We start from the raw sequence: 57,671 nt of genomic DNA on the forward strand, positions 1-57,671 counted from the left end.
TACTCGCTAGTAAGGAAAGTCTTCTAGGTAATAAGCGTGCAAAGTAATATCTCGCTGTTAGTAATTTACTCTGGTAAAAATCACTCTGGGTTTCTTCACTCGCAAATGAAACTTGAGCCATTTTTGCCCAAGTAAATGCCATTGCGGTATACCCAAATACATGTAAATAGTCATTAGCCGCAGCACCTATTTCTTCAACATCAAGCGTCGACTTTTCAAGTAACTCTTGCGTTATGGTGGTGAGATCATTTAATGATTCTGATAGTGGTGAAATGAATTCAGACATTAGCGCGTTATCTTTATTCTGCTCAATAAAGCTCATCACCTCTTCTTTGAAAACATGATACATGGCACCTTTTGAGCCAATAACTTTACGCATCAATAGATCCATTGCTTGAATACCATTAGTTCCTTCGTAGATTTGTGTAATACGTGCATCACGAACTAATTGCTCTTGACCCCACTCACGAATATAACCATGTCCACCAAAAACTTGTTGGCCAGCAACCGTATTTTCAAAACCCAGATCAGTAAAGAATGCTTTAGCGATAGGTGTCAACAATGCTGACAAAGTATCGCCTTGTTTTTGAATATCTCCTTCACCGTAAGTCGCGTAGTCTAATTGCATAGCAATATAGCTTGATAAAGCGCGAGATCCTTCATTAAGTGCCTTCATATTAAGCAGCATACGACGCACATCGCCATGCACCATAATAGAGTCTGTTTGCTGATCAGGATTTTTAGCGCCTGATAATGCACGGCCTTGACCACGATCTTTTGCATACTCTAAAGCATTTTGATAAGAACGAACAGCAGCACCTAAACCTTGAATACCAACACCTATGCGTTCAAAATTCATCATAGTGAACATACAAGCTAGGCCTTTATTCAATTCACCAATTAAATATCCTTTAGCGCCATCAAAATTCATTACACAGGTTGCTGAGGCGTGAATGCCCATTTTGTGTTCAATAGAGCCACACGAGACATTATTGCTCTCACCTAAGCTTTCATCTTCATTGACTTGAATTTTTGGTACTAAAAATAAAGAGATCCCTCTAGGACCTTTAGGTGCATCAGGTAACTTAGCTAACACTAAATGAATAATATTGTCTGTTAAATCATGTTCGCCACCAGTAATAAAAATCTTATTACCGGTAATTTCATAACTGCCATCGTCTTGAGGAATAGCTTTAGTGCGAATTATACCCAGGTCAGAGCCCGCATGAGCTTCTGTTAAACACATTGAAGCAGCCCATTCGCCTGAGTACATTTTGGTTAAGTAACGCTCTTTTAATGCTTCATTACCATGTTTAGCTAAAGATAATGCAGCACCAGCGGTTAATGACGGATATAGGGCGAATGAAATGTCTGCACTACAGAGCATTTCTTCATGCAATGCGGTTAGCATTTTTGGCATACCCATGCCACCATACTCAACATCCCCACCAAGAGCTGCCCACCCACCTTCTGCGTAAGTAGCAAACGCTTCTTTATATCCTGGTGCAGTTTTAACTTTACCATTGTCATAACTAACGCCGGTTTCATCACCTTCTCTCGCTATAGGGTCAATCTCTTGCTCTGCAATTTTGGCACATTCTTGCAAAATGGCTTGAGCTGTATCTTTATCAACTTGCTCCGCTAGTTTAGGCAGTTTCTGCCACATTTCATCAGCCTTGAATACCTCAAACAATAAGAAATTCATATCTTCTAGTGGAACTTTATACTCAGCCATTTTAGACCCCTTAACAAAACCAAACGAACATTTAAAACAGTTGTTTGAATATACCTTATCAATAGTAAATGTAAAGCTAAAAAATGTTGACTCAACATTATGAAAGCACTTTGAACGCGCAAAGCGGAATTTTTTTTAGTGTGTGTTATAGTGAATAATCAAAGGTATAGGTAAATTTTTCTTCAAAGTCCAATAACGGTATTAAGTTAGAGATTACTAGGAAATAGTACTGAATGAATATACGAAACACTTTACCAACGCAATTAATAGGTAGCTTGATAAGCGCAAGTATAGTCTTTTGTGCTTTGGTACCAGCAAGAGCTGAACAAATAACCTTTTCTAAAGTACAACAAGAGCAACAGGTTACCTTTAATTATCGTTGGAAAGATCATAATAATACCGAACAATCTATGGCGTTTAGTTTACAGAATGAAAATATTTTTGAACGCTTCAGACACCTCAAAATATACCAACCCAAGTTCGCTCAAAAGTCAATTTTGAGAAATATTAAAAAACAGTTACGTAAAGAGAAATTGCCCGGTGTAAATATTAATTATCAACAAAGTCAGGGAGAAACAAGCATTGAGGTGCGCGGACAAGATGAGAAGCAGGTTGCATTAGCTTACGCCAAAATAAACAAAATAGAACAACAGCAAAGAGAGCTTTACTACAAAAAAAATTACTATCAAGCCTTTACTAATTACGATCAATCAACAGGTATTAAAGTCGATCATCGCAGTATAGCCGATGACTCTGTTTTAGATCTAAAGCCATTAAAACCACTCATTTTAGATCAAGTGTCGATTAAAAATATTCGTAAGGTCACAAATTATGTACTGGGTTTTATACAAAGCATTCCCTACGCAACGTTAGAAGATAGAATGACGTCTTCGGGTGCTGGCTTTAATCCTCCTTTAAAGCTGCTCTGGGAAAACCAAGGTGATTGCGATAGCAAGATGACCCTAGCCGTAGCGCTATTAAGATCGTTAATGCCACGTATTGAAATGGTATTAATATATATTGAACAACATGCTTTTATTGGCATTGCTATACCTGCAAAAGCAGGCGAGTTAACAATTAATCATGAAGGAATAGAGTATCTGCTGGCAGATCCCACTGGGCCCGCACTACTTCCTTTAGGAAAGTTAGCCCCTGAATCTGAATTGGCGATAACGCAGGGGCAATATGTCGCAGAGAGTTACTATGCGAGGCAAATATCACAAGAATAATACAAACAACTATTCAGTATATAGACTAGCGATGAAATCAAGACTCGGTGCAAAAAAAGCCGCACCCGATTCTGCTTGAGTATATTTTAATAAATGATCTACATGCCCTTCACTATCGCCATGAATCATACTGTTTAGCATCATTTCAAATGGTTCAGGCGAATGACAATAAGAAACAAAGAACAATCCTTTTCTTTTCATATCACCATAAGGCATGCTTTGCCTTAAAATCTCAAGACTATTACCCGTTTCATCTTTTAAACTTGTTCGCTTAGTATGTGCCGTTAATGGCTTATCTTCACTGTTATATTCAATATTATCGACTTTAGTTCTACCGTAAACATCTTCTTGTTCACGTTCAGTGATTGAGTTCCATAACGCTAAATTATGCTGATATCGTTGCACGTGCAAATAGCTCCCTGAAGCAAATTCAGTATCATCAGCTTCTTTTACTAACGCGACTTCTCTGCGGTGAATACCTTGCGGATTTTCAGTGCCATCAACAAAGCCTGTTAAATCTCGTCCATCTAAGAAACGAAATGCTTGTATTTGCTCAATCAGCTCTACGCTATCACCTAATAACTGGCAAACTTTAGAGCTGACAATATGATTTACATCAGCGCGATCACTTCGAATTTCTACATATATATCGTAACTGCTCGCTGGTGCAACTCTGTCATCACTATCCATTGCGATGAAAGGCTTTAATAATTTTGGTCTTGCATCAGGGTAGAATTCATCCCAATAATTTGCTCCAATAGCCACCACACCAATTAAATTCGATTCAGAAAATTCTTCTGCGTATACGTCAAATAAGGCAGGCAGACGGGAAATTGCGGCACGAATAAACGCGTTTTTATCATCCAATGCATTAAAAAGCAGATAGCTGCCATGTAAATTAGGCTCTGCGCAAATACCAAATTGTTCTCTAGCCATTTGAATTCTCATTACAAAAATATTTTATATCTAAGTCGATTGTACACAAATAATTTTCTTTTATCATGAGCTTGATTACATTACTTGCCATAAACCTTCTTTATTAGGACACATAAGCTGTTCTAACGTTTCTTTCTGTTTATTAAATGAGTTGATAAACTCAACCTGAACACATGGTTTTTCTTGATGTTTCTTAAAAGATATTTCAGTAATAAACCCAGAATTTCTACTGTCGATATTACTCAAAAGAATATGCTTTTCATCTTTATTATCTAACAAACTAATAAGGTGCTCTTGAAGAGTTTCTTCAGCACGAGTTAAATAGTTAAGTTATGACTAAAATCACCAGAGATATTGAAAAGTTTTTCATCGTTTGTTTACTTAAAATGTGACGCTATTTATTGAGTATAAGACTTAATTCATCAAGTAAACAGTCAGCCAAATCTTCAATAACATCATCTCTGTTACTTTGCGATAAAGGTGTTTTTTTCAAAAACTGTTCTAGCTCTTGCGCGCTTTGTCCTAACTCAATATAACCAAACATTTGAGCTGCACCAGCTAAACGGTGAACAAAACGCTCAAGGTCAGCATACTCTTTATTTGTCATCATAGTGCTTAGCTCATGCTTATCTTGTGCTAGATTAACAACAAATGAGGCTTTAAGATCAGAAAAATCTATATTATCTATAGCATTAGTTAAAGATAAGGCGTTAGGTGAGTCAGCCGCAGTATGTTGATAATATTTATCGATAGTGAGTAAAAACTGTTTTCTCTCTATCGGTTTTTTTAAATGCCCATCAAACCCCAATGCAATAAAGTAACTTATTTCATGTGACATTGCGTTAGCGGTTAACGCGAATAATGGTTTTTTATAACCTGTATTTCTTAGCTTTCTAAAAGCCTCTACACCATCCATTATGGGCATTTGAATATCTAATAAAGCTAAGTTAGGTTCATGCTCCATACAAAGCTCTACCGCTTGCTTTCCATTATTAGCACACAACACTTCTAAACCTATTCCTTCAAGCATTCTTGCAATCAAACGACGATTATCATCATGATCATCTGCAAGTACAATTTTCCCTTTATATTGGTTATTTTTAAGTTCTTGCTCTTGAATATCCTTTTGATCGAGGTTAGCAGCAACATTTTGCTGATAAGGCATACTAAAACAAAAAGTACTACCTTTACCGACGACACTTTCAACTTCAATTTTACCTGACATCAATAATGCTAACTGACTTGATAAATAAAGGCCTAAGCCTGAGCCACCAAATCGACGACTTATGCTGTTATCTGCTTGAGTAAATAATTCAAAAATTGTCGATAAATGTTTTTCAGACATTCCTATACCAGTGTCAGATACTGAAAACGATAATGCCTGACCATCGCAAGTAATGGTTAATGTTACGCCACCTCTTTCTGTAAACTTAATAGCATTAGAGCATAAATTAATTAAAATTTGTTTTAATCGAAAACTATCAATGGTGACAAAAAATGGTGATGGTATTTCATGTTTAACGTTAAATGCTAACTGTTTCTTTTTAGCTTGTTCTGAAAAAATATCGCTAATTGCGTCAATAATCTGATGAAGATCGTACTCACGTAGCTCCAAATCTAATTTGTTTGCCTCAATTTTACTTAGATCCAATATTTCATTAATTAACTGCAATAAATGTAAACTATTGCCATGAATTACCTTCACTTCATGGGGCAACTCTGTCTCTTCTATATCTCCATTAATGATTGCCTCAGACTGACCAACAATTGAAGTAAGCGGCGTTCTAATTTCATGGCTCATGTTGGCTAAAAATTGACTTTTTACTTGGTTAGCTTGCTTTAACTCTTGCGTGATAAACTCAAGCGCTTGAGTTCTCTGCTGCACTCTACTTTCTAATTCTTTGGTTAGTCTACTTTCTAAGCGTCTTCTGTAAATTAAAAATGCGATGAATAAAATCAAGATAATCGCTAATAAAATAAGCCCTCGTTGCTGCTCTAGTTTTATCATTTGAAGTTGCTGAAGCTTTTTGTTTTGCTCTAAGCGAATCACTTGCTGTGCTAATTGTTCTGATTCAAACTTTGCTAACTGTTCATTTAATTTTGCATTCGCTTTTTGATACTTTTTATACTCATATTGATGCATTTGCTCAATGGCTAATTGGTAATTATCCAATTTCATATTGATCAAAGAAGACACCAATAAGTTACTCAATAAAAGTGCGGAATAATCTTCTTTTTTCGCAATAGCGGTTGACTGCGCTATGTAATCAGCGGCCGCTGTTACATCCCCCATCGCAAGTGAAGCTTTTGCCATACTTTGCAAAGTACCCGCATACGCTTTTTTATGGCTAATTTTACGGCTTAATTCAGCACCTTCCTTTGCATAATCCATCGCTTTTTCAGGCTGTTGCATATGGTTATATATCTCAGCAACATTATGTAATTGAGATGCTATTTCAAATGTAATATTCTCAGATTGAAAATAATCAAGAGAGACTAAAGTGTGTTGTAAAGCTAGTTCAAATTGACCTGAATATTTAAAAGCGACCCCTAAATCGGCCCTAGCTTTAGCGATACCAACATTGTCACCTAACTTTTCAAGCTTAGGAATAATCTCTTTTAACATTGTTATGGCAATATCAAAGCGCTTTAAATTAATCAGCATGGTTGCGATGTTATAACGTACATCGACTTTGTCATTTTCTGAACCAAACTGTTGATATAAAGCTTCTGCCTTTTTATAGCTCTGCAATGCAAAGTTGCTTTTACCTAACAAAACATAAGCGAGCGCAATATTGTTAAGTAAATTAGCTTGTTTAACCGCATTCTGTTGATATTTTTCACTCTTAAGTGAGAATTGAGATGCTTCTCCCTGATAAAAATCGTATGAGTTTTGATAGTAGTCTACTGCATTTGCGTACTCACCAAGAAAATAATAACAAACACCGAGTAATTTATTTAATTCAGCCTGTTCGCTTATTAAATTTTGATGATAAGCAATTTTTAAAGCGTCTTTAGCAGGAGAAATTGCCAGTTCATATTTACCCATTTGGTAATAGGTATTACTTTGAAGAGATAAAAGTAACAAGCGGTCACTAGAAGAAAAAGACTTTTTTAACAGCAGCTTATCTAATTCATTAATAGCTTCATTTTTATTTTCATTATTTTTAATATCTGTAAGTTGTTGCTCAATATGACTCGATTGCGCGGCAAAAACAGCGCCAGTTTGGCAATAGAGCATAACTGAGAATAAAAGAAGGATAATTAGTTTATAGCGTTCCATCGGTAACAATCCATGACTGAATTTCTCTTTTATTTCAAGAGCTTCAACATTAGTAAATAAATAAGGATGAGAGAGTAATGAGTTAGCTACTTATAGCATTAATTAAAGAGAAAAAAAACTGTTCAGAAAAATTACAACTGATAATGTGATTTTACTATTCAGGTAGCAAATCAAGAAAAACCATCGTGATACATTTCATGCCTTTGAATACGAAAATACGACTACCGAGCTCTTTTTGTACAATTCACTTACACTCCCGACTTGAGAGTTAACGAAATAACTTTTACTATGCTGGTCTTTTTTTAAATGACAACGTAAAGGTTAACAATGAACCCAACAAAATTACTCGCAACTTGTCTTTTCGCTTTATCTTTAATTACTCCACTTAAAGCTAATGCAACCATTGTTGAATTTCAAACATCTCATGGAAACTTTCAAGTTAACCTTTTTGATACAACCACACCAAAAACCGTGGAAAACTTTCTCTCTTATGTAAACGATTCACATTATGTCGATTCAATTATTCACCGTGTTGCTCCTGGTTTTGTTGTGCAAGGTGGCGGGTTTAATTTCACCGGGAATTGGCCATTAACAGATATTCCTGCCAATGCTGCCATTATAAATGAACCTGTCTATTCAAATGTTAAAGGCACCATTGCTATGGCAAAGCTTGGAACGAGTAAAGACAGCGCTACTGATCAATGGTTTTTTAACTTAGCGAATAATAGTAGTAACTTAGATCTACAAAATGGTGGCTTTACCGTGTTTGGACAAATCACTGGGGATGGCATGACTGTTTTGGAAGCAATAGCCAAACTTGGCTTATGTAACAATGGCAACTTACAAGGTATTCCGATGGTTAATTACACTGCTGAAAACTGCACAAACAAAGATGTTCCTGGTATCGAAAATTTTGTTGTTGTTGAGCAAATCACAGTTATTGACTCTTCTTCAGTAACAGATGCTAACTTATCACCAGCAAAAAATACCTTAATCACAAAAGAGCCTGAAAATAATGACAGCAGCGGCGGTACTATTGCTTGGTTAATGTTCTGTTTACTACCCGTATTTAGTAAAAAATTATTAAAATAAACAACTTATTTTAAAAACAAAAACGCAGCGAATTCGCTGCGTTTTTTATCAACATAACCAAAGGCTATGTTTAGCCTCGAGTAAACTCTGGATATGCTTCCATACCACAATCAGCTTTATCAACACCTTCGTATTCTTCTTCAGCGGTAACACGAATACCGATGATTTTTTTAAGAATAAACCACACAACAAAACTTGTCGCAAATACCCAAACAAAAATTGTTGCAGCACCGATAAGTTGACCAGTAAACGTAGAGCCACTATTAGTAACTGGTACTAGTAATAAACCAAATAACCCCACAACACCGTGTACCGATATTGCACCTACAGGATCATCAATACGCAGTTTATCTAAACCAATAATTGATACGACAACGATTACCCCAGCAATAGCACCGAATAATGTTGCTTGCAATGCAGTTGGTGTTGAAGGTTCAGCAGTAATGGCGACCAAACCTGCTAATGCACCATTGAGCGTCATGGTTAAATCAGCCTTTTTAAACAATAATTTAGCAAAAACTAATGCTGATACTGCACCTGCTGCAGCGGCTGCGTTAGTATTTAAGAAGACCATGGCAACGGCATGAGAATTAGCAATATCGCCTAATTTCAATACTGAACCACCATTAAAACCAAACCACCCCATCCATAGAATAAAAGTACCTAGCGTTGCTAATGGTAAGTTCGCGCCTGGAATCGCATTAATACGGCCATCTTTTGTGTATTTACCTTTACGAGCGCCAAGTAACAATACACCTGCTAATGCAGCTGAAGCGCCTGCCATATGTACAATGCCTGAGCCAGCAAAGTCAGAAAAACCTAAATCAGATAAAGTAAACAGACCAAATACAGCATTACCACCCCAAGTCCAACTTCCTTCCATAGGATAAATAAGCGCAGTTAACACCACAGTAAATGCTAAGAATGCCCAAAGTTTCATGCGCTCTGCTACCGCACCAGAAACAATTGACATAGCTGTTGCAACAAAAACAACCTGGAAGAAAAAGTCAGAGGCTGCAGAATAAATTGCGCCACCAGTGAAGCCATCTTCACGTTTTGAAAAGTCTTCTAATACTTTACTAGGATCAACAGTTTCAATGCCTGAAAGAAAAACACCGCCACCATACATAATGTCGTAACCAATAGTTAAATAAGCAATACAAGAGATTGCATACAAGGCCACGTTTTTAGTTAAAATTTCAGTGGTATTTTTAGCTCTTACTAAGCCAGCTTCTAACATTGAAAAGCCAGCAGCCATCCACATAACCAGTGCACCACAAATTAAGAAATAAAATGTATCGAGTGCATATTGTAAATGAAAAATATTTTGTTCCATGATCAGCCCTTAGATTGATTAAATTGCTTCAGAGTTTTGTTCGCCGGTACGAATACGCACAGCTTGCTCTAAGTCATACACAAATATTTTTCCATCACCGATTTTTCCGGTATAGGCCGCTTTCGTAATAGTCTCTACTAAACGCTCCACTAGATCGTCGTTAACAGCAATTTCTAATTTAACTTTCGGTAAGAAATCTACCTGATACTCAGCACCACGATAAAGTTCAGTATGACCTTTTTGGCGACCAAACCCTTTAACTTCACTCACCGTTATCCCTTCAACACCAACTTCTGAAATAGCCTCTCGCACATCATCTAGTTTGAACGGCTTAATTATTGCGCTAATTAATTTCATTATTACCTCTTATTTTTTAGCATTATGAGCACTAACTATCACAATACAATTCACATGCCAGATAATAAAAATGATAAAAATCAGCAACTAAAGCAATTACCATGTTATTAATAGAAGTTTAAGGCACCAAAAGAGTGCATCTAAATTTAAGATTGACAGAACGTGGTGCAGAGGGTTTGAGTATCAACAGTTAAGTTGCTAATGAGCTTCAAAGAGGTAAGTGCATGGCATTCAAATTAGAGGAGGGTTGATCTTGTCTCAACAAATAGTGATAAATAATTCATGTTAATCTCTCTTTTTAAAGTGAATGCAATTATCAAAGCAAAAGTAACGATTATTAACCCTGATTATTGACCTGAAAATATTAGCCACCTAACTGTGACGTTATAGCATCTTGAATTGATTTGTCATATTCGTTATCGCTAACTAAATCAAGACACAAACTTTCTGTGCAATAAGAAACAAACCTTATCGGTTTATTATCTGAATTTTTAGCTGTTAACTCATAGAGTGTGTAAGAGTTAAACTGACTTTTATTAACAACAACATCTGTTTGGTTTTTTTTAAAGTCAGCAACTAAGTCAATATTATTTAGTCGAAAGTTATAAAAGTACATTCTACTTTGTGAGTCATAGCAGGCATATATCACAGAGAACTCTTTAGCCTTTAAATCTGCTCTTGCTACACAACTATCTGATAGAAGCAATTTATCAGGAAGAATTTGTACCGCAACTCCTTGTTGCTGATTAGCGAAGACGTGAAACGACATGAGCAATAAAACTATACTGAAAATTTTCATGAACCATCCTTTGTATTTATAATACTTCGTTAAAAAGCACGTGATATATTAGCTAAATTTTTGAGAAAACATAGCAAATTTTATATCAACCTAATTAAACAACTCGTGATGTGCGGCTGCCTGCTGAAACTATAACAGGTTAATCCATACAACCATAGTCGACACCAAACTGACTTAACACACAAGTTAATTGACCTCGATGATGCGTTTGGTGGTTAAACATATGTTGCATAACATCTGCAACTGCTTTAGTGATAGAGTCACCTTCAGTTGTTGTGTAAGTAATAAATTTTTCACAATCGTTTTCAGTTAAATGAATGCAATAATAATCTATTAACTCATCTACCTGCAGTCTTAAACTCGCAAGTTCAGACAAATTGTTGTGATAAATATCATGAGGTGATTTAGGTGATGGTAATTTAGCAAGGTCTTTAAGTTTGAGTTGGCCAATTTCATTTGAAGCTAAACGCCCTAATAAAATGAGATCGTCAAAAAGAATATGATTCCAGTAACTAATTATATTAGGAAAAAAAGAATGGGTTTCTTGCTCAATAACATCAAGTGGTAAAGATAAACAACAAGCCATTAACTGTGCATTCACTCGCTTATTGTAGCGCGACAGCATCCTGAAATTTTTAATCAAACTCAATTAGAACTCCTTAATACAGAATACCAAGCTACGAGGAAATAATAGTTGGAAAAAGTAAAAAACGATTATTTATCAATATAAGCAAATTGCATATATTCTTTATAACGCTACAAAGTTCACCTACCTGCTTGAATCATCGCTTTGATTTTGTGAGCCTTGACGAAATGATCAAGTTGATGTGTTTGAATCCACCATGTTGCGGCTTCCATTAACAATTCAGGGTCATCATTCTTGTTAGCAAAAAAAGCATAGAAAGATAAACCAACATTATCTCCTTTGCTTGCTATTTTCTTATCACAAACGGCTATTATTTTTGCTCTTAAGGTCTCTCTCATGACATCTCATGCTCATGTTGAGGGTGAACCAAGTATCGACGATAACGAAATACTTGACCTGTGCCTAATTTTTTAGCCTCTACCAATGCTTCATCAGCTTGACTATATAATGTAACACTATCATGTGTTTCAGCATTTCGAATAGCTATACCAATATTCACAGCAACATCGATTGATTTAGCATTACAGCGAAAGTCTTGTTTAGCGACATTATCAACAATTCGCTCAGAGACTTGAATTTCTTGTTCGCCACCTAAACGAGACAAAATACATAAGAATTCGCCACCCGATATTCTTCCAACAACGTCTTCACCTCTTAGTGTGTTTTGAATAATAGTGGCAACACTTTTGATAACCGTATCGCCAAAAGCTTCACCATATAACATGTTAATACTTTTCAAATCAGCGATATCAACCAACAACACAGCTACATGGTTTTTGTTCCATTGAGATGAGGTAAGTAATTTATCTAAATAACTAAAACTATAACGACGATTAAACAACCCTGTTAAGGGTTCAATTACAGATAGTGCATTAATCTTTTTTGCACTTCGCTGTTGCAAAAACAATACAACAATAATGAGTAACAAAAAAACGACAGAGAAAAAGATAATGTAGGTTTGCAATTCATTACGTTGCATTTGCTGATTGACTTGCAACTCAAGTACTTTAGCTCTTTGTTGCAATAAAGCCGATTCAACGCCCTGCCTTTCAAGTTCCAAGGTGCTTTTTAGTTTAGCTAAACGCTCAGAAGAGTTTGCTAACACTAACGCCGTATTTGCTTGATGATATTGGTCTAATAACTGATATGCTTTTTGAAGATTATTTTGTGCATAAGCCACTTTAGCAGCAATAAGTATGACTTCATTTTGCCACCTTGTACCAACTAACTCAGGTATCGATTCTAAAATACTGTTTGCTTTATTTACTGCAATTTCCGCTTCTGCTAGTTTTGAGAAGGCAATTAAACACTCTGCTTTTCGTTTATATAGTTCCGCTTTATAGTCATCATGACCTTTTAATACTAAAGCACGTTCAATAACCACTAGCGCCCTTTTACATTCACCTTGCTCTGCCAAGGTCATACCTAAACCATAGTCAGCAAAGAAAATTATCTGAGGGTTATTAAAGCCTAAAACAACTTCTCTATAGCGTTCATAATGCTCAACAGCGAGCTCATATTTATTCCAATAACGATACGTGGCAGCCAAACCATTAAGTGCTTCGGCAGTATAAGTTGGATACCCTAAAATTAGATAACTAGCTAATGCTTTCTCATAGTAGTTGATTGATTTTTCATAATCATGCATATAACCGTAAATAGCGCCATAAACTTCATTAATTGTGGCAATAAGAAAATCATTTTTTAAGGCAAAAGCATCTATATACGCTAGTTGTAAATCAGCTAAAGAGCTTTCAAAGTGTTCTGTCAGGCTTAACGTATAAGCAAGCTCTTGCTTTGCTCTAATGGCTAAACGAATGTTGTTATTTTCTTTAGCCTGTTTTAGCGCTAGTTCTAACGTAGTAATGGCTTGTGTATACAGACTTTCTTTTTGTTTAAAAATTCCCGAAAACAAATTAATTGTGATGGTAATTTCTGCAGGTAGGTCTTGTTGAGGCATTGAAGAAAGTAATTCTTCTGCGCTATGTAAGCTTTGCTTAAAATCATCATAAAAAAATAATAAGTGTTCAGCTTCTATCTTCCTAATTAACCACCATAATTTATCTTCATGCGACATTTCATCAAATTGTGGTGCTATAGCTAATAAGTCTTGATAAGCCTCATAAGGTTGTACATATATTTGCTCATTATAGTCAGTCAAAGAAATGTCATTAATATTTATTTCTTCAGCAATAGCTAACGGGACAAACAGATACAAAAATATTGAAATAATTAAGCAATAAATATACTGATAAAATATTTTAAACAATGACTGTATCATCCATGAATAGTTGCCTACTTAATTACCGTTAACCATAACATTAACTTATAAAAAACTATAGGTAAAATAGCTTAGCAGAGCTTGATGTTTCACTATTCAACCCTGAAAGTTCATCAATAAACCATGTTCTCGTTTAAAAATAGACGTGAGCAATAAATAAAAACGCAAGCTGAGCCTCTAATCATTTCATTATTTACGCTTAAACGATAGAAGAATATAGACCAAAGTCGTAATAAAGTTGATGCAAATCAAGATTTGCAATCTATTAAATAACTTACTTTCACAACTTGATTTAAATCAAACATTAAAAACAAGCTGAGTGCAAAAATTCACCCATACAGTAAAACGGTTACAAAAAACAACAATTAAAGCCGAATAACATATTTTTTATAAAACATGAAATTAGGATATTATTATGAAAACAGGTAAATTTGCTTTATCTATAGTAGCAGCATCAATTATAGCTGCCCCTACAGCATTCGCAGGCGAAACTGCACACGGTAAAGACATTTCTGCAGCATTAGCTGATAGCAAAGTAAAAGTAAACTTTCGCGCACGTTATGAAGGTGTTGATCAAGACGGTGTAGAAAAAAGTGCTGACGCGTTAACACTAAAAAGCCGTATTACACTAGATACTGGTTCATACCAAAATTTTTCATTAGGTCTTGAAGTCGATAAGGTTGATGCCTTAGTTGATGACTATAATAGTAAGACAAATGGTCAAACAGAATACCCAGTAGTAGCGGATCCGCAAGGCACTGATGTAAACCAAGCTTTTATAAAGTACGCCAACAATGGTTTTAGTGCCGTTGTAGGTCGTCAACGTGTTTTACATAACAATCAACGTTTTGTTGGTGGTGTTGGCTGGCGTCAAAACGAACAAACCTATGATGGTGTTCGTGCACAATATAAAGCAGGTGCTTTATCAGTAGATTACGGTTACATTCATAACATTAACAGTATTTTAGGTGGTAATGTAAAAGGTGATTTCCATTTAGCAAATGTTAACTATAAGTTCAACAAACAGCATAAAATTGCTGGCTTTGCTTACATTTTAGATTACGATACCGCTGTAGCTAACTCTACTAGCACTTATGGTGCACTATATAACGGTAAGTTTGGCCCAGTTTTTGTTAATGCAAGTCTTGCTTCACAAAGTGACAATGGCGATAACCCTGCAAGCTACACAGCTACATACATTAATGCTGAAGTAGGCTCAAAATTTGGCCCTGTTACTGTATTGGGTGGCTATGAGTTACTTGGTAGTGATAACGGTGTTGGTTTTAACACGCCACTTGCAACTAAACATAAATTTAATGGTTGGGCTGATAAGTTTTTAGGCACTCCAGGTCAAGGTTTAGAAGACATTTATTTAACAGCTAAAGGTAAATTTGCTGGTGTTAAGCTTGCTGCGACTTACCATGAATTCTCTTCTGATGTTGGTGGTTTAGATTTTGGTAACGAATTAAACTTAGTCGGTACCTACGCATTCAATAAAAATTACGGTGTTTTAGTAAAATACGCTAATTTTAGTGCTGAAGATATTGCATCAGATACTGACAAATTATGGGTACAGTTAACTGCTAAATTTTAATGACTGATTTTTCATAGTTAGTAGTAAAATATAACAAAAAGTAAGAAACTAGCTCTACTAGTTTCTTACTTTTTTTTTCGGTTTCTACTGTTTGTAACCTTCTCGCCAAACTTACTTATAGCATTGCCACCTCTGCACAAAAGCATTAGAATAGCGGCGATTTTCATTCTCCCTTATTTTAAACTTCTCAATAGTAGGCTTACCCTTTGATATTAATGATCGATAATTACGATTCATTTACCTTTAATTTAGTGCATTATTTTCAAGCACTTGGAGAAGAAGTATTGGTAAAGCGTAATAATGAAGTAACAATTGCAGAGATTGAAATACTTTCACCTCAATATATCGTAATATCACCAGGGCCATGCGATCCTAATGCGGCGGGCATATCACTTAATGCAATTGCACATTTTGCCGACAAAACCCCCATACTCGGTGTTTGTTTAGGACATCAATGTATTGCACAACATTTTGGGGGACAAGTGGTCAAAGCGAAACAAGTTATGCATGGTAAAGTAAGTCGTATTGAGCATAATAAACAAGGGCTTTTCGCAAACTTACCACAACCACTTGCAGTCACACGATACCACTCTCTTATTGTTGAAAAACAAAGTTTACCCACTGAACTTGAAATAACAGCTTTAACTGTTGATGGTGAAATAATGGCGTTAAAGCATAAGCATTACCCTATTGCCAGTGTGCAATTTCACCCTGAATCGATTTTAACAGAGCAAGGACAGCAACTTTTAGAAAACTTTATCAAGGATTACCAACATTATCCGATAAGTTAATTTACACTGTGCACTATTATATTATGATGTTTTTTTCATTATGTACGTGCTTTCTTTTTTTTAAACGATAAACTTATAAAATAAAATCTAGCAATTCGATAGACGGATTATAAAAACAAACTCTATGCAACTTTTTGACAACCAAGACCTTACTTCTTCGATTTACCAACGCGCTATTAGTTTATCTATTGGTAAAGATTATGCTGAGCAACGCAATGGCAAAGTTGCAACGGTAGAACACCAAGATAGTGAGCAAGAAAATAGACGTAGAGAGTTATTGGATGTTGAATTAGAAGCCCAACAAAATAAAATTATTGCTGATCATGGTGAAGCGCATTTCAGGCAACAAATCACACAACGTTTTTTTGATCAAGTTCGTAGTAAGATTAATGAAGACTTTGACAGTAAAGAGCATTTATACCATACAATTTTGGGTATAGAAGATGCAGCACCAGACATATTAGAAATTTTGTCTAAAAGAGCCGCATCCGTTAATCGAATTTATCCACTAGCAGCCTCATTATCTTGGTTAAATAACGATTTAATCAACCTTGTAAATAAACCCCAATATCGCAAGCGTGCTGACGTACAAGTAACTGATGGCAAACTTGCATTAAGTTACATAGGTCTTGATAACCTAAAGCTTGTTATGCCAACATTCATTCTAAAACATTGGTTACCAACAAGTACTGCACCTTATGGTTTAATGAAAAGAAAACTGTGGAACGACAGTTTATCAGTAGCGCTGGCAGCAAAAACCCTTGCAGAACACCAATCCCTTGATTCATTCAGTGCATTTACTGCAGGTATGCTTTCAAATATTGGCCAACTCGCTGTTACACGTTGCTTTTTAACAACGTTTAATGAAATGCATAGTGAACAATTAAAAGATGCTTATAATAATAAAGACAAGCGTTTACATAACATTCTAGTTAAAATCAATACTTCGCCCGATATTCTCTTAGAACAAATAGTATTACGCAGTGCGAAGTTATCTGCCGATTTAGTAGAGCAAATGAACTTTGAACACTTACGTATTACTGAAGCAATATTTGATTTGGCTTACGCGCAAGACGCGAAAAAAATGTGCCCTATCGCTCAAATAGTGGCCAAAGCAAAAGCCTTTATTGCTTTTCGTAGTTTAGCGAAAGAAGAATTAATTAATGCTGATGAAACCAAAGCGTTTTTGCAAAGTGTTAATTTAAGCACGAGTGAAATATCACTACTTAAAAAGAGTGATATTGACCACATTAAGCTCAATTTCAGTTAATAAAACGTCATTTTAGTGTTTTTTCGTGAATTTTTTTCTGATTAATTATGAGAAGTCAGCTATTGATGAATCTTAAAAGCAAGCTCATAGCGTTTAACTGATGATCACCTCCTGTACATTTATTATCAGCACTATAAATATTCACCCAAACTGAATAAAACCCTCAGAAGCCTTGTTTTATAAGGCTTTCAGCGCAACAACACAAGACAATCCACCTATAATCTGCCATAATATGCGCCTATTTTTTAAATAGTTGTGCATTATTTGCTTTGGAGATTAACTAAAGTAAGCAAAATAAAGTAAGCTTTACTGCTACTACTATTTGTATTTGAAAACTTTACCCACTTTATATTGAGGATTTTAAAATGTCAGAACATTTTCCTGTTGGTCGCGAATTATTTGATGATGTTATGGTGCCAAATTACGCACCTTCAGCGGTTATTCCAGTGCGCGGTCAAGGCTCTCGAGTGTGGGATCAACAAGATAATGAACTAATCGACTTTGCTGGCGGTATCGCGGTAAATAGTTTAGGTCACTGTCACCCTGCATTAGTCAATGCATTAAAAGAGCAAGGTGAAAAGATTTGGCATTTATCAAATGTAATGACAAATGAACCTGCATTACGTTTAGCTAAAAAGCTTGTTGACAATACTTTCGCTGACAAAGTGTATTTCTCAAACTCTGGTGCTGAATCAAATGAAGCAGCGTTAAAGCTTGCACGTCGCTGGGCATTAGATGTTTACGGTGAAGATAAATCGCAAATCATTGCCTTTAAACAAGGTTTCCACGGTCGTACATTCTTCACAGTAACAGTAGGTGGTCAAGCTGCTTACTCTGATGGTTTTGGTCCTAAGCCTGGCGCGATTGATCATGCTGAATATAACAATTTAGATAGTTTAAAAGCCCTTATCTCAGATAAAACCTGCGCTGTAATGATTGAACCATTGCAAGGTGAAGGTGGTATTGTTTCACCAACGCCTGAGTTCATTCAAGGTGTTCGCGATTTATGTGATCAACACAATGCTTTATTAATTTTTGATGAAGTACAAACGGGTATTGGCCGTTTAGGTACATTATATGCCTACCAAGATCTAGGTGTTACTCCAGATATTCTTACCTCAGCAAAAGGTCTAGGTGGCGGTTTCCCTATTGGCGCTATGCTAACCACTACAGACATTGCTAAACACTTGAAGATTGGTACTCACGGTAGTACTTATGGTGGTAACCCACTAGCTTGTGCTGTTGGTGAAGCCGTTATAGACACTGTAAACACAGCTGAAGTATTCGAAGGCGTTAAAGCTAAACATCAACTTTATGTTGATGGTTTAAATGCTATCAACGCAAAATACAATGTTTTCACTGAAATTCGTGGTAAAGGTTTACTAATTGGCGCTGTGTTAAATGAAAACTACCAAGGTAAAGCAAAAGACTTCTTAGTTGCAGCAATGGCTGAAGGCGTAATGACTTTAGTGGCTGGCGCAAACATTGTACGTTTTGCTCCATCATTAGTGATTCCTAATGAAGATATCGTTGAAGGTTTAGCGCGTTTTGAAAAAGCCGTTGCTAAAATTGCAGGTTAATTAATCTCCCCCTTCATATGGCATAAGAACGATTCTTATGCCATTTTCTTCAACGTAATCATTGAGAGCATTTTATGATCATCGTACGCCCTATTCAAAAGAATGACTATGAAGCACTGCATCGAATTGCCGTGGAATCAGGCCATGGATTTACTTCACTACCCGTCAACGAAGAGTTACTGCAAAACAAAATAGCTCGCACTGAAGCATCGTTTACTAAAAAAGTAAGCCAGCCAGGAGATGAAGGCTACCTTTTTGTTATGGAAGATACTGACACGGGTCAAGTAGTTGGTACCAGTGGTATAGAAGCGGCTGTAGGGTTGGAAGATGCATTCTATCACTATCATTTAGGCAAGGTGGTTCATAACTCTCGTGAACTCAATATTTATAACACCGTAGAAACATTGTCTTTATGTAATGACTACACCGGCGCAACAGAAATTTGTACCTTATTTTTAAGTGAGACCCACAGAAAAAATAATAACGGTCGGTTTTTATCACGTTTTCGCTTCCTATTTATTGCAGAACACCCAGAGCGTTTCGATGATACGGTTATTGCTGAAATGCGTGGTGTTTCTGACGATGAAGGTCGTTCACCGTTTTGGGCATGGTTGGAAGAACATTTCTTCTCTATCGACTTTCCAACAGCAGATTACTTAACTGGTATAGGCAAAAAAGTGTTTATTGCTGAGTTAATGCCGAAATACCCTATTTATGTCAACTTGCTAAGTAAAGATGCTCAAGCGGTAATAAACCAAGTGCATCCACATACAGTACCAGCAGTGCGTTTATTAGAGGCTGAAGGTTTTTCAAGACGTGGCTATGTTGATATTTTTGATGGTGGCCCAACCGTTGAAGCTAATGTTAAAAACATTAAAACAATCAATAAAAGCAAGCGTTGCCAAGTGATTATTGGCGATGTGCAATCAACAGATAACTATATTATTTGTAACAGTGACGTAGCAAATTTTAGAGCGACACAAGCTCCCCTTTCACTTAGATCAACTGCCGAACAAGTTGTGATCAGCCAAGAAGTTGCTGATGCATTATTAGTGAAAGAAGGAGACTGGGTCCGCCTAGTTTCTAACTAACCCTTTAAAAGATTTTTAGGAATAAATATGTCAACTCATACACATTTCATTCAAGGTAACTGGCATGCGGGTCAAGGTGACTCGTTTGTGTCCACTAACCCGGCGAATAATGAACAATTATGGCAAGGTGAATCAGCAACGCCAGAGCAAGTTGATCAAGCTATCGCTTCATCACGCCAAGCATTTTACCAATGGGCTGATAAGTCATTTGAACAACGGTTAGCTATTGTTGAAAAATTTGCTGAGGTCTTAGCTGAACACAAAGAAGAGTTAGCGACAGCTATCGCCCAAGAAACAGGTCGTTTGCTTTGGGAAACTCGTACCGAAATTGGTGCCATGGTCGGTAAAGTAGGGATCTCTGTTCGTGCGTTTAACGAACGTACAGGTACCGTTGAAAACCCTATGCCTGGTGCAAAAGCCTACATTAGACATAGACCACATGGCGTTGTTGCTGTATTTGGCCCATACAACTTTCCTGCTCATTTACCTAACAGCCACATTGTACCAGCCTTATTAGCAGGTAACACAGTGGTTTTCAAACCCAGTGAACTTACACCGCTTGTTGCTCAAATCACCATGAAGTTATGGCAAAAAGCAGGCTTACCTGAAGGTGTTATTAACATGGTTCAAGGTGAAGTAGAAACAGGCAAAGCATTAGCAAGCCATGCAGGTATTGACGGTTTATTCTTTACCGGTAGCTCAGCCACAGGACATCTATTGCACCAACAATTTGCGGGACAACCAGGTAAAATTTTAGCTTTAGAAATGGGTGGCAATAATCCATTAATCGTTAAAGATGTGATTGATGTCGATGCGGTTGTACATGACATTATTCAATCGGCTTTTGTTACCACTGGCCAGCGCTGCACTTGTGCAAGGCGCTTATTCCTTGAGAACAATGAAACAGGCGATGCTATTTTAGCCCGTTTAGTTGAAGTAACTAAACAGATAAAAAGTGGTGCTTATGATGATGAAAACGCTTTTGTTAGTTCACTTATCTCTGAAAAAGCAGCCCTAGGTATGATGGCAGCCCAGCAAGAGCTTATCGATTTAGGTGGTAATGTGTTGGTTGAAATGAAACATACACCAAACACAGGCTTTGTTACACCAGCAATTGTTGAGGTAACTAACGTTGCTAACATCCCAGATGAAGAGCATTTTGGTCCGTTATTAAAAGTGTATCGTTACGATACCTTTGAACAAGCAATTGACCAAGCAAACGCAACAAGCTTTGGTCTTTCTGCTGGTTTATTAAGTGACAGCGAAGCCTTATGGCAGCAATTTTTAAGTCGTATTCGTGCAGGAATTGTTAACCGAAACCGTCCAACAACAGGCGCTAACAGTGCTGCACCATTTGGTGGTATCGGTGCGAGTGGTAACCACAGAGCAGGTGCTTATTACGCTGCTGACTACTGTGCATTCCCTATTTCTTCTGTTGAAGTAGAAAAAGTTGCACTGCCAGAATCACTTAGCCCAGGATTATCGTTCTAATGACTACCCAAACATCATTAATTAATGCCGCTTCAGCTGAGTTTATTCAGGCATTTAATACCTTTAAAGAAACAGGTGACTTTCTTGCGCTAACTCAGCCTTTTGAACGAGGGTTAGAAAATCAAGAGAATGCATCATTAACGTTTCCTCTTGCTCAAGCAACGGCTAAGTTACTTGATATCGGTGTCTTGGTTATAGAGCCAAATGAACTTGCTCAGCCATTAAAAAACATTGTTATTTCTTCAGGTATTCATGGCAATGAAACAGCGCCAATTGAAATTGTAAATCAAATACTGCAAGACATTGTACAAGGTCGACGCCAAGTTGCTCACCGTACCTTGTTCATTATTGGTAACCCTGTTTCAATGAACATTAGTAAACGTTTTGCCGTAGAAAACTTAAACCGTTTATTCTGCGGTAAATATAAAGATATCGCCCAGTGCTATGAAAAAGAACGCGCAGAAAAATTAGAAACTTACGTAAGTAACTTCTTTAATCATGTCGGCAGTAACTTCGCAAAAAATGATGCTACCACGTATCACTATGATCTACACACAGCAATAAGACCTTCTCAGCATGAAAAATTCGCCATTTATCCTTATCAAGGTGATAAGCCATGGGATAAAGAGCAGTTAGCCTTTATGAGAGCCTGTGGTGTAAACACCATTTTATTTGGTCATGCACCAAGTGGCACTTTCTCATACTACAGTAGCGCTAACTTTTCCGCACATGCCTTCACAGTAGAGCTTGGGAAAGTGAGAGGTTTTGGTGAGAATGACATGTCAAAATTTGCTGCCGCTTATAACACCCTATCAGCGTTTGTTAGTAATGAAGCGATAGAACTCAAGCCATTTGATAATGCCGACTTTAATTTATTTAAAGTGTTAGGTGACATCACTAAATATACAGAAGAGTTTAAGCTAAATATCGCTGATGATGTCAGCAATTTCACTGGTTATCCAGCAGGTACCTTACTGGCTGAAGATGAGCAAAATTATCAAACCTCACATGAAGGTGAAAGTATCGTTTTTCCAAATGCTAATGTTGGTATTGGTCAACGCGCTGCCTTGATGGTAATTCCTTGCGAATTATAAAAACTTAATATTAAAGCGTCATACTGGTCCGCTTAATGACCAGTCATTAATTAATTGCTACAAATTATATGCGATTAATCACTGAAAAAAGAGGAAACTCATGAGCAAAACTAAAGTATCGATTATTGGCGGCGCAGGCTATGGCGCTGCAGAATTACTTCGTCACTTAATTGTCCGTGATGATGTAGAAGTATTACGTGTTTCAAGTAAAGACTACGTTGGAAAAACAATTGGTCAAGTACACCGCTCACTATTTGGTTTAGATAAAACTGACCTTGTTATTGAAGATATTACACCGCAAGCCTGTGTTGAAGGTGCTGATATTGTTTTCTTAGCAATGCCACACATCATCACTGCTCGAGTAGCAATGGAATTATTTGATACGGGTGTTCGTATTATTGATTTATCAGGTGACTTCAGATTAGACAGCTTAGACGATTATATTCGCGATTATGCTCCTGAGCACCCTTGTGCTGATCGTTTAGGCACATTTACATACGGTATGCCTGAATTAAATGCTGAAGCCATTAAAGATGCACAATATGTTGCAAGCCCTGGTTGTTTTGCTACTGGTATTGCGGTAGGTTTATTACCCCTTGCTAAAGCAGGTATTTTAGTCGATAGCAACGTAAGAACCGTTGCCATGACAGGTTCATCAGGTTCTGGTGTACGCCCAATTGAAGGTACACATCACCCTGTTCGTACTAACAACTTAAAAGCTTATAAAACATTGCAACATCAACACAGAGCTGAGATTTTACAGACGTTAGGTAAAGCAGGTGCTAATAATACTTCGCTTGACTTTATTCCTGTTTCAGCACCGCTTGTTCGTGGTATTTTAGCTATTTCGCAATTAGATTTACCTGAAGACTTTTCTGAAGCAGACATTCAAAAGCTTTATGAAGAATACTATGCCGAACACCGCAGCGTTATTGTTATGCCATTAGGTCAAAGTCCTGAAGTGGTTGCTGTTAAAAATACTATTCGAGTTGAAGTAGGTATTAGCGTTCGTATCGATGAAGTAACTGGCCAGCGTACATTAGCTTGTATTACAGCTATCGATAACCTAGTCAAAGGTGGTGCTGGTCAAGCCATTCAAAGCTTTAACTTAATGACAGGTAAAGATGCATCATTTGGTCTTGATCAACCTGGCATTTGGCCATAAGTAAGGCTTTAGCATGACCATTAATCAAAGTCATCAACCTATCGCTGTTGTAAAAGTCGGCGGCGATGTACTGCAAGGTGAAGTCGAACGTAGTGGCATTGCTGCAAACGTTAAAGATCTTGTCGATGCCGGCTGGCGTGTTGTGTTATTGCATGGCGGTGGCCCACAAGTAAACGCCTTGCAAGAAAAGCATGGCCTAGTGCCCAATAAAGTCGCTGGTAGACGTATTACTAGCGAAGCAGATTTATTGGTAGTAAAACAAGCTATTTGTGGTGAAGTTAACGTGAGCTTAGCACAAGAGCTGCAACAAGTAGGTGTTAATGCTTTTGCCTGTAACGGTGCGTCAGGCAAACTTGTTACCGCAACTAAACGTCCACCTCGCGTTATGTCAGGTGCTGGCGATCAACCTATTGATTTTGGTGAAGTCGGTGATGTAACGTCTGTAAATGCAGAGTTATTAACACAGTTAACTGAACTAGGCTTAATACCGGTTATCGCAACCCTTGGTGTTGAACAAGACTCTGGTCGTATTTTCAATATCAATGCAGATACTACAGTGGTGCAAATTGCTAGAGCGCTCAAGGCTGACTTATTGTTACTAACAACTGCTGTTGGTGCTATATACCGTGAACTCGGTGATGAAGGTACTCGTATTGCGCATGTTAATGAGCAAGAAGCTCGGGCACTCATTAACGAAGGTGTAATACAAGGCGGTATGATACCTAAAGTAGAAGAGGCTCTTTCAGTGTTGGCTGATGGCGTTAAAAACATTGCTATTGTTGGTCCTCAAATAAAGGGCGCATTTCTCGATGTTGCGCTTGGCAATGGTGATAAAGGTACACGAATTAGTTTGTAATTAACTTCTGAAAAATATCTTTTAACTATTTATTTAAAGCACTTTGTTTACTTAACATTGAACAAAGTGCTTTTTTCTAACTCCTTTGCCCAAGTTGATCTTTTTTCTTTTACCATTCATTTCTTCTTCATCTATGCTATAAAATAAAAAGTAGAAACTACAAAAAATTTTAAGCTGCTATAATCAAACCATCGTAGTTTGAATTTTCTCAAAGGTAACAATTAGTATTATGGTTACAGACACTGAAGGCTATATTCACATTATCGAATACCTCACTGAACATTTAAGTTTATTTGAAAACTCTGCAAGCGCTGAAAATACAGAATCAGTAATGGAAGTCATCGAAATTGAACTAAGTGAACAAATAATTTCCGTTTGCAGTCAAAACACTAAATTATCCTTCAATCAACGCAATGCAATAATCCGTGAAGTCGATGCTATAGTGTACGATTTAGAAGAGATCCTAAGTGGTGTAGTTAATAACCCTGTCACAGCGGAACAGAAAACCTTCATTAAAGAGTTTGCAGGACTTATCAAAAATTTATTTGATAGTGTTATTAACGCTCTCCCCAAAGAACAAAATGAATAACCCACAATAGCAAGCCATGCAAAAAAAATGGTAATATTATTGCGATAAAACTCGATATAATACTTACCATTCCTCATTCTAGTTATAAGAGAAAAACAAAATGAAAGCACAAGTTAAATGGCTCGGTGACGAGCTTTTTTTAGGTACTTCAGAAAGTGGTCACACAATAGTTCTTGATGCAAACGGAGGCAACCTTGCACCAAGTCCTTTAGAAAATGTTCTTATCTCACTCGGTGGATGCTCTTCGGTTGATGTTGTCAGTATTTTGCAAAAAACGCGTCAACAAGTCAGTGATTGTAAGGTGGAGATTTCTGGTACTCGTGTCGATTCAGTGCCTAAACTGTTTAGTGACATTCACCTTAAATTTATTATCACAGGAACTGATGTAGAAGCAAAGCATGTAGAGCGAGCAGTCAGTTTATCAGCAGATAAATACTGTTCTGTCGCCTTAATGCTGGCAGAAAAAGTCAATATCACCCATGACTTCGAGATCATAAATAAAGCCTAAAGGCGTAACAATTATTTAAATAATATAAGAGCAATGCGTAAAATATTACTATTATAAATATTTAAATTTTAAGGGCTCTTAAAATAACAAAAGTAATATTTGACGAGACCTTATTTAATAATAAATCTAAGGAAATGCTTTGGATTGATTAGCTAAAATTTCAGGTGCTAATTATTACTAATTTTGTAATTATAGAGTCTCTTATTTGTGCTTAAAGGTCGCTCATCCAATCAAGCTGTTTATTAGCTTGTGTTTTTCTTTCAATTAAATCTCGTATCAACGGTGTTAAAATAAGTTCCATTGCCAAGCCCATTTTACCTCCTGGCACGACTAACGTACTGACCCTTGACATAAATGAACCATCAATCATCCGGAGATAGTATTGAAAATCGACATTTTTAACTTCTCTAAATCGTATCACCACAAAACTCTCATCCAGCGATGGGATTGCTTTAGCACTAAATGGGTTTGAGGTATCAACGGTAGGAACACGTTGAAAGTTTATATGTGTACGTGAAAATTGAGGGGTTATAAAAGAAATATAATCTTCCATACTTCTAACGATACTAGCCGTGACAGCTTCTCTACTATGACCGCGTTTATTGGTATCGCGAATAATTTTTTGTATCCATTCTAAGTTAACAATGGGCACCATACCAATTAGCAAATCGACATGCTTTGCCACATCTATTGTATCGGTAACAACACCACCATGAAGGCCTTCGTAATATAATAAGTCTGTACCTTCCCCTAAGTCTTCCCATGGGGTAAATGTACCTGGCATTTGATTATAGGGTACAGCTTCGTCAAAGGTGTGTAAGTAACGCCTTGTCTGCCCTTTGCCATGTTCACCATAATCACGAAAAAGACGCTCTAGTGCTTCAAAGTCATTCGCTTTGTCTCCAAAATAACTGATATTAGCACCTGACTCTTTTGCTTTTCTTTTTTCCATATCCATTTCTGGACGAGAAAAACGGTGAAAACTATCCCCCTCAACATTAACGGAACTAATTCCTAACGTTCTAAAAATATGCTCGAAGGACGATGTGGTAGTTGATGTACCTGCCCCTGATGAACCAGTTACAGCAATAATTGGGTTTCTTGATGACATAATCGGTTTCGCTAGCGAGGAAAAATACAGGAGTTAAATTTATACGGGGAATTGACACATAGGTCAAGTAGCTAAAGACAACATTACGTTGAATTAATTAAGTCTGTAATAACGGCTTAAATTTATGACAATAAAAAACCGAGCCTATAGCTCGGTTTTTTAATAATGAAGTTTAAGCGATTGCTTAAGCTTCAGCTGACTCTTCAACTACTTCAGGAGCATCTTCTACTACTGGGCGGTCTACTAACTCAATGTAAGCCATAGGCGCTTTATCACCAGTACGGAAACCACATTTTAAAATGCGAGTGTAACCACCTGGACGATCTTGGTAACGAGCACCAAGTTCGCTGAATAAAATACCTACTACTTCTTTGTCTTGTGTACGAGCAAACGCTAAACGGCGATTTGCAACACTGTCGGTTTTAGCCAATGTAATCAATGGCTCAACTACCATACGTAGTTCTTTAGCTTTAGCTACAGTCGTTTTGATAACGCCGTGCTTAACTAAAGAGCTTGCCATATTGCGGAACATCGCTTTACGATGACTGCTATTACGGTTTAACTGGCGGCCGCTGTGACGATGACGCATAAGTTAATCCTTCTCTCAAACTATTAAAAAAACGATGATCGAACTAGTCGTTGTCAACGATGCTTTCAGGTGGCCAATTTTCTAGGCGCATACCCAATGATAAACCACGAGACGCTAAAACGTCTTTGATTTCAGTTAAAGACTTCTTACCTAAATTAGGCGTTTTAAGAAGTTCAACTTCAGCACGTTGTACTAAATCACCAATATATTGAATTGCTTCTGCTTTTAGACAGTTAGCTGAACGAACAGTTAACTCTAAGTCATCAACAGGACGAAGCAAAATAGGGTCAAACAATGGTTTTTCTTCCACTTGCTCAACTTCTTTAATATCACGTAGTTCAACAAACGCATCTAACTGTTCAGCTAGAATAGTTGAAGCACGACGGATAGCTTCTTCTGGATCTAACGTTCCGTTAGTTTCCATGTCTAATACTAATTTGTCTAAATCTGTACGTTGTTCAACACGTGCAGAATCAACATCATAAGCAATTCTTACTACAGGACTGAATGAGGCATCAACCAACAAACGACCAATAGCACGATCTTCTTCCTCGGCATCACGGCGCGTAGAAGCTGGAACATAACCACGTCCCATTTCAACTTTAATACGCATGCTGATAGAGCCATCACCTGTTAAGGTGCAGATAACATGATCTGGATTAGCAATAGTTACATCGCCATCATGCTGAATATCAGCTGCCGTTACAGGGCCTTCACCAGACTTAGTTAAGGTCAGAACGGCTTCATCTTTGCCTTCTAAAATAACTGCAAGCCCTTTAAGGTTTAACAATATTTCGATGATGTCCTCTTGAACACCTTCTTTACTACTGTACTCGTGTAATACACCATCAATTTCAACTTCAGTTACAGCACAACCTGGCATTGAAGATAAAAGTATACGGCGTAAAGCATTACCTAAAGTGTGACCAAAACCACGTTCTAATGGCTCTAAAGTTACCTTAGCACGACGAGCACTAACGGTTTCAATGCCTACTAAGCGTGGTCTAAGGAATTCGGTTACAGAACCCTGCATATATGTCCTCTCTTAAAGTGCAACTTTACTATTTAGAGTAAAGTTCAACAATCAACTGTTCATTAATTTCCGCAGATAAATCAGCACGATCTGGAACACGTTTGAACACGCCTTCAAGTTTCTTGTTATCTACTTCTACCCAGACAGGCTTCTCGCGTTGTTCAGCCAATTCTAAAGCAGCAATGATACGCGCTTGAGTTTTAGACTTCTCACGAACAGAAACCACATCTTCAGCTTTAACAGTGAAAGATGGAATATTAACTACAACACCGTTTACAACGATAGCCTTATGGCTAACTAATTGACGAGCTTCAGCACGAGTGCTTGCATAGCCCATACGGTAAACAACGTTATCTAAGCGTTTTTCTAAAAGTTGTAACAAGTTTTCACCTGTATTACCTTTTAAACGTGCCGCTTCTTTGTAGTAATTACTAAATTGTTTTTCAAGTACGCCATACATACGACGAACTTTTTGTTTTTCACGAAGTTGAACACCGTAATCAGATAAACGACCGCGACGGGCGCCATGCTGACCAGGAATTGTTTCGATTTTACATTTAGTGTCAATAGCTCTAACACCGCTTTTAAGGAACAAATCTGTACCTTCACGACGGCTAAGCTTTAACTTAGGACCTAAATATCTTGCCATTTTCTTTCTCCAACTATCCTAAAAAGAGCGATTAAACGCGACGTTTCTTAGGAGGACGACAACCATTATGAGGAATAGGTGTAACGTCTGTAATGTTGGTGATTTTAAAACCAGCAGCATTTAAGGCACGGATAGCAGATTCACGACCTGGACCTGGACCTTTAACGAACACTTCAATATTCTTCAAGCCAAACTCTTTTGCAGCAGCGCCAGCGCGGTCTGCAGCTACTTGCGCAGCAAAAGGTGTAGATTTACGTGAACCACGGAAACCTGAACCACCTGCAGTCGCCCAAGATAAAGCATTACCTTGACGATCTGTAAGAGTCACGATTGTGTTGTTGAAAGAAGCATGGATATGAGCCATGCCATCAGCAACTTGTTTTTTTACGCGTTTACGCGTACGAACTGGGGTTTTAGCCATTGTCTAGTTCCTCTTACTTCTTAATTGGCTTACGAGGACCTTTACGTGTACGCGCATTTGTTTTAGTGCGTTGACCACGTAGAGGAAGACTGCGACGGTGACGAATGCCACGGAAACAACCTAAATCCATAAGACGTTTAATGTTCATTGAAACTTCACGGCGTAAATCACCTTCTACGGTGAATTTATCCACTTCTGCACGAAGCAAATCAATTTGAGCTTCGTCTAATTCACTGATCTTCGTTGATTCAGCGATACCAGTTGCCGCACAAATAGCTTTTGCACGGGTTGCACCGATACCGTAAATCGCAGTAATGGCGATTACTGCATGCTTACGATCAGGGATGTTAATGCCAGCGATACGGGCCACTAACACATCTCCTATAAAAATTTAAAATTAATTGGTTGAAAAGCCCGTTAGGATACTCAACCAGACTCTTTTTTCGCAAATCGAAGCGGCATTATACAGAAAAATCTGCATAATGCCAGTTCTAAAAGATTTAGCTTTCGCTTAGGTTAAATTAACCTTGACGTTGCTTGTGCTTTGGCTCTGCACAAAGAACGCGAATTACGCCCTTACGCTTTACCACTTTACAGTTACGACAAATCTTTTTTACGGATGCACGTACTTTCATTTTATACTCCGTTTACCTAGCTTTAGCCTAACGGCCGTAGCCTTTAAGGTTAGCTTTTTTAAGCACACTATCATATTGATGAGACATCATATGCGTTTGTACTTGTGCCATAAAATCCATGATAACAACAACAATTATTAGTAGTGAAGTACCACCAAAATAGAACTGAACGTCCCATGCCATCATCATAAATTCAGGAACCAAACAGACAAAGGTAATATACATAGCGCCCGCAAGGGTCAACCTAGTCATTACTTTATCAATGTATTTGGATGTTTGTTCACCTGGACGAATCCCTGGAATGAACGCACCTGACTTTTTCAAGTTATCTGCTGTTTCACGCGGATTGAAAACCAATGCCGTATAAAAGAAACAGAAAAATATAATTGCTGCCGCTAGCATCATTACATACAAAGGTTGACCTGGAGACATTGCACCAGAAAGTCCTTGTAAGAAATCTGCAACGGGGCCGTCTCCTTGTCCAAACCAGCTCGCAATAGTGCCGGGGAACAAGATAAGACTTGAGGCAAAGATCGCTGGTATTACACCAGCCATATTCACTTTCAATGGTAAATGTGTACTTTGTGCAGCAAATACCTTACGGCCTTGCTGACGTTTTGCGTAATTGACAACAATACGTCGTTGACCACGCTCTACAAAGACTACCAAGAAAGTTACTGCAAATACCACAACGCCAATAAGCAATAATACTAATGGGTGCATTTCACCTTGACGCGCCATCTCAGCTGTTTGACCAACAGCTGAAGGCATGCCAGCAACAATACCAGCGAATATAATGATTGAAATACCATTACCTATACCACGCTCTGTAATTTGCTCACCTAACCACATTAAAAACATGGTACCAGTAACCAAACTTACTACCGCGGTGAAATAGAAACCAAAGCCAGCATTAATAACTAAACCTTGCATCATTTCCGGTAAACTTCTCGCAATCGCAATAGACTGAACTGTTGCTAGAACTAAAGTGCCGTAGCGTGTGTATTGGCTGATTTTACGACGTCCAGCTTCACCTTCTTTTTTCAATTCTGCCATTGCCGGGTGCATGACCGTAAGCAATTGCATAATGATAGAAGCTGTGATGTACGGCATAATACCAAGCGCCAATACTGAGGCTCGCTCAAGTGCACCGCCAGAGAACATGTTAAACATCTCTACAACGGTACCCTTTTGTTGTTCAAAGAACTGAGCTAATACAGCGGCGTCAATACCAGGGATTGGCACAAATGACCCTAAACGAAGCACTACAAGTGCAACGAATACGAACCATAATCTTTGTTTTAGCTCAGACAAACCGCCTGCGCCTTTGTTATCCATTCCTGGTGTAGCCATTCTGTATTATTCCTCGATTTTACCACCGGCAGCTTCAATAGCTGCACGAGCACCTTTAGTTACGCCTAAGCCACGAACAGTGATCTTGCGAGTAATTTCGCCAGACAGCATAATTTTTGCTGTTTCAATGTTACGGCTGATAAGACCAGCGTCTTTAAGTGCGTGGATATCTACAACATCGCCTTTAATAAGGTTTAATTCATGTAAACGAACTTCAGCGCGAACTAAAGATTTACGTGAAGTAAAACCAAACTTAGGTAAACGTTGTTTTAAAGGCATTTGACCACCTTCAAAACCAGGACGTACACTACCGCCAGAACGAGACTTCTGACCTTTGTGACCACGACCACCAGTTTTACCGATGCCAGAACCAATACCACGACCGCAGCGTTTCTTAGCTTTTTTAGATCCCGGTGCAGGGGATAAAGTATTTAAATGCATTATTAATCCTCCACCTTAACCATGTAATAAACCTTGTTAATCATACCACGTACAGACGGAGTATCTTCTAACTCTACTGTATGGTTGATACGACGTAGACCAAGGCCTCTTAATGTAGCTCTATGCTTCGGTAAACGACCGATAGAACTTTTTACTTGAGTTACTTTTACTGTTTTAGACATGCTCAATTACCCCAAAATGTCTTCAACGCTTTTGCCACGTTTAGCTGCCATGCCTTCTGGCGAATGCATATTCGCTAGGGCAGAAACAGTAGCGCGAACTACGTTGATTGGGTTAGTAGAACCGTATGCTTTTGACAATACGTTCTGAACGCCTGCAACTTCAAGTACTGCACGCATCGCGCCACCGGCGATGATACCTGTACCTTCAGAAGCTGGTTGCATGTAAACTTTAGAACCAGAATGACGGCCTTTGATAGCGTGTTGAAGAGTAGTACCCTTCAAGTCAACGGTTACTATGTTACGACGTGCTTTTTCCATTGCTTTTTGGATTGCAGCAGGCACTTCACGTGCTTTACCGTAACCAAAACCAACACGACCATTACCGTCACCAACTACTGTTAATGCGGTGAAACTGAAAATACGACCACCTTTAACCACTTTTGATACGCGGTTAACGGCGATTAGCTTTTCAGCCATATCACTTTGTTGTGAGTTTTCTTGATTATGATTAGCCATTATCAAACCCCTAGAACTGAAGACCAGCTTCGCGAGCTGCTTCTGCTAATGCTTTAACGCGACCGTGGTAACGGAAACCTGAACGATCAAATGCTACAGACTCAACGCCTTTTGCTTTTGCACGTTCAGCAATTGCTTTACCCACTGCGGCAGCAGCGGCAACATTACCGGTTTTTTCAATTGAACCACGAACTTCTTTATCTACAGTAGACGCCGCAGCGATTACTTCAGAACCAGTAGGAGCAATTAATTGAGCGTAAATGTGACGAGGAGTACGGAATACAACTAAACGATTCGCACCCAACTCGCTGATTTTTGCACGAGCGCGTTTAGCGCGGCGCAAACGAGATGTTTTCTTATCCATAGTATTACCCTACTTCTTCTTAGCTTCTTTACGACGAACGTATTCATCAGCGTAACGTACACCTTTACCTTTATAAGGCTCTGGCTTACGGTATGCACGAATGTTCGCAGCGGTTTGACCAATTAAATGCTTATCAGCACCTGAAAGTGTAATTTCAGTTTGGCTAGGAGTTTCACATTTAATTCCTTCAGGAATAGCATGTTTGATTGGGTGTGAAAAACCTAAAGATAAATCTAATGATTTACCTGCAGCTTTTGCACGGTAACCAACACCTTGTAAAACTAATTTCTTTTCAAAACCTTTACTAACACCTTCAACCATATTATTGATTAAAGCGCGTGCAGTACCGGCTTGAGCCCATGCATTTCTATCATCACAAGCGATTGTCGTTTTGATTTCGTTCTCTTCATGAGAAACAGCAACAAAACTGTGAATCGTACGTGATAATTCACCTACTGGACCTTTAACTGTAATGTCTTGACCTGATAACGTAACGGTAACGCCAGCAGGAACAACGACAGGTGCTTTTGCAACACGAGACATAGTATACTCCTTACTCTACGAAACCAAGAACTTCACCGCCAATACCCGCAGAACGAGCGGCGCGATCAGTCATCAAACCTTTAGAAGTAGATATGATTGCGATACCCATACCTGCAAGAACTTGTGGAAGTTCATCACAGCTTTTGTATACGCGAAGACCTGGACGTGAAACACGTTTGATCTTTTCAATTACTTCTTTACCTTCAAAATACTTCAAAGTTACAGATAACTCAGGCTTAACACCTTCAGCTACTGCGAAATCTGAAATATAACCTTCTTCTTTAAGCAAGTTAGCAATTGCAACTTTAACTTTTGAAGATGGCATTTGTACTGCAACTTTTGCTGCAGATTGACCGTTGCGGATGCGTGTAAACATGTCCGCGATAGGATCAGTCATCATAACCATTTACTCCCGTGAATTACCAACTAGCTTTCTTAAGACCTGGAACTTCACCGCGCATAGTTGCTTCACGCAACTTAATACGGCTTAAGCCGAATTTACGCAAGTAACCATGTGGACGACCAGTAACATTACAACGATTACGTTGACGGCTACTTGATGAATCACGTGGTAAACTTTGAAGTTTCAATACTGCATCCCAACGTTCTTCTTCAGAAGACTCTGGACTTGAGATGATTTCTTTTAACGCACGACGCTTTTCAGCATACTGAGCTACTAGTTTAGTACGTTTTGCTTCACGAGCTTTCATTGACGCTTTAGCCATAACTCTACACCTTCTTCTTAAACGGGAAATTGAAGGCAGACAATAATGCGTGTCCTTCTTCGTTATCTTTCGCGCTAGTAGTAATAGTGATATCTAATCCGCGAATTTTATCGATTTTATCGTAATCGATTTCAGGGAAGATGATTTGCTCACGAACGCCCATGCTGTAATTACCACGACCATCGAATGACTTAGGGTTTAAGCCACGGAAGTCACGGATACGAGGAATTGAAATAGAGATTAAACGCTCTAAGAATTCCCACATACGCTCGCCGCGTAGAGTTACTTTTGTACCTATAGGATAGCCTTCACGAATTTTGAAGCCCGCAACTGATTTGCGTGCTACTGTCGTGACCGGCTTTTGACCTGAGATTGCAGTAAGATCATTTGTGGCGTGTTCTAATACTTTCTTATCAGAAATTGCTTCGCCAACACCCATATTAAGGGTGATCTTTTCAATCCGAGGGACTTGCATGACACTTTTGTAACCAAACTTCTTCTGAAGTTCAGCTGCAACTGTATCTTTATATAAATCATGCAGTTTCGCCATCGTTTACTCCAATTATTAAACTAATTCGTTATCAGATTTGAAAAAACGTACTTTTTTGCCGTCTTCAAATCTAAAACCAACGCGGTCAGCCTTACCCGTTTTAGGGTTAAGGATAGCTACGTTAGAAACATGCAAAGGTGCTTCTTTCTCAACAATTCCACCAGGTTGCTGTAACTGAGGTACAGGCTTAGTGTGTTTCTTGATTAAGTTAACGCCTTCTACGTATACTTTGCTGTCTTCAACAAGAACTTTGGTAACTTTACCAGTTTTGCCCTTGTCTTTACCTGCAAGTACGATTACTTCATCATCACGACGAATCTTAGATGCCATTATCGTGACTCCTTATAGTACTTCTGGTGCTAATGATACGATCTTCATAAATTTCTCATTACGAAGTTCACGTGTCACTGGCCCGAAAATACGAGTACCAATTGGTTGTAAGTTTGCATTCAAAATTACAGCCGCGTTTTCATCAAAACGGATGGCAGAACCATCTGTACGACGAACACCTTTCTTAGTGCGCACCACTACCGCAGTAACAACATCACCTTTTTTTACTTTACCGCGAGGACTTGATTCCTTCACGGCAACTTTAATGATGTCACCAATACGTGCGTAGCGACGGTGCGAGCCACCAAGAACCTTTATACATTGAACACGCTTAGCGCCACTGTTGTCAGCAACATTCAGCTGTGATTGCATTTGGATCATTAATATTTGCTCCGCTAAACCTTTTTATTTTCACTTTAAAAGTGAACAAAATCAAAAAGGTAAATTTAAATTCAAGGCCAGAAATTTGACCCGTCACTGCCTTTACAAGACCGCCATTATGTTTAGAATTTAGGCAACAAAGCCAGCACTCAAACTTAATGGGCGCGAGATTATAACACCACTAAATGAAAAGTGGTAGTTTAATTAGCTAAAAATTAAACAGTGCAAGAAGAGCATTATATGGTTAATTGAAAGGTTACTGGTCCATCATTAATAAGTTCGACTTTCATATCCGCACCAAACACACCTGTTGGTGCTTTAAATCCTTTTTCTCTTAACTGCTGAGTAAAGAATTGATATAAATGATTACTAAGTTCTGGTTTTGCAGCAGTAGTAAAGCTTGGTCTCATCCCACTTGAAGTGTCTGCCGCTAAAGTGAATTGTGAAACAACCAATAAATCACCACCAGCTTGTTCTACATTTAAATTCATCTTGCCATTTTTATCATTAAAGACACGATACCCTGATACTCTTTGTGCTAATCTTTTCGCTTTAGTTTCATCATCATCAGGTTCTATTGCAAGTAGTACTAATAAGCCTTTCTCTATCTGACCTATAGTTTTTTCATCTACTTTGACACGTGCCTGAGAAACTCGCTGAATTAACGCTATCATTGAATGGGTTACTCATTTTGGTAAAACAGCTATTCTAACCAAATCGACAAAAATTAATAAAGTAATTTTCACGCTTAGTGAGCAGATATACTGATTTGCTTAAACATTATTTTCTATGTCTGGCTTTACATTTTTTTCATCACTCTTTTGTGTCAATTTTGAAGAAAAATCTTGTAAAGTAACACTAAAAATTGCCCCAGCTAAAACAATGAGCCATGACAAATATATCCAAAGGAACAGTATAGGTATTGTCGCTAATGCCCCGTATATAGCTTGATAAGAAGGAAAGGCTGTTAAATATAAAGCAAATGATTTCTTTGCGAACTCAAACAACAATGCAGCGATAAATGCACCACCTACTGCAAATTTAAATGGCACATCTTTATTGGGTACCGCCATGTATAAAATGACAAAAGCTGAAATTGAAGCTAAAAGCGGCAACATCCTAATTACAATGTTCGTCAAACCAAAGACATCATAATCACCAAGAGATACAAGCGAAATAATGTAGGAAGTTAATGCGATACTGGCACCGACAAAAATAGGCCCTAGTGTTAAGACCATCCAATAGAGCGCCAAGGAAGTAATTGTTCTTCTTTTCTGTGATACTCGCCAAATCTTATTTAGCGTTTTATCTATCGCTGAAATTAATAATAAAGCGACAATGAAGAGAAAGAAAATAGCCACCGCAGACATTTTTGAAGCATTATCAACAAACCCAGATAAATATGTTTGTACAACATCCCCCGCAGCAGGCACGAAGTTCTGGTAAACAAAAGCTTCTACGGTTAATTGCAGTTCAGCAAAAAGAGGGAAAGCGGTCATCACTGAAAGCATTACCACTAACAGAGGTACTAGTGACATTAACGAAACATAAGATAAATAACCAGCAACAACGGGAAGTTGCTCTTGCTTTAGGCGTTGCAAAAAAAAACTTACAAACACCATAATTTTTCGTTGCCAACTAAGAAATAACTCCTTATTCGACATATCCCTTGATAAACTCATATTTGTTAACAAATTTAATATTCTAGACAGTATCAGTTTATATTATGATAAAGGTTATCAATTTACTAGCTTCGCTGTAATCTATAGCAGTGAGCAGGGAGAAGTTTTATATGGCAAGTCAAGGCTCTGCTGGCAATGTTATTGCCGCATTGTGTACGGTGTTTTTTCCTGGATTAGGACAACTCGTTCAAGGGAGAATTATTGCAGCGTTAATATTCGCAATAGTATGTTTTGGTGGTTATGCGCTTTGGTATCTAATTGTACCTGCGATCATAGCTGGCATTTTTCATCTTTGGGCAATTATTGATGCCGCTACTTATAAAAACACCGGCTAAAATACAGTAATAAAAACTATACAAACCTTGGCGCGGCAACAAAAGTTACATCATTTGTTGTCTGCTGAGGTTCTTCCTCAAAGTGATTAATCTGCGCTAATAATGTAGACAGTTGCTCAATCTGCTTAGGATTGGCTTTTCCTTGACTAAAGACTTGACTCAATTCTTGAAGTTTTTTCAGTTGTGCTGGCGACATAATATAAATCCTTTTCTTTAACCTAGTTTTATACTGTAAACCACTAGGTTAGATAAATTGTGCTACGTAGGTAGCTTCTATGTATTAAGATAATAGATGAAAATAAATTATCTTGCTTAAATAATATTCACCTACAAAAGTAACAAAATATTTATTTTTGAGCCTGATTTTATTTATCATAATAAAACAAAGACTTGAAACCTGCCTTATTGGTCAATTTTTTATTTACTCTCATATATCTGATAGAAATTGCAGATATGTCTTACAAAAAGTACTGCTCTTGAAAAATGAAAGGTATCGCAAAAAAAGGTAGCCTGCTATTTGAGCAATCATTTTTTTCAGATATAAAAAAACGGTAATGCGTGCATTACCGTTTTTAGCTTTCTTATAAAAAAGATACTCGCTTATTTAGGCGCTCTACTTTCGCGCTTACGATCACTTTCTTTTAACGATTTTTTACGAATACGAATATTCTCAGGTGTTACTTCTACTAATTCATCGTTATCAATAAACTCTAGCGCTTGCTCTAACGTCATATTGATTGCTGGTGTTAGTACTTGAGCTTCATCAGTTCCTGAAGAACGAACGTTGGTTAACTGCTTACCTTTTAGTACGTTAACAGTTAAATCGTTATCGCGACTATGAATACCAACAACTTGCCCTTCATATACCTCAACACCATGACCTATCATCATACGGCCACGAGATTGTAAATTAAAGATAGCATTAGTTAATGCTTTACCTGTTGCATTAGCGATCATTACACCGTTTAAACGTTGACCAATATCGCCACCTTTATGCGGACCATATTCATAGAAGGTATGGTAAATCAGACCTGAGCCTGAAGTGATTGTCATAAATTCAGTTTGGAAACCAATTAAACCACGGCTTGGCATAATAAAGTCCATACGAATACGACCAGTACCGTCAGGTGCCATATCAGTTAATTCAGCTTTACGAAGACCCATTTTCTCCATGATAGTACCTTGATGCTGCTCTTCAACATCAATGGTCACGGTTTCATAAGGTTCTTGTAAAACGCCATCAATTTCACGTTCAATAACTTCTGGACGAGACACTGCTAATTCGAAACCTTCACGACGCATATTTTCAATTAATATACCTAAGTGAAGCTCACCACGACCAGATACTTTAAACTTATCTGGATCGTCTAGTTGCTCAACACGTAACGCAACGTTATGAACTAATTCTTTCTCTAAGCGGTCTTTGATGTTACGAGAGGTGACAAACTTACCTTCTTTACCACAAAACGGTGAAGTGTTTACTTGGAAAGTCATGTTAATCGTTGGTTCATCAATCGATAATGCTGGTAAGCTTTCTACTTCATTTGGACAACAAATGGTATCAGAAATCTTTAATTCACCTAAACCTGTAATAGCGATGATATCGCCAGCATGCGCCTCTTCAACTTCATGACGGTCTAGGCCTAAGTAACCAAATACTTTACCCACTTTACCGTTATGTACATTACCCGCTGCACACTGAACAGTGACTTGTTGGTTTGGTTTAACACTACCACGAGTAATTCGGCCAACACCTATAACACCCAAATAAGAGCTATAATCAAGTTGAGATATTTGCATTTGGAACGAGCCTTCAGGATCGGCATCCGGTGCAGGTACTTCATTAACAATCGTTTCGAATAATGGCGTCATGTCTCCACCAGACTCATTTTCATCCAGTGTTGCCCAACCGTTAATTGCTGAAGCATAAACGACTTTAAAGTCTAATTGTTCATCAGTAGCACCAAGGTTATCGAATAATTCAAAAACTTGATCCATTACCCAGTCAGGACGAGAACCTGGTTTGTCAATTTTGTTAATAACAACAATTGGTTTTAAGCCTTGAGCAAATGCTTTTTGAGTAACAAAACGCGTTTGTGGCATTGGGCCTTCTTGTGCATCAACAATAAGCAATACACAATCAACCATAGACATTACACGCTCAACTTCACCACCAAAATCGGCATGACCTGGAGTATCTACAATATTAACTCGATAGTCATTCCAGTTAATTGCTGTATTTTTAGCAAGTATGGTTATACCACGCTCTTTCTCGATATCGTTTGAATCCATAACACGTTCGTCATGATCTGAACGCTCACCCAGCGTACCTGATTGCTCTAGTAGTTTATCTACTAAAGTCGTTTTACCATGGTCAACATGGGCAATGATGGCAATATTTCTTAACTTATCTAACACAGGCGTTACTCGCTGTTACTATCATATATGCGCTACACCAGTAGCAAGATATGAATAGGGCTATAATTGGGCGCGCATTATACAGGAAGTTAGCTTATAAATAAATCACTAAAGATTTTTAGCGGTTTTTAAAATATTTAGAAAAGAAAGATGATGAATAAAACTCACCATCTTTGATAGCTTTATTTAGTATTTTGCCGCTTCACCTTCAGTAGGTAGGCTTTGCTTAATAAAGTCTCGGATATCTTGATTAGCGTCTTTCAAATCTTGACGGCGGAGATACATCATATGACCACTTTCATAACCTTTAAACGATAAGCGCTCTTTCATTAAACCACTCGGATCAAGTTGCCACATAGTGTATTTGGCATCAAAATAATTAGTGGCACCATCAAAATACCCTGATTGAAGCATGACATTTAGGTAAGGATTTTGCGCCATTGCTAAACGTAAATTTTCACCTGTTTTATTCTTAGTTCTATCCCATGGGTGCACATTACCAAACATATTGTATTTTAAATCAGTTACGTAATTTAATTCTTCTCGAAGATAGTAATTAATTGCTGGAGTAAAGCTGTGTAACCAAGAGGTTAATTCAGCATTATAGTCAGGTCTTGAGCCAGCAACTTTCTCATCAATACCTAAATAACGAGAATCTAAACGCCCTACTGTGTATTTTCTATTTCTTAAGAGCTCTTTCCAAAAGTAACTATTTTCAATATCTAAATTATTATTAAGTACTTCATCAATAGATAAGCCCGAGTATTTAGCAACCCGCTCAGCAATAACTTGTTTTTCTTCATCACTAATAAAGCCACCTTTTGCTAATGCTGGTAAGTAATCATTAACGGTAAAAGGCTCAACTTTCGCGAGTAAATCTTGTAGGGTTAATTGTTGTAATTCTTCTGATAGAGCCTTGTGATACCAAGCAGTAGCGGCAAAGTAAGGTAATCTATTTGCTGCTTTTACCGGGCCATCACGCTTAATACCAATATCTGTTGGTGATACTAAGATAACACCATTTACATACATCCATTGCCTGCGCTGAAGTTCAAGAGCTAAACCTGATACCCTGGTTGTGCCATAGCTTTCACCAATTAAGTATTTTGGCGAGCGCCAGCGGTTATTACGCGTGACAAAAGTAGAAATCCAATCAGCTAAATATTTAACATCGGCATTAACACCAAAGAACATTTTTTTCTGCTCTTCTTTACTGGGCATTTTACCTTCTTTGTTAGGAAGTACTCTGGAATATCCTGTATTCACTGGGTTAACAAAAACAATATCTGCTACATCTAAAACAGAGTATGGATTTGTTTTCACGCCATATGGCTGCAAAGGATACCCTTCATCATCAACATTCAATACCTTAGGGCCAGTATAGGCAACATGCATCCACACAGAGGCAGAGCCTGGGCCACCATTAAACGAAATAAGTAAAGGCCGCTTAGTATTACTATCTATATCAGTTCGTTGATAATAAGTATAAAATAAACTTGCTGTTGGTAAGCCTTCTTCATTCCAAACGGGCTGCGTACCTGTTGTCGCTTTATACTTAATACGTTTACCATTAATTTTGGTGCTATGTTCAGATGTTTGTTTGCTATCAATCACCGGTTTGCGTTCATCGTTTTCTTCTGCCAGTGTAAAGAATGAGATACTTACAGCACACACCACGGCAATTAATTGTCTTGCTCTATATTTCATGTATAACCCTAATAATTAAAAACACGTTATTTCTTTTCAAATAACAAAATAAATCGATCCGTTTTACGACGGATTTCCTTAGCAAACGGAGACATCAACCTGTCATCTTTTAAGTTTGCTAATAAGTTGCTCTGCCTTATTAATTTAAAGCCTTTTTGTTCTAATTCTTTTTTAACATATTCCACATCAATTCTATGTCCTTGTTGTGAATACTTTGTTCCACTGCCATGCTTAGCAGAATGATCTACTATTAAAAGTTTACCACCGACCTTTAAAGCTTTGTACAATTGAGCTAGAAACCTGTCTTTATCAATGTCCCAATCTTTTGTTTTGTGATACAAGTCGTGATAGCCCAAAATAAAGAAAACCGCATCAAACTGTTCTTCATTTAGCGCTAAATTTTCCGCTTCTTTATCCCAGCGAATAACATTGCTCAATCGATTATCAGCCAGCCTGATTGTAAGTTCTTTTTCAACATAGGGCATATAAGCCTGATTGTTATGCAAATAGACTTTACCTTGATTACCCACCTTCTCGCTTAACAACTCGCTGTAATAACCACCACCTCCCAATACGTCAAGCACTGTCATACCTTGGTTAATGTCCACCATGTCAATAACTTGGCTTCCTTTACTCACCTTATCTCGAGCTATATCTTGTTGTGATCGCAGCGGTTGTTCTGCTTGCATGCTGTGCGCAATAGCTAAGCCCGCAAGTAAATAAAAACCAACGATAGAACCAATCATTTTGACAGAAGACATCTACATTCCTTTAGACAGTTATTCAAAATTATTATAAACACTACAGTGCATGAACTTTCGAGGTTAAATTTTGTTCAACAAAGTTCAATACGACCTTATGTAGGTTAGTACAAACTACTTGCTTGGATAAGCCGTTAAAATAGTTAAACGATGAATTGAAGAATAATTAAGATGAAAGGGGGCTAATATTTGTACTAGCAGCATAACATCCTTGTTATCTCAATTAATGGTTGCTGTGTTTTAGATACGTTAAGTCACTTTAAACGTACCTATAGACTCGTCTAATTGAGCTGCTAATTTAGCTACTTGCTCGCTATAACTCATCGTTGTAGTAGACTTCTCGCTAGTTTCACGGCTCAAATCTACCACGGTTTCAATACTTTCATTAATATTGTTCGTTAAGTCACTTTGCATATGAGCTGAATTAGCAATTTGACTACTCACTTGATGAATCTCTTTTATTGCATTGCTAATCATTAACTGTGTTTGTTGGAGCTGCTCAGTTTCTTTTTGACAGTTAATCGCTTCATCTTTTCCTACTTTAATATCGCTCACTGCTTTTTTAGTTTGCTTCTGTAATGATTCGATCATGTGTTGGATTTCACCAGCAGAATCTTGCGTTCTACTTGCTAACAAGCGAACTTCATCAGCGACTACGGCAAACCCTCTACCAACATCGCCAGCTCTCGCGGCTTCTATTGCCGCGTTCAATGCGAGTAGGTTTGTTTGTTCTGATATTCCACCTATAGTATCTAAAATACCAGAAATATTATTCGACTCTTGTTCAAGCGCCGTCATCACGTCAGTTGTATCATCTAACATGCTTGTTAAACGCTGCATTCCTTGACTTGTTTTTGTTGCCGTTAATTCTAATTCATGACTTTGCGATAGTGCGCTGTCCATCTGTTGTTCAGCACTATTGGCACTTTGTTGAATTTGCTCCGCACTTTTAGCCAGCTCATCTGTTTGTGAGTTAGCTTGTTGAATAGTTTCTCCTTGCAGTGTCAGTGAGTCACTCACTAAAAGAATTTGCTCACTCGACTTATCTGCAGCTTGGTGCAATAAGTGGCTATTTTCTGTGATATTACCTATCAAACTTCTAAGATCTGCAACAACGAGGTTAACATTTTTAGCCAATTCACCGTATTCATCTTGCGAAGTAACTTTTAACTCCTCAGATAGGTCACCTTTTGCTATTTTAGCTAATGCTAAGTTAATCTCCTTCAAAGCCCCTGTTAATGTTCTAATGGTAACAAAAGCAATAACAATACCAACCACAAACAACACGACAAACACAATTATCGTCTCTAAATTGCCACGTTTAACATTGTCTAAAGTATTTAATTGCAGTGCCATTAAATTTTGATCAACTGCTTGCAAAAACTCATCAATTGCTTGAATTGCTAATTCTATTTGTTTATCTGACTCTTCAAGGGCTATTTGCAGTGCTTCACGCTGCTTTATTTGTGCTATTTTTAACGAAAACAGGTTATTATCAGACGTTAATGCTTGCTTTGTACGTTCAAATTCATCCACAAATTGTGCGATTAACCCATCAGTATTATATTCTTCACCCAATCGTACTAAATAAATTAATAATTGCTCAATATTGTCAATGCCAATATTCATAGTTTGCTGTGCAGCTTCAACTTCTGCAATATCTGTTAGCGTTAAAATAGATTTACTCGCATCAGTTAAATTAAACAAGTAACCTTCTATCTGGCTTGCCGAACCTATAATAGTATCAATTTTACGCTGGTTTTCAGCGTCTTCTAAAAAAGATAAATCAATTAAAATAGCACTAGCTTCATCTAAAATATCATACAAACTTTGCTGTTGTTCATAGAGCTTAATTGTTTCACTTAATTCACCTTCTCGGTGCTCGAGCATTGCTTTTACAGATTGGCTATAAGCGTCATATGACTGGGTAAAAATGTCTAGATTATTAATATTGGGAAAGGCACTCAAAAGCGATGATATTTTCAACTTATTAAGTTGTAAAATAGCATCATACTCTGCAAATTCTTGTTCAAGATTTTTTATTGATGTAGTTGTCGGTAATGATCTAATTAACGCGGTAGACTTTGCTTGTTTTAATAGTTGCTTTTGAACCGTATTACCATGATTCTGAATCGGTAAGGCATAATTATCTACTTTGGCTGTCGCTGTTTCAATATTGGTTAAAATACCAAAAGAGCTAATGCTGGAAAAGAACAGTAATAACAATATCACACTAAAGCCAAAAGCTACCTTATGTGAAATTTTCAACACCATATCATTCTCCTAAAGTTAATAGTACTTGTCTGTGTATACTTAGTGTTCACTTATAACATAATGTTCAGCCAAAAGATAAATTACCACCACATCTTATTAGTATAGACAAACTGACTTAAATTACAGGCAAAAAAAAACCGTAAGCAATGCTTACGGTTTTTATAGTTAACGTTTTATTAACTATTAAGCTTCAGCTACTTTTTCTTTTACGAAGAAGCTTGCTAAGTATGCGATTAATCCGAATAGGAAGAATACACCAGCAATTTCACGTAACCAGTAGAATATCGCTAATTTGTCTTGAGTTGCCATAAAGCTTAACGCTTCACCTGATTCAGGTAAACGTTGTAACCATACTTGCAAGATACCAGCGCCAGTTAAGAACAAGGTAATAAATACCATTGATACTGTCATTAACCAGAAGCCCCACATTTCAACTACTTGTGCACGGTTTGGCATTGCTTCACCGATACCACGAATCTTAGGCATTGCATAAGAGATGATTGTCATCACAATCATTGCGTATGCTCCGTAGAAAGCCATATGACCGTGAGCTGCTGTAATTTGAGAACCATGCGTATAGTAGTTTACAAACGACAATGTATGTAAGAAACCCCATACACCTGCACCTAAGAAAGCCATTACCGCAGTACCTAATGCCCATAATGTAGCAGCTTTGTTAGGATGTTCGCGACGACGACGGTTAACCATATTAAATGCGTAAAGTACCATAGCAAAGAATGGTAACGGCTCTAATGCAGAAAAGATAGAACCAACCCACTGCCAGTACTCAGGCGTCATTAACCAGTAGAAATGATGACCCGTACCTAAGATACCTGTGATTAATGCCATTGCAATAACAACATATAACCATTTTTCGATAACTTCACGGTCAACACCAGTAATTTTGATTAATACATAAGCTAAGATAGCACCCATGATTAATTCCCAAACACCTTCTACCCATAGATGTACAACAAACCACCAGAAATACTTATCTAATGCTAAGTTAGTTGGGTTGTAGAAAGCGAATAAGAAGAATACCGCTAAACCAATTAAACCTGTTAGTAAAACCATGTTGATAGCTGTTTTACGGCCTTTCAAAATAGTCATACCTAAGTTGTATAAGAAGCCTAAAGCAACAACAACAATACCGATTTTAGTGATTGTAGGTTGCTCAAGGAACTCACGTCCCATGGTTGGCCACAATTCATTAAGCGTATAATGCGCAAGCGTTGAATAAGGAACTAATAAGTAGCCTAAAATAGTTGCTACACCTGCACCGGCAAATATCCAGAATAAGGCAATAGCGAGTTTAGGGCTATGAAGTTCGGTTTCAGCTTCTTCAGGTACTAAGTAATATGCAGCACCCATAAAGCCAAATAATAACCAAACAATTAGTAAGTTAGTATGCACCATGCGAGCAACGTTAAATGGAATTAAACCACCAACAATGTCACCTACAACATATTGCAAACCCATTAATAAACCAAATAAGATTTGGCCGACAAACAAGATCAGAGCGAAAACAAAATAAGGTTTTGCTACGGCTTGCGATTGATATTTTAAAGTACTCACGCCATTAACCCTCTATGTTTGGTGGCCAGTTATTATCATCAAGCTCTGACGTCCACTTTAAGAACTCAGCCAGATCATCAATTTCTTGATCTGTTAAGTGGAAGTTAGGCATTTGACGACGACCAGGAATGTTTAACGGTTGAGATTTCATCCAACCTGAAAAGAAGGCTTTAAAACCATCTTTACCGCCGCGGCGGTCATAAACGTTTGCAAGTTCTGGCGCAAAGTAAGCACCTTCACCAATTAAAGAATGACAACCTACACAGTTGTTCACTTCCCAAAGCTCTTTTCCGCGTTCTACAGCTTCAGTAATGTTGTGTCGATTATCCCTTTTGGGCATCTCTTTTGTAGTATGAAAAGTCAAAGCTAGGAATATCAGGAAGAAGAAAACAGCTCCCCCATAATAAATATTCCTTGCCATGCCTTTAGTAAAGCTCTCTGACATGGTGTTTTTCCTTAATGAAATAATTCATGCGTTAATTATTAAAAAGCAAACTGATAATAGCTTGCTTATTGGGTGGGGCACTTTGACTGAAATCAAGTTTGTTAAAATATGTAAAAAAATGTTGCTTAATAATACCGTTCCTTGCGCTACATCAAACAAAGCATCATTAATAAAGAGGGGCAAGCAGCCTTAACCACTCAATTTATAAGGATATTTAGACTATAAATCAATCTAAATATCCTAAGGTTGCTATCAAACAATCATAATCAGAATATGCTGACGTATCACGTTTGCAGCAGTTGTTGGAATTATATCGCGGGTTTGACAGTTACTTTTCCTGTCATTTTTGGGTGAGGACCACATTCATAGGGAAAATCCCCTGCATCATTAAAAGTTCGTTGGTATGTTTCATCAGGAAAGAAATATCCAGGTTCTTCTTCGCCAAGCACTTTAAACCAAACATTGTGATATTGACGTTTCTCAATATTCTTCCAAATAACTGTATCACCCGCTTCAATAGTAATCTCTTGTGGAATAAACTTTTTTTTGTAAATTTCTACAACCACTTCTTTCGCAAAACATGGCATTGAAAACAACAAACTTGCCGTTAGCATTACACCTGTAACTTTCATAGACATTCCTTTTAGAAAAATAAAACAGTTACCATAATAGATAATGAGTAACTTTTTACAACACGACTATTTAATTTCTTTTACTTCGATTTCATCAGTTTTGAATTTACTTGCTGGGCGGTCAACCTCTTGCGCTTCATTTCCACTTACCCATGATAATAGGCCACCATCAGGATTATTCTTTTGTACTTCATTGCACGCTGAAACACATTGCACACATTGAGTACAAGTAAATTTTGCCCGTTTCATATTTCGTGTCGGTAATCGCATTGGGCATGCTTGATCACAAGGCTTGTGTTCATGATAATTAATGCAATCTCGACAGGCTTTAGCACGCGCTCGATCAAATTTAATCACCATAGCTTTATTATTGGCCATCCAAATTAAACTTTGAAATAAACCTAAAGCACAACCGTACTTACAGAACAAATGTCGAGCAAAAATAAAATCTGCACTGAAAACAAGTGTGGCTACACAAATAAACAATGAGGTACCAAACCCTAAATTAAAATTTGCGATACCTGATAGTACTTCTGATGGGTTAACTAAATAAGTCACCAACGCTACCGCCCAAAGAAAAGCCATGGCAACTGCGACAATACCTACAATCACCCTTGGCAGTAGCTCTTTATTCGCTATAGATGCTTTTTCCCAGATAGTGACTCTGTTTAACTGTTTAAGCATCAAATCATTAACTAATTCAACGACTGAAAAATGTGGGCATAACCAACCACAATAAATTCTGCCAAACTTCCATATTAAATAACCACTAATTGCCACAAAGGCCATGCCAGGAAATAGTACTCGTGAAAATATTTTTATCGCAGCATCAACACTGTCTCCACCACCATACAAAATAGAATCAATGCTAATTGTCCAAGCGTGACCAAACAGGATGATATGCCCTAAATCGACATCATATCGAAAGATATTTAATACTGGTGCCAGTAAAAACAAGGCAAAAAAGGCTATTTTACTGCTAATTCTTGTAAATTGAAGCGACATAAAAGTCTAAAAAAAATAATTGATAGTTGAAATTGTAATCAACAATCGTATAAAGTGTTTTAATCTAGATCAGTCTTCTCTGAAAAATAAAAAATCAACCCACCTTACACGACTTTATTACACTTTTTACACAAAGTTAATCTTGAGAATTTCGAGTAAAAGAATAAGCTTACTAAATGATTTATAAACTTCGCCTCCCCCTGACAATACTGTGTTTTTCCTTACTATTTTCTGGTTGTTCTTCCAGCCAATTGACAGATTTATTTTCTAGTTACTACCAACAAGTTCGAGATGCTAAACATGCCCAGCAACAAGGCAACTTCAATCAAGCATTAAAGCTTTTACCTGAAAAAAGTGAATTTGATGCTAGCTACAACTTATATTTACTCGAACAAGGGCGTTTACATTATTTAGTTAACCAATACCAAAAGAGCGAAAACGCTTTTGAACATGCTTATCAATTAGTTCAAGAAGAGAATAACAAAGCAAAAATACAGCTTAGTAAAGGTGTAGAAAATGCAAAGGCTATTATGAGTAACGACAATGCCACTCGCTATGATGTACCAGCTTACGAGCAAAGTATGCTGCATAGTTACCAGTCATTGAATTACTTGTATCAGCAAAACCTTTCCGCTGCCTTAGTAGAAGTTCGACGTGCAAATTTAGTACAAGAAAGTGCCTTAAATGATAATAAAAACGTACTTTATCAATATCAGCAACAGTTATTACAACAAGGCGTTAGTGAACAAAACTGGACAAATAACCTTCCTTCAATGGACAATACTATTGGTGAAATTAAAAATGGCTTTCAAAATGCGTTTACTTTCTATTTGTCAGCACTGCTTTATGAAGCAGCAGGTCAAAGCAATGACGCTTATATTGATTATAAAAAAGCACTAGAAATTGCACCAGAAAATCAGTTCATTCAACATGATGTTTGGCGTTTGGCCAACCAGCTTAATATGTTAAATGATATCACGTTAATGAAAGAACGGTTCTCAATTGAATCTCTTACAGAAGCTAATTATACATCAGCCGAAACAGGGCAAGTTGTCTTAATTTTTGAACAAGGCATTGTTAAAAGTAAGAGTGAATATTCACTGAATTTACCTATTTATACTAGCCATAATGACATGCGCTTTTATAGTGTTGCCATACCTTCCTATGCTAACTATTTAACTGAATACTCACCTGCTCGAGTATCTTTTCAAGAAGAAAGTTTTTACGCACAAGATCTGGTGCGCCTGCAATCACTTGCTGCTAAGCAATTAAAAGAGGATATGCCTATGATTGTTTCACGCCAAATTGCACGACTTATTACAAAAGAAGAGATCCGACAACAGCTAAGTCGAAAAAATGGAGATATTGGTAATATACTTGCCAGCCTTTATAACATAGCCACAGAACATGCTGATACTCGTAGCTGGAGTACACTGCCTGATAGCATATCTATATGCCAATTTTCCCTGCCTAAAGGCCAGCAAACCCTTACCGTTAATATCAACGGCATTGTGAAAGAAATCTCAGTATTGGTGAATGAAAACAGAAAAACATTGATAACTATGTCAGCAATCGGCCAAAACACCGATTATCAATCGATAAATTTATAACATTAAGGAATAAACATGTTAAAGCCAAATTCTTACCTAATCATTTCAATAACATTCGCTTTGCTCATTGTAAGCTGTAAAAATGTTCCTCCGATCACATCAGGCATAGGTACTGGCACGCTTTCTTCTTCGCAAAAATATAGTCAGCATTTAAAAGTAGATAACAAAAAATTATCAACACAGCTATATATCAGTGATGTTAAAAATAGAACACGAAATGAATTACTTGAAGTCAATTTACAACTAAGCAGTCGATATGAAAAGTCATTACAATTGCAATACCACTTCAATTGGTTTGATAAAGACGGTTTTGCGGTAGAAGCAAGAAAAAGCCCTTGGCAGCCGCTTGAGCTTCATGGCATGCAAACAACCAGTGTTAAAGGGTTGGCACCAACACAAGAGGTTACTTCTTTTAGCATTTATGTGCGAGAAGTGCCTGAAAAAGCCTTTAAGTTTTAACCTTTAAAATACAAACAGAATATTTTGAAATACAAGGATCATATTATGAATAAATTACTTGCCTTCAGTGCAATAGCACTTGCTTTAACGGTTACCACGGCCTGTACAAATAAATCAGTTGTGCGCTATGGTGATGCAACGGCCGTTGAAACCACAGATATTAACTTTGGTTCAACTGACTTACAAAAAGTCGCTAGTCAAATGACCGACTCGTTACTCGTTTCGCCAGTTGTAGGGACGTTAACTGCAAATACTCGCCCGGTAATTTTTGTTGAAAGTTTAAAAAACAAAACCAGCGAGCATATTGATACTGAATCCATTACAGATTCTATTTCTACTAAACTATTACGTTCAGGAAAGTTTCGCTTTGTTGATATGGGCAGAGTTGCAGCCGCAAGAGAACAAATACAGTTTCAACAGGCCGGCGGTATGGTAGATACCAATAAAGCGGTTCAATTTGGTCAACAAGTTGGTGCTCAATACATGCTATACGGTAACCTAGCGAGTATTGTAAAATCAAACAAAGACAAATCAGATGTTTATTACAAATTTACCCTACGTTTGATGGATTTACAAAGTGGCCTTGTTGAGTGGGCTGATGAAACAGAAATACGAAAAACTAAAGAAAAAGAGTTCGTAAGTTGGTAAAAACTGACACTATTAGAAGGTCTTACTTATGAAAAAAGTACTGTATATTCTTATAATGCTTTTTAGTGTCAATGCGTTTGCTGATTATGACCGTAATAAAGCTGTACCTGTTAAAAAGGTACTTTTTGGTTACGTTGAAACTGTCAGGCATATTACTCAAGAAGAGTTGGTTAAAGACAAGCATAACGGTTGGCATGTATTTGGTGGTGCGTTAATTGGTGGTGCAATTGGCCATCAATTTGGTGGAGGCAGTGGTCAAGATATTGCTACCGTTTTAGGGGCATTAATTGGCGCGTCTGTGGCGAATAATAAAAACAACAAGCAGCAACGCAAAGTTATACAACTTGTCGAGCTAATGATCATAACAGACAAAGAATCTTATATGGTCATTCAAGATCTTGATCGAAGCATGCTATTTCAAGCAAATGATAAGGTAAGAATGATCTACCTAACCGATGGAACGGTCAGAATTGATAAGCAACAATAAATTGTCTAACGTTAAGCGGTGCGAACCTCAAACAGTCGTTCATGCAGATAAAAAAGATAAAAAGGCAGTATTACGGTTTTATAAAGAACACCTTTTTACTGCCCGCTTTAAGGGCTTTGATAACACATACTTTATCAAAGATGGAGCTCAAATTATTGCCTGCGTTATTGTTTCTCAAATCACGCTAAGTAACCCCCAAAGCTTGTTACATGCACTATTTGTTGATTTCAACCACCAAAAGCAAGGCTTGGCAAAGCTTCTACTCAACACATGCAAAACACACCATCACTCAATTGTATTATTTGCTTCAAAACAATTAGCTAATTTTTATCAAAAGCATGGTTTCTCCTTGGTACCTCAAGAAAAAATAAAGGGAATATTATCAGATGAACTTGGTACTCGTTTTACTGTCTATAAAAATAAGCAACCTGATTTAGTTGCCTTTATTTGGCAAATGAAAAATCATTAGTAAATTCAAATGATAATCAGCCTCTTTTTTCGTTGTAAATTATTGTATTATTATTGGGTCATACGCACTTAATATAAGCCGTTGCCATTCAAATAAAATAGTGAACATCATTACATCTTAGGTATTACATGAAGAAAAATTTTCTTATTTGGGATTTACCCTTACGACTTTTCCACTGGAGTTTTGCCGCGAGCATTATGCTGCTATGGCTAACCTCTGAATTAGGGACCGATTATATAGATTGGCATTTAAAGCTTGGCTATTTCGTTTTAACCTTAGTGAGTTTTAGACTTGTATGGGGCTTTGTCGGGCCTCAACATGCTCGATTTTTTAGTTTTTTTCCTACCCCTAGAAAGGTTATATCCTACTTGAAAAATAAAGATCAAGTATACGCAGGTCACAACCCTGTTGGCAGCTTAATGGTATTTGCCATGTTGTTACTTGTCTTAGTACAAGGAGTAAGTGGCTTATTTGTTGATGATGAAGTGTTTACTTCTGGCCCATACTTTAATAGTGCTGGCGCTGAAATAGATTCACTGATGAGAACGCTTCATTTCAATACCTTTGATTTTATATTAGCAGCAATTGCTTTGCATATTGCCGCAATAGCATTTTATAAAATCATCAAAAAACAAAACCTGACTAAGGCAATGGTCACTGGTCAGAAGTCCTCTCAAGGTTTAAAAGAAAGCGATGAAATACCTCATTCAAAATTATTTGTAGCTTTTATTGTTGCTATTCTAGCCTGTGCTTTTATTTACTGGCTTGTGGTAATAAACCCACCGCCATTGGAAGAGTTCTATTATTAACAATAAGATTTCAGGCATAAAAAAACAGCTTTTCAGCTGTTTTTTATGTTGCAATTAAGTAGAACTACTTAGTTTAGTCTTTCTTGAAAACATCATGACAACCGCCACATGTTTTACCTACACCGCCAATCGCTTTTTTAATTTTACCTTCATCTCCTGACTTTGCTGCCGCTTGCAGGTTTTTAGAGGCTTTTGTTAATGCGTTTACTTTCTCTTCAAACGTTGCTTTATCTTCCCATGCTTTAGGTAATGCTTCTGTTTTAACATCAAATTTGCGCGTATCGGTTTTAAAGTAGTCATTTAACATGTATGAAAACTGCTCTAAACGAAGTGCGTTAGTTGCAACTCTTTCGGCATCAACAGGAATTCTTCCTTTGGCCATAGCTCCCATTGGCCCCATATTACTTGCCATTAACTGGAAAATTGCTTGGCGCAGCTCTGTTGATTTCTTAGCATGCTTCATTGATTGAGCAGGCTGTGCATTTGCGGCAGTAACAGTCAGTAAACCAGCAACCACTATTGTAGAGAATAATTTCATTGAGTATTTCCATTTTTATAATAAATTTAATCACATACTACTTAAATCAGTGAAAGGTAACAAATAAAGTCATCGTGCTGTGTTGGTAATTCATCGATTAACATCACTGCACAATAGAAATAACGCCGCCCTTAACTCTAATTAAGACGTTTTAAACTGTGATACGAGTTCATCTAACTGCTGAGACTGCACATTTAAATTTTCTATAATTTCTTTTGTGTTATCAGACAGGCTAGCAATATTAATCGCCATATCCGCTATTTTAGAAATATTAACATTTAATTCACCGATAACATTGGCTTGCTCTTGGGTTGCTGTTGCTACTTGAGTATTCATCTCAGTAATTTCATTTATTTCACTAACGACAACTTTCAAACCATCACTCGCTTCATTCGTTCGATCTTGCCCTTGGTTAGCTAAATAAGTGTTTCGGCTCATTGACTCAACCGCTTCTTTCGCTTGGTTTTGTAGGTTTTCAATAACTTGTTTAATCTCAGCGGTAGAGTCTTGTGTTCTTGCCGCTAAAGTTCTTACTTCATCAGCCACAACCGCAAATCCTCTGCCTTGCTCACCAGCACGCGCGGCTTCAATAGCCGCATTAAGTGCCAATAAGTTAGTTTGCTCTGAAATGCTATTTATGGTTTCAACAACAGAATTAATCGTTTGAGTTTGCTCAGCTAATTGACTAATAACCTCTTGAGTACTGACATTACTGGCATGCAACTCTACCATCACCTCATTAGTATTATGAACTTGACCATCTGCATTCATCACAAGGTTTTGTGTAGATTCAGTTTTGTCTGCCGTAGTATGTGCTAACTTACTCACTTCGTTAATACTATGGTTCATTTCGGTTGTTGCAGAAGCGACAGAATCTGTTTCTACTTGCTGTAAACCGACACTTTTATTGATTTCATCAGAAGTCCCCGTTAATTGTGAAAATGAAGCTTCCATTACCCTTTCAGTCTCTTTGATATCATTTATGATCTGACTAACCTTTTCTAAAATAGCATTAAAGCCCTTAGCCAATAGGCCGACCTCATCTTTCCTGCTCTCATCTAAACGCTGTGTTAAATCGCCCCCTTGATTAGCCATTTCGAGTAATCTATCACCAATATCGATAACAGGTTTAGTAATGCGTTTTGCCATAAAAATCATTAAGAAGATAAAAATAACTGCGATAACAACATTAACAGTTGCTGTGGTGGTAAGTGCTGAATGTATTTTCGACATTGGCTCTTCAACAGGTAACATCGCAATAATTTTCCAGTCCAACTCGGTTATACCAACACTGGCGACATAATATTCAATATTGTCTTTAATCACGCGATCAAAAACATAACTGTCACTTGTTTGCAGCAACTTATTTGCAACACTGGCAAAACCATCAAACTCATTTAACTGGCGTTGTTTCAAATTAGATAATTCAGGATGAATAATAACGTTACCTTGTTTATCAGTAACAAACACAAAGCCTGTTTTGCCGACCTTATTATTTAAGATATCTTCACTGATTTTATTAACAGAATACCCTAAACCAGCAACCGCTATATCTTGCCCTGCCTCATTAACCCTATAATTTACAAATGCTGTTAATTGTTGAGTGCCTTCTTCATAATCAAATGCAATTTCAAAAGGTTTATTACTGGCTAAAAAATCATAAAACCATGCATCACCTGTTCGGGTAACTTGTTTAAGTAAGCCGCCATTATTGAAATAATTTTGACTAATGTTCGATACCCAAAACACAACCAAGGCATCATTTTTCTCTTGCATTGTTTTTAAATAATTAAAGACTTGAGGTCGTTCATCTTCAGGTTCGTTATTTTTTGCCCAGTCTAATAAATATTGATTTTGAGTCATTGATTTAGATAAAGATAAAGGCGGGCCTAATTGAGCACGAACTCTCGCTTCTACTTTAGCTAACTGGTTAGGTAAAATATCTTCTTCAATACTTGTTTCTGATACAGTTGTAAATATCTGATTATTCAATAAAATTGTTGTAATAGTTAAACTAAAAAGCGCTACAGCAATAATTGCAACTAGCGCATCGCGAATTTTCATATTTCTAATCCATTCAGCCATAACTCAACCTTTAAGATAATTTGCCATTATTGGTATTAGAACAAGTATAGATGATGATATTGCTTTATTTTTATGATTAGCGATCTTAAGCTAAACAAATATTTATTGTTCATAATTAATCAAAAGAGTTGCTATGAAAATTAATCAAATCGCGGAAGAAAATTACCAATGGGTTGAGTCGATGGGATGGCATAACAAATCTGTGTTAGAGGCTTTAGCGTTAGTTGCTTCTGAAGTGGGTGAGGCGATTAATGAATGCAGACACGAAGAGCCAACGCCAGCTTTTCAAGAAGAACTGGCCGACATCATTTTAAGGGTGCTCGATATTGCTCATTGGCAAGGTATTAATATTGAAGAAGCTATTTCACAAAAAATGGCAATTAATCAAACTCGCGGTACACGTGGCCGTTTAAAGTAGTCACTTTTTAAAATCAGTTACTTTATGAATTATTTTATTAATTGCTTTAGCTCATTGATGAACATATCTATATTAGCTTTAGATATATTTAAATGTGTTACCAACCTTAATGGATTCCCTGCACTAATGAGTATGCTTTTGCTCAATAGCTTTTTGGCAATTTCATCAACATTGAGTGAAGTATCAAAGCTAGCAAAAACCATATTAGTTTCCACAAAACTTAAATCAACCTTAATGCCATTTATTGTATTTAATTGTTCAGCAAGGTATTTGGCGTTGCAATGATCTTCGTGTAATCGTTCTACATTTTCTTTTAAGGCAATTTCAGCTGCGGCTGCTAAAATACCCACTTGTCGCATGCCACCACCAAGCATTTTTCGCCAGCGTCTTGCTTTAGAAATAAAAGCTTTACTCCCAAATAGCAAAGAACCAATTGGCGCACCCAACCCTTTAGATAAACAAACTGTCATGCTGTCAAAGTACTGAGCAATATCAGTAATATCAACATCAAGTGCTACAGCGGCATTATAAACGCGAGCACCATCTAAATGTAATGCCAAGGCTTTATTATCAGCTAGCGCTCTTACCTGCGCTAAATACGCTAAAGGTAGTACCTTGCCACTAATAGTGTTTTCAATACTGATTAATTTAGTACGCGCGAAATGAAAATCGTCAGGTTTAATCGCCTGGCTCAATTTTTTCAAACAAAGTGTGCCATCAGGTTCGTTTGCAATAGGCTGGGGTTGAATAGAACCCAATACGGCTGCACCACCGCCCTCAAACTGATAATTATGCGCTTGCTGCCCGCAAAGGTATTCATCACCCCGCTCACAATGTGACATTAATGCCAGTAAATTTGCTTGTGTACCTGAACTGCAAAATAAGGCAGCTTCAAAGCCATGTCTTTTTGCTGACCAAGCTTCTAAAGCATTAACACTTGGATCATCACCATAAACATCGTCACCGACCGTCGCATTCGCCATGGCTGCACGCATTTTAGCGCAAGGAATTGTTACCGTGTCTGAACGAAAATCAATCATGAAAAACCCTACGGCTTAATAGTTAATTAGAAAAGTAAATACTATATGCTCAAAGGTACAAGAAGATAAAGAGTAAAATAGAAAAAGTATGGAGAAAGAAGTGGTGGCCCCTCAGTGACTTGAACACTGGACCTACCGATTATGAGTTCTTTTTTTGCTCTTTCTTTTTAAATATATTATTATCTCTATATCGCTACAACTCAATTAAATCAATATCTATGGGCTATTGTTGTTTTTAGGTTAAATCTATTTTTAAGGCGTCCATAAGGCGTCCACAAAAACATAGGCGTCCATGAAGCGTCCAGATTTTGCCATGAATAATGCCTGTATGTGACTTGAACAGGGGATCGCATATGGGCAATAGTAATTCACTACCTTTCAGAGATGACCGTATAAAAGCTTTAACCGAGCTTGGAGAATATAAAGATTCTTCATTGTCTGGTTTTGGCCTACGCATAACTAAGAGTAAAAAAACTTTTCAAGTTAGGCGCAAGCGTAACGGTAAAGATATTCGCGTTAAAATTGGCGAGTACCCAGCCATGAATTTAAAGCAGGCAAAAGACAAAGCTTACAAAGTGCTGTCTGATATTGAGAATGGTATAAACCCTAATGAGCAACGCAAAGAACATGAGAACCAAGCGGTAACGTTGGATTTTGTATTTAATGCTTATCTCGCCAGCAAGTCATTAAAAGATAAAACGGTATTAGGCTATAAACAGACCATCACT

At 37.5% G+C, this 57,671-nt stretch carries 64 protein-coding genes (2 of these 64 only partly in view); 22 read left to right on the top strand and 42 right to left on the bottom strand.

The window, feature by feature from the left end:
• On the bottom strand, nt 1–1,735 hold the 5' portion of the coding sequence (locus tag D1094_RS06550) for an acyl-CoA dehydrogenase C-terminal domain-containing protein (protein ID WP_118959293.1). The gene continues 50 nt to the left of window position 1, outside the view; the window shows 1,735 of its 1,785 coding nt (coding positions 1–1,735); the start codon lies at nt 1,733–1,735; its stop codon lies off the left edge, out of view.
• Between the two features lie 233 nt (nt 1,736–1,968).
• On the opposite strand from D1094_RS06550, the gene D1094_RS06555 reads away from it, so the two are divergent.
• Nucleotides 1,969–2,964, top strand: a complete 996-nt coding sequence (locus D1094_RS06555) for a hypothetical protein (RefSeq protein WP_259337846.1) — start codon at nt 1,969–1,971, stop codon at nt 2,962–2,964.
• Between the two features lie 9 nt (nt 2,965–2,973).
• On the opposite strand, the gene D1094_RS06560 is transcribed toward D1094_RS06555, so the two are convergent.
• The 3 genes from D1094_RS06560 to D1094_RS06570 form a co-directional block, all read right to left on the bottom strand.
• Nucleotides 2,974–3,900, bottom strand: coding sequence for a Dyp-type peroxidase (locus D1094_RS06560; RefSeq protein ID WP_118959294.1), 927 nt, complete (start codon nt 3,898–3,900; stop codon nt 2,974–2,976).
• A 75-nt stretch (nt 3,901–3,975) separates the two neighbouring features.
• Nucleotides 3,976–4,179 (bottom strand): hypothetical protein, encoded by a 204-nt coding sequence (locus D1094_RS06565; RefSeq protein ID WP_118959295.1) that lies wholly within the window; start codon nt 4,177–4,179, stop codon nt 3,976–3,978.
• Nucleotides 4,180–4,294: 115 nt separating this feature from the next.
• Complete coding sequence (locus tag D1094_RS06570) at nt 4,295–7,183, bottom strand: ATP-binding protein (RefSeq protein WP_118959296.1); 2,889 nt, start codon at nt 7,181–7,183, stop codon at nt 4,295–4,297.
• Nucleotides 7,184–7,510: 327 nt separating this feature from the next.
• On the opposite strand from D1094_RS06570, the gene D1094_RS06575 reads away from it, so the two are divergent.
• A complete protein-coding gene (locus D1094_RS06575; RefSeq protein ID WP_118959297.1) occupies nt 7,511–8,275 on the top strand; it encodes a peptidylprolyl isomerase in 765 nt (254 codons plus the stop codon).
• Nucleotides 8,276–8,345: 70 nt separating this feature from the next.
• Here the strand turns inward: D1094_RS06575 and D1094_RS06580 are convergent, their stop codons facing one another.
• The 6 genes from D1094_RS06580 to D1094_RS06605 all read right to left on the bottom strand — a co-directional run bounded on the left by D1094_RS06580 (nt 8,346) and on the right by D1094_RS06605 (nt 13,682).
• Nucleotides 8,346–9,611: an ammonium transporter gene (locus D1094_RS06580; RefSeq protein WP_118959298.1), complete on the bottom strand. Its 1,266-nt coding sequence runs from the start codon at nt 9,609–9,611 to the stop codon at nt 8,346–8,348.
• 18 nt (nt 9,612–9,629) lie between these two features.
• Nucleotides 9,630–9,968, bottom strand: coding sequence for a P-II family nitrogen regulator (gene glnK, locus D1094_RS06585; protein ID WP_118959299.1), 339 nt, complete (start codon nt 9,966–9,968; stop codon nt 9,630–9,632).
• Nucleotides 9,969–10,332: 364 nt separating this feature from the next.
• Nucleotides 10,333–10,767, bottom strand: coding sequence for a hypothetical protein (locus D1094_RS06590; protein ID WP_118959300.1), 435 nt, complete (start codon nt 10,765–10,767; stop codon nt 10,333–10,335).
• Nucleotides 10,768–10,906: 139 nt separating this feature from the next.
• The gene (locus tag D1094_RS06595; RefSeq protein ID WP_118959301.1) at nt 10,907–11,416 is read right to left on the bottom strand and encodes a DinB family protein; all 510 of its coding nucleotides are present in this window, start codon (nt 11,414–11,416) and stop codon (nt 10,907–10,909) included.
• A 116-nt stretch (nt 11,417–11,532) separates the two neighbouring features.
• On the bottom strand, nt 11,533–11,751 hold the full coding sequence (locus D1094_RS06600; protein WP_118959302.1) for a DUF6500 family protein: 219 nt from the start codon (nt 11,749–11,751) through the stop codon (nt 11,533–11,535).
• Complete coding sequence (locus tag D1094_RS06605) at nt 11,748–13,682, bottom strand: diguanylate cyclase (protein WP_182440113.1); 1,935 nt, start codon at nt 13,680–13,682, stop codon at nt 11,748–11,750. Before D1094_RS06605 ends, D1094_RS06600 begins: the two co-directional genes overlap by 4 nt.
• 427 nt (nt 13,683–14,109) lie before the next feature.
• Between D1094_RS06605 and D1094_RS06610 the strand changes: the two genes are divergently transcribed.
• The 11 genes from D1094_RS06610 to D1094_RS06660 all read left to right on the top strand — a co-directional run bounded on the left by D1094_RS06610 (nt 14,110) and on the right by D1094_RS06660 (nt 25,723).
• The gene (locus tag D1094_RS06610) at nt 14,110–15,288 is read left to right on the top strand and encodes an alginate export family protein (protein WP_118959304.1); all 1,179 of its coding nucleotides are present in this window, start codon (nt 14,110–14,112) and stop codon (nt 15,286–15,288) included.
• A 206-nt stretch (nt 15,289–15,494) separates the two neighbouring features.
• Entirely contained in the window at nt 15,495–16,079 is a 585-nt protein-coding gene (locus D1094_RS06615) for an aminodeoxychorismate/anthranilate synthase component II (protein WP_118959305.1), read from the top strand.
• A 124-nt stretch (nt 16,080–16,203) separates the two neighbouring features.
• Nucleotides 16,204–17,349 carry an HDOD domain-containing protein gene (locus D1094_RS06620; RefSeq protein ID WP_118959306.1) on the top strand — a complete coding sequence of 382 codons (1,146 nt, stop codon included), beginning with the start codon at nt 16,204–16,206 and terminating at the stop codon, nt 17,347–17,349.
• Nucleotides 17,350–17,714: 365 nt separating this feature from the next.
• Complete coding sequence (locus D1094_RS06625) at nt 17,715–18,929, top strand: aspartate aminotransferase family protein (RefSeq protein ID WP_118959307.1); 1,215 nt, start codon at nt 17,715–17,717, stop codon at nt 18,927–18,929.
• 74 nt (nt 18,930–19,003) lie between these two features.
• On the top strand, nt 19,004–20,020 hold the full coding sequence (astA, locus tag D1094_RS06630; protein ID WP_118959308.1) for an arginine N-succinyltransferase: 1,017 nt from the start codon (nt 19,004–19,006) through the stop codon (nt 20,018–20,020).
• Between the two features lie 27 nt (nt 20,021–20,047).
• Entirely contained in the window at nt 20,048–21,511 is a 1,464-nt protein-coding gene (gene astD / locus D1094_RS06635; RefSeq protein WP_118959309.1) for a succinylglutamate-semialdehyde dehydrogenase, read from the top strand.
• Entirely contained in the window at nt 21,511–22,605 is a 1,095-nt protein-coding gene (astE, locus tag D1094_RS06640; protein WP_118959310.1) for a succinylglutamate desuccinylase, read from the top strand. The genes astD and astE overlap by 1 nt, the downstream gene beginning before the upstream one ends.
• A 100-nt stretch (nt 22,606–22,705) precedes the next feature.
• Nucleotides 22,706–23,770, top strand: a complete 1,065-nt coding sequence (gene argC, locus D1094_RS06645) for an N-acetyl-gamma-glutamyl-phosphate reductase (protein WP_118959311.1) — start codon at nt 22,706–22,708, stop codon at nt 23,768–23,770.
• 13 nt (nt 23,771–23,783) lie between these two features.
• Nucleotides 23,784–24,626 carry an acetylglutamate kinase gene (gene argB, locus D1094_RS06650; protein ID WP_118959312.1) on the top strand — a complete coding sequence of 281 codons (843 nt, stop codon included), beginning with the start codon at nt 23,784–23,786 and terminating at the stop codon, nt 24,624–24,626.
• A gap of 229 nt (nt 24,627–24,855) precedes the next feature.
• Nucleotides 24,856–25,215, top strand: a complete 360-nt coding sequence (locus tag D1094_RS06655; protein ID WP_118959313.1) for a DUF3802 family protein — start codon at nt 24,856–24,858, stop codon at nt 25,213–25,215.
• Between the two features lie 100 nt (nt 25,216–25,315).
• Nucleotides 25,316–25,723, top strand: a complete 408-nt coding sequence (locus D1094_RS06660) for an OsmC family protein (protein WP_118959314.1) — start codon at nt 25,316–25,318, stop codon at nt 25,721–25,723.
• A 211-nt stretch (nt 25,724–25,934) separates the two neighbouring features.
• Here the strand turns inward: D1094_RS06660 and D1094_RS06665 are convergent, their stop codons facing one another.
• The 20 genes from D1094_RS06665 to D1094_RS06760 all read right to left on the bottom strand — a co-directional run bounded on the left by D1094_RS06665 (nt 25,935) and on the right by D1094_RS06760 (nt 37,228).
• Complete coding sequence (locus D1094_RS06665) at nt 25,935–26,834, bottom strand: phosphoribulokinase (RefSeq protein ID WP_118959315.1); 900 nt, start codon at nt 26,832–26,834, stop codon at nt 25,935–25,937.
• Nucleotides 26,835–27,018: 184 nt separating this feature from the next.
• Nucleotides 27,019–27,423, bottom strand: a complete 405-nt coding sequence (gene rplQ / locus D1094_RS06670) for a 50S ribosomal protein L17 (RefSeq protein WP_118959316.1) — start codon at nt 27,421–27,423, stop codon at nt 27,019–27,021.
• A gap of 43 nt (nt 27,424–27,466) precedes the next feature.
• Nucleotides 27,467–28,456, bottom strand: a complete 990-nt coding sequence (locus D1094_RS06675) for a DNA-directed RNA polymerase subunit alpha (protein WP_118959317.1) — start codon at nt 28,454–28,456, stop codon at nt 27,467–27,469.
• A gap of 28 nt (nt 28,457–28,484) precedes the next feature.
• Nucleotides 28,485–29,105, bottom strand: a complete 621-nt coding sequence (rpsD, locus tag D1094_RS06680; RefSeq protein WP_118959318.1) for a 30S ribosomal protein S4 — start codon at nt 29,103–29,105, stop codon at nt 28,485–28,487.
• Between the two features lie 31 nt (nt 29,106–29,136).
• A complete protein-coding gene (gene rpsK / locus D1094_RS06685; protein WP_070375058.1) occupies nt 29,137–29,526 on the bottom strand; it encodes a 30S ribosomal protein S11 in 390 nt (129 codons plus the stop codon).
• 13 nt (nt 29,527–29,539) lie between these two features.
• Nucleotides 29,540–29,896: a 30S ribosomal protein S13 gene (gene rpsM / locus D1094_RS06690; protein ID WP_118959319.1), complete on the bottom strand. Its 357-nt coding sequence runs from the start codon at nt 29,894–29,896 to the stop codon at nt 29,540–29,542.
• 151 nt (nt 29,897–30,047) lie between these two features.
• Nucleotides 30,048–30,161 carry a 50S ribosomal protein L36 gene (rpmJ, locus tag D1094_RS06695; protein ID WP_118959320.1) on the bottom strand — a complete coding sequence of 38 codons (114 nt, stop codon included), beginning with the start codon at nt 30,159–30,161 and terminating at the stop codon, nt 30,048–30,050.
• A gap of 27 nt (nt 30,162–30,188) precedes the next feature.
• Nucleotides 30,189–31,514, bottom strand: a complete 1,326-nt coding sequence (gene secY / locus D1094_RS06700; protein ID WP_118959321.1) for a preprotein translocase subunit SecY — start codon at nt 31,512–31,514, stop codon at nt 30,189–30,191.
• Nucleotides 31,515–31,520: 6 nt separating this feature from the next.
• The gene (gene rplO / locus D1094_RS06705) at nt 31,521–31,955 is read right to left on the bottom strand and encodes a 50S ribosomal protein L15 (protein ID WP_118959322.1); all 435 of its coding nucleotides are present in this window, start codon (nt 31,953–31,955) and stop codon (nt 31,521–31,523) included.
• Between the two features lie 2 nt (nt 31,956–31,957).
• Nucleotides 31,958–32,137 (bottom strand): 50S ribosomal protein L30, encoded by a 180-nt coding sequence (rpmD, locus tag D1094_RS06710; protein WP_118959323.1) that lies wholly within the window; start codon nt 32,135–32,137, stop codon nt 31,958–31,960.
• Between the two features lie 6 nt (nt 32,138–32,143).
• On the bottom strand, nt 32,144–32,653 hold the full coding sequence (gene rpsE / locus D1094_RS06715; RefSeq protein ID WP_118959324.1) for a 30S ribosomal protein S5: 510 nt from the start codon (nt 32,651–32,653) through the stop codon (nt 32,144–32,146).
• A gap of 10 nt (nt 32,654–32,663) precedes the next feature.
• The gene (gene rplR, locus D1094_RS06720) at nt 32,664–33,017 is read right to left on the bottom strand and encodes a 50S ribosomal protein L18 (RefSeq protein ID WP_118959325.1); all 354 of its coding nucleotides are present in this window, start codon (nt 33,015–33,017) and stop codon (nt 32,664–32,666) included.
• 9 nt (nt 33,018–33,026) lie between these two features.
• Nucleotides 33,027–33,560, bottom strand: coding sequence for a 50S ribosomal protein L6 (gene rplF, locus D1094_RS06725; RefSeq protein ID WP_118959326.1), 534 nt, complete (start codon nt 33,558–33,560; stop codon nt 33,027–33,029).
• A gap of 10 nt (nt 33,561–33,570) precedes the next feature.
• Nucleotides 33,571–33,960: a 30S ribosomal protein S8 gene (gene rpsH, locus D1094_RS06730; RefSeq protein ID WP_404851447.1), complete on the bottom strand. Its 390-nt coding sequence runs from the start codon at nt 33,958–33,960 to the stop codon at nt 33,571–33,573.
• A 19-nt stretch (nt 33,961–33,979) separates the two neighbouring features.
• Nucleotides 33,980–34,285 (bottom strand): 30S ribosomal protein S14, encoded by a 306-nt coding sequence (rpsN, locus tag D1094_RS06735; RefSeq protein ID WP_118959328.1) that lies wholly within the window; start codon nt 34,283–34,285, stop codon nt 33,980–33,982.
• Nucleotides 34,286–34,289: 4 nt separating this feature from the next.
• On the bottom strand, nt 34,290–34,835 hold the full coding sequence (rplE, locus tag D1094_RS06740) for a 50S ribosomal protein L5 (protein ID WP_118959329.1): 546 nt from the start codon (nt 34,833–34,835) through the stop codon (nt 34,290–34,292).
• 15 nt (nt 34,836–34,850) lie between these two features.
• Entirely contained in the window at nt 34,851–35,165 is a 315-nt protein-coding gene (gene rplX, locus D1094_RS06745; protein WP_118959330.1) for a 50S ribosomal protein L24, read from the bottom strand.
• A 12-nt stretch (nt 35,166–35,177) separates the two neighbouring features.
• Nucleotides 35,178–35,546 carry a 50S ribosomal protein L14 gene (rplN, locus tag D1094_RS06750; protein WP_118959331.1) on the bottom strand — a complete coding sequence of 123 codons (369 nt, stop codon included), beginning with the start codon at nt 35,544–35,546 and terminating at the stop codon, nt 35,178–35,180.
• Nucleotides 35,547–35,782: 236 nt separating this feature from the next.
• Nucleotides 35,783–36,220, bottom strand: coding sequence for a D-aminoacyl-tRNA deacylase (dtd, locus tag D1094_RS06755; RefSeq protein WP_118959332.1), 438 nt, complete (start codon nt 36,218–36,220; stop codon nt 35,783–35,785).
• A gap of 99 nt (nt 36,221–36,319) precedes the next feature.
• Nucleotides 36,320–37,228 (bottom strand): virulence factor BrkB family protein, encoded by a 909-nt coding sequence (locus tag D1094_RS06760; RefSeq protein WP_182440114.1) that lies wholly within the window; start codon nt 37,226–37,228, stop codon nt 36,320–36,322.
• A gap of 110 nt (nt 37,229–37,338) precedes the next feature.
• Here D1094_RS06760 and D1094_RS06765 point away from each other — a divergent pair, with 110 nt between their 5' ends.
• The gene (locus tag D1094_RS06765) at nt 37,339–37,563 is read left to right on the top strand and encodes a hypothetical protein (protein ID WP_118959334.1); all 225 of its coding nucleotides are present in this window, start codon (nt 37,339–37,341) and stop codon (nt 37,561–37,563) included.
• A 16-nt stretch (nt 37,564–37,579) separates the two neighbouring features.
• Here the strand turns inward: D1094_RS06765 and D1094_RS06770 are convergent, their stop codons facing one another.
• The 9 genes from D1094_RS06770 to D1094_RS06815 form a co-directional block, all read right to left on the bottom strand.
• Nucleotides 37,580–37,759 (bottom strand): hypothetical protein, encoded by a 180-nt coding sequence (locus D1094_RS06770; protein ID WP_118959335.1) that lies wholly within the window; start codon nt 37,757–37,759, stop codon nt 37,580–37,582.
• A 404-nt stretch (nt 37,760–38,163) separates the two neighbouring features.
• Complete coding sequence (gene typA, locus D1094_RS06775) at nt 38,164–39,981, bottom strand: translational GTPase TypA (RefSeq protein WP_118959336.1); 1,818 nt, start codon at nt 39,979–39,981, stop codon at nt 38,164–38,166.
• Nucleotides 39,982–40,167: 186 nt separating this feature from the next.
• A complete protein-coding gene (locus D1094_RS06780; RefSeq protein WP_118959337.1) occupies nt 40,168–41,688 on the bottom strand; it encodes a S10 family peptidase in 1,521 nt (506 codons plus the stop codon).
• 26 nt (nt 41,689–41,714) lie between these two features.
• Nucleotides 41,715–42,449 (bottom strand): class I SAM-dependent methyltransferase, encoded by a 735-nt coding sequence (locus D1094_RS06785; RefSeq protein ID WP_118959338.1) that lies wholly within the window; start codon nt 42,447–42,449, stop codon nt 41,715–41,717.
• Nucleotides 42,450–42,698: 249 nt separating this feature from the next.
• Nucleotides 42,699–44,723, bottom strand: coding sequence for a methyl-accepting chemotaxis protein (locus D1094_RS06790; RefSeq protein ID WP_118959339.1), 2,025 nt, complete (start codon nt 44,721–44,723; stop codon nt 42,699–42,701).
• Nucleotides 44,724–44,906: 183 nt separating this feature from the next.
• Complete coding sequence (locus D1094_RS06795; protein WP_118959340.1) at nt 44,907–46,298, bottom strand: cbb3-type cytochrome c oxidase subunit I; 1,392 nt, start codon at nt 46,296–46,298, stop codon at nt 44,907–44,909.
• Nucleotides 46,299–46,302: 4 nt separating this feature from the next.
• Entirely contained in the window at nt 46,303–46,743 is a 441-nt protein-coding gene (locus tag D1094_RS06800; protein ID WP_118959341.1) for a cytochrome c, read from the bottom strand.
• 308 nt (nt 46,744–47,051) lie between these two features.
• Nucleotides 47,052–47,375, bottom strand: coding sequence for a plastocyanin/azurin family copper-binding protein (locus D1094_RS06810; RefSeq protein WP_259337849.1), 324 nt, complete (start codon nt 47,373–47,375; stop codon nt 47,052–47,054).
• A gap of 66 nt (nt 47,376–47,441) precedes the next feature.
• Nucleotides 47,442–48,380 (bottom strand): 4Fe-4S binding protein, encoded by a 939-nt coding sequence (locus D1094_RS06815; RefSeq protein WP_118959344.1) that lies wholly within the window; start codon nt 48,378–48,380, stop codon nt 47,442–47,444.
• A 176-nt stretch (nt 48,381–48,556) separates the two neighbouring features.
• Here D1094_RS06815 and D1094_RS06820 point away from each other — a divergent pair, with 176 nt between their 5' ends.
• The 6 genes from D1094_RS06820 (at nt 48,557) to D1094_RS06845 (ending at nt 52,862) form a co-directional block, all read left to right on the top strand.
• Nucleotides 48,557–49,990 carry a COG3014 family protein gene (locus D1094_RS06820; RefSeq protein WP_118959345.1) on the top strand — a complete coding sequence of 478 codons (1,434 nt, stop codon included), beginning with the start codon at nt 48,557–48,559 and terminating at the stop codon, nt 49,988–49,990.
• Between the two features lie 15 nt (nt 49,991–50,005).
• Nucleotides 50,006–50,449: a YcfL family protein gene (locus tag D1094_RS06825; RefSeq protein ID WP_118959346.1), complete on the top strand. Its 444-nt coding sequence runs from the start codon at nt 50,006–50,008 to the stop codon at nt 50,447–50,449.
• Nucleotides 50,450–50,494: 45 nt separating this feature from the next.
• Nucleotides 50,495–51,097, top strand: a complete 603-nt coding sequence (gene lpoB, locus D1094_RS06830; RefSeq protein WP_118959347.1) for a penicillin-binding protein activator LpoB — start codon at nt 50,495–50,497, stop codon at nt 51,095–51,097.
• A gap of 28 nt (nt 51,098–51,125) precedes the next feature.
• Nucleotides 51,126–51,584 (top strand): glycine zipper 2TM domain-containing protein, encoded by a 459-nt coding sequence (locus tag D1094_RS06835; protein ID WP_118959348.1) that lies wholly within the window; start codon nt 51,126–51,128, stop codon nt 51,582–51,584.
• Between the two features lies 1 nt (nt 51,585).
• Nucleotides 51,586–52,053, top strand: coding sequence for a GNAT family N-acetyltransferase (locus tag D1094_RS06840; protein ID WP_182440115.1), 468 nt, complete (start codon nt 51,586–51,588; stop codon nt 52,051–52,053).
• A 128-nt stretch (nt 52,054–52,181) separates the two neighbouring features.
• Nucleotides 52,182–52,862 carry a cytochrome b/b6 domain-containing protein gene (locus D1094_RS06845; RefSeq protein WP_118959350.1) on the top strand — a complete coding sequence of 227 codons (681 nt, stop codon included), beginning with the start codon at nt 52,182–52,184 and terminating at the stop codon, nt 52,860–52,862.
• Nucleotides 52,863–52,935: 73 nt separating this feature from the next.
• Here D1094_RS06845 and D1094_RS06850 read toward each other — a convergent pair whose 3' ends face one another.
• A complete protein-coding gene (locus D1094_RS06850) occupies nt 52,936–53,400 on the bottom strand; it encodes a cytochrome c (protein ID WP_118959351.1) in 465 nt (154 codons plus the stop codon).
• Between the two features lie 141 nt (nt 53,401–53,541).
• The gene (locus D1094_RS06855; protein WP_118959352.1) at nt 53,542–55,485 is read right to left on the bottom strand and encodes a methyl-accepting chemotaxis protein; all 1,944 of its coding nucleotides are present in this window, start codon (nt 55,483–55,485) and stop codon (nt 53,542–53,544) included.
• 133 nt (nt 55,486–55,618) lie between these two features.
• On the opposite strand from D1094_RS06855, the gene D1094_RS06860 reads away from it, so the two are divergent.
• Nucleotides 55,619–55,903 carry a MazG nucleotide pyrophosphohydrolase domain-containing protein gene (locus tag D1094_RS06860; RefSeq protein ID WP_118959353.1) on the top strand — a complete coding sequence of 95 codons (285 nt, stop codon included), beginning with the start codon at nt 55,619–55,621 and terminating at the stop codon, nt 55,901–55,903.
• 29 nt (nt 55,904–55,932) lie between these two features.
• On the opposite strand, the gene ltaE is transcribed toward D1094_RS06860, so the two are convergent.
• Nucleotides 55,933–56,943: a low-specificity L-threonine aldolase gene (gene ltaE / locus D1094_RS06865; protein ID WP_118959354.1), complete on the bottom strand. Its 1,011-nt coding sequence runs from the start codon at nt 56,941–56,943 to the stop codon at nt 55,933–55,935.
• Between the two features lie 353 nt (nt 56,944–57,296).
• Here ltaE and D1094_RS06870 point away from each other — a divergent pair, with 353 nt between their 5' ends.
• Nucleotides 57,297–57,671 carry the 5' portion of an integrase family protein gene (locus tag D1094_RS06870; RefSeq protein WP_182440116.1) on the top strand. Its footprint extends 963 nt past the window's final position, so the window shows 375 of its 1,338 coding nt (coding positions 1–375); it begins with the start codon at nt 57,297–57,299; its stop codon lies off the right edge, out of view.

The sequence above is a fragment of the Colwellia sp. RSH04 genome (genome assembly GCF_003545765.1).
Classification (GTDB): Bacteria; Pseudomonadota; Gammaproteobacteria; order Enterobacterales; family Alteromonadaceae; genus Colwellia.

What these genes read in the sequence shown, in the direction of transcription:
- D1094_RS06555 (WP_259337846.1), top strand. Translation starts at nt 1,969, where the DNA reads ATGAATATACGAAACACTTTACCAACGCAATTAATAGGTAGCTTGATA.
- D1094_RS06560 (WP_118959294.1), bottom strand. Translation starts at nt 3,900, where the DNA reads ATGGCTAGAGAACAATTTGGTATTTGCGCAGAGCCTAATTTACATGGC.
- D1094_RS06570 (WP_118959296.1), bottom strand. Translation starts at nt 7,183, where the DNA reads ATGGAACGCTATAAACTAATTATCCTTCTTTTATTCTCAGTTATGCTC.
- D1094_RS06575 (WP_118959297.1), top strand. Translation starts at nt 7,511, where the DNA reads ATGAACCCAACAAAATTACTCGCAACTTGTCTTTTCGCTTTATCTTTA.
- D1094_RS06580 (WP_118959298.1), bottom strand. Translation starts at nt 9,611, where the DNA reads ATGGAACAAAATATTTTTCATTTACAATATGCACTCGATACATTTTAT.
- glnK (WP_118959299.1), bottom strand. Translation starts at nt 9,968, where the DNA reads ATGAAATTAATTAGCGCAATAATTAAGCCGTTCAAACTAGATGATGTG.
- D1094_RS06590 (WP_118959300.1), bottom strand. Translation starts at nt 10,767, where the DNA reads ATGAAAATTTTCAGTATAGTTTTATTGCTCATGTCGTTTCACGTCTTC.
- D1094_RS06600 (WP_118959302.1), bottom strand. Translation starts at nt 11,751, where the DNA reads ATGAGAGAGACCTTAAGAGCAAAAATAATAGCCGTTTGTGATAAGAAA.
- D1094_RS06610 (WP_118959304.1), top strand. Translation starts at nt 14,110, where the DNA reads ATGAAAACAGGTAAATTTGCTTTATCTATAGTAGCAGCATCAATTATA.
- D1094_RS06620 (WP_118959306.1), top strand. Translation starts at nt 16,204, where the DNA reads ATGCAACTTTTTGACAACCAAGACCTTACTTCTTCGATTTACCAACGC.
- D1094_RS06625 (WP_118959307.1), top strand. Translation starts at nt 17,715, where the DNA reads ATGTCAGAACATTTTCCTGTTGGTCGCGAATTATTTGATGATGTTATG.
- astA (WP_118959308.1), top strand. Translation starts at nt 19,004, where the DNA reads ATGATCATCGTACGCCCTATTCAAAAGAATGACTATGAAGCACTGCAT.
- astD (WP_118959309.1), top strand. Translation starts at nt 20,048, where the DNA reads ATGTCAACTCATACACATTTCATTCAAGGTAACTGGCATGCGGGTCAA.
- astE (WP_118959310.1), top strand. Translation starts at nt 21,511, where the DNA reads ATGACTACCCAAACATCATTAATTAATGCCGCTTCAGCTGAGTTTATT.
- argC (WP_118959311.1), top strand. Translation starts at nt 22,706, where the DNA reads ATGAGCAAAACTAAAGTATCGATTATTGGCGGCGCAGGCTATGGCGCT.
- argB (WP_118959312.1), top strand. Translation starts at nt 23,784, where the DNA reads ATGACCATTAATCAAAGTCATCAACCTATCGCTGTTGTAAAAGTCGGC.
- D1094_RS06655 (WP_118959313.1), top strand. Translation starts at nt 24,856, where the DNA reads ATGGTTACAGACACTGAAGGCTATATTCACATTATCGAATACCTCACT.
- D1094_RS06660 (WP_118959314.1), top strand. Translation starts at nt 25,316, where the DNA reads ATGAAAGCACAAGTTAAATGGCTCGGTGACGAGCTTTTTTTAGGTACT.
- D1094_RS06665 (WP_118959315.1), bottom strand. Translation starts at nt 26,834, where the DNA reads ATGTCATCAAGAAACCCAATTATTGCTGTAACTGGTTCATCAGGGGCA.
- rplQ (WP_118959316.1), bottom strand. Translation starts at nt 27,423, where the DNA reads ATGCGTCATCGTCACAGCGGCCGCCAGTTAAACCGTAATAGCAGTCAT.
- D1094_RS06675 (WP_118959317.1), bottom strand. Translation starts at nt 28,456, where the DNA reads ATGCAGGGTTCTGTAACCGAATTCCTTAGACCACGCTTAGTAGGCATT.
- rpsD (WP_118959318.1), bottom strand. Translation starts at nt 29,105, where the DNA reads ATGGCAAGATATTTAGGTCCTAAGTTAAAGCTTAGCCGTCGTGAAGGT.
- rpsK (WP_070375058.1), bottom strand. Translation starts at nt 29,526, where the DNA reads ATGGCTAAAACCCCAGTTCGTACGCGTAAACGCGTAAAAAAACAAGTT.
- rpmJ (WP_118959320.1), bottom strand. Translation starts at nt 30,161, where the DNA reads ATGAAAGTACGTGCATCCGTAAAAAAGATTTGTCGTAACTGTAAAGTG.
- secY (WP_118959321.1), bottom strand. Translation starts at nt 31,514, where the DNA reads ATGGCTACACCAGGAATGGATAACAAAGGCGCAGGCGGTTTGTCTGAG.
- rplO (WP_118959322.1), bottom strand. Translation starts at nt 31,955, where the DNA reads ATGCATTTAAATACTTTATCCCCTGCACCGGGATCTAAAAAAGCTAAG.
- rpmD (WP_118959323.1), bottom strand. Translation starts at nt 32,137, where the DNA reads ATGTCTAAAACAGTAAAAGTAACTCAAGTAAAAAGTTCTATCGGTCGT.
- rpsE (WP_118959324.1), bottom strand. Translation starts at nt 32,653, where the DNA reads ATGGCTAATCATAATCAAGAAAACTCACAACAAAGTGATATGGCTGAA.
- rplR (WP_118959325.1), bottom strand. Translation starts at nt 33,017, where the DNA reads ATGGATAAGAAAACATCTCGTTTGCGCCGCGCTAAACGCGCTCGTGCA.
- rplF (WP_118959326.1), bottom strand. Translation starts at nt 33,560, where the DNA reads ATGTCTCGTGTTGCAAAAGCACCTGTCGTTGTTCCTGCTGGCGTTACC.
- rpsH (WP_404851447.1), bottom strand. Translation starts at nt 33,960, where the DNA reads ATGATGACTGATCCTATCGCGGACATGTTTACACGCATCCGCAACGGT.
- rpsN (WP_118959328.1), bottom strand. Translation starts at nt 34,285, where the DNA reads ATGGCTAAAGCGTCAATGAAAGCTCGTGAAGCAAAACGTACTAAACTA.
- rplE (WP_118959329.1), bottom strand. Translation starts at nt 34,835, where the DNA reads ATGGCGAAACTGCATGATTTATATAAAGATACAGTTGCAGCTGAACTT.
- rplX (WP_118959330.1), bottom strand. Translation starts at nt 35,165, where the DNA reads ATGGCATCTAAGATTCGTCGTGATGATGAAGTAATCGTACTTGCAGGT.
- rplN (WP_118959331.1), bottom strand. Translation starts at nt 35,546, where the DNA reads ATGATCCAAATGCAATCACAGCTGAATGTTGCTGACAACAGTGGCGCT.
- dtd (WP_118959332.1), bottom strand. Translation starts at nt 36,220, where the DNA reads ATGATAGCGTTAATTCAGCGAGTTTCTCAGGCACGTGTCAAAGTAGAT.
- D1094_RS06760 (WP_182440114.1), bottom strand. Translation starts at nt 37,228, where the DNA reads ATGAGTTTATCAAGGGATATGTCGAATAAGGAGTTATTTCTTAGTTGG.
- D1094_RS06765 (WP_118959334.1), top strand. Translation starts at nt 37,339, where the DNA reads ATGGCAAGTCAAGGCTCTGCTGGCAATGTTATTGCCGCATTGTGTACG.
- D1094_RS06770 (WP_118959335.1), bottom strand. Translation starts at nt 37,759, where the DNA reads ATGTCGCCAGCACAACTGAAAAAACTTCAAGAATTGAGTCAAGTCTTT.
- D1094_RS06780 (WP_118959337.1), bottom strand. Translation starts at nt 41,688, where the DNA reads ATGAAATATAGAGCAAGACAATTAATTGCCGTGGTGTGTGCTGTAAGT.
- D1094_RS06785 (WP_118959338.1), bottom strand. Translation starts at nt 42,449, where the DNA reads ATGTCTTCTGTCAAAATGATTGGTTCTATCGTTGGTTTTTATTTACTT.
- D1094_RS06790 (WP_118959339.1), bottom strand. Translation starts at nt 44,723, where the DNA reads ATGGTGTTGAAAATTTCACATAAGGTAGCTTTTGGCTTTAGTGTGATA.
- D1094_RS06800 (WP_118959341.1), bottom strand. Translation starts at nt 46,743, where the DNA reads ATGTCAGAGAGCTTTACTAAAGGCATGGCAAGGAATATTTATTATGGG.
- D1094_RS06810 (WP_259337849.1), bottom strand. Translation starts at nt 47,375, where the DNA reads ATGAAAGTTACAGGTGTAATGCTAACGGCAAGTTTGTTGTTTTCAATG.
- D1094_RS06815 (WP_118959344.1), bottom strand. Translation starts at nt 48,380, where the DNA reads ATGTCGCTTCAATTTACAAGAATTAGCAGTAAAATAGCCTTTTTTGCC.
- D1094_RS06820 (WP_118959345.1), top strand. Translation starts at nt 48,557, where the DNA reads ATGATTTATAAACTTCGCCTCCCCCTGACAATACTGTGTTTTTCCTTA.
- D1094_RS06825 (WP_118959346.1), top strand. Translation starts at nt 50,006, where the DNA reads ATGTTAAAGCCAAATTCTTACCTAATCATTTCAATAACATTCGCTTTG.
- lpoB (WP_118959347.1), top strand. Translation starts at nt 50,495, where the DNA reads ATGAATAAATTACTTGCCTTCAGTGCAATAGCACTTGCTTTAACGGTT.
- D1094_RS06835 (WP_118959348.1), top strand. Translation starts at nt 51,126, where the DNA reads ATGAAAAAAGTACTGTATATTCTTATAATGCTTTTTAGTGTCAATGCG.
- D1094_RS06845 (WP_118959350.1), top strand. Translation starts at nt 52,182, where the DNA reads ATGAAGAAAAATTTTCTTATTTGGGATTTACCCTTACGACTTTTCCAC.
- D1094_RS06850 (WP_118959351.1), bottom strand. Translation starts at nt 53,400, where the DNA reads ATGAAATTATTCTCTACAATAGTGGTTGCTGGTTTACTGACTGTTACT.
- D1094_RS06855 (WP_118959352.1), bottom strand. Translation starts at nt 55,485, where the DNA reads ATGGCTGAATGGATTAGAAATATGAAAATTCGCGATGCGCTAGTTGCA.
- D1094_RS06860 (WP_118959353.1), top strand. Translation starts at nt 55,619, where the DNA reads ATGAAAATTAATCAAATCGCGGAAGAAAATTACCAATGGGTTGAGTCG.
- ltaE (WP_118959354.1), bottom strand. Translation starts at nt 56,943, where the DNA reads ATGATTGATTTTCGTTCAGACACGGTAACAATTCCTTGCGCTAAAATG.